Annotated in this window: 36 protein-coding genes and 3 pseudogenes; 22 read left to right on the top strand and 17 right to left on the bottom strand. The window is 67.0% G+C overall.

The genetic code is table 11. The annotated features are described in order from the left end of the window. A pseudogene (locus BST27_RS31450) lies at nt 1–132 on the top strand (amidohydrolase); the annotation flags it as partial. Between the two features lie 66 nt (nt 133–198). Here the strand turns inward: BST27_RS31450 and BST27_RS18150 are convergent. Together BST27_RS18150 and BST27_RS18145 are read right to left on the bottom strand one after the other, a co-directional pair. Next, complete coding sequence (locus BST27_RS18150; RefSeq protein ID WP_069420435.1) at nt 199–1,080, bottom strand: type IV toxin-antitoxin system AbiEi family antitoxin; 882 nt, start codon at nt 1,078–1,080, stop codon at nt 199–201. 136 nt (nt 1,081–1,216) lie between these two features. After that, a complete protein-coding gene (locus BST27_RS18145; protein WP_083148572.1) occupies nt 1,217–1,696 on the bottom strand; it encodes a gamma-glutamylcyclotransferase family protein in 480 nt (159 codons plus the stop codon). Nucleotides 1,697–1,860: 164 nt separating this feature from the next. On the opposite strand from BST27_RS18145, the pseudogene BST27_RS18140 reads away from it, so the two are divergent. The 4 genes and pseudogenes from BST27_RS18140 to BST27_RS18125 all read left to right on the top strand — a co-directional run bounded on the left by BST27_RS18140 (nt 1,861) and on the right by BST27_RS18125 (nt 8,893). After that, nucleotides 1,861–3,354: pseudogene (locus tag BST27_RS18140) on the top strand (NAD(P)H-quinone dehydrogenase). 2 nt (nt 3,355–3,356) lie between these two features. Then, on the top strand, nt 3,357–5,114 hold the full coding sequence (locus BST27_RS18135) for a glycerol-3-phosphate dehydrogenase/oxidase (RefSeq protein ID WP_069420438.1): 1,758 nt from the start codon (nt 3,357–3,359) through the stop codon (nt 5,112–5,114). A gap of 16 nt (nt 5,115–5,130) precedes the next feature. Continuing rightward, nucleotides 5,131–5,997 (top strand): pseudouridine synthase, encoded by an 867-nt coding sequence (locus BST27_RS18130; protein ID WP_069420439.1) that lies wholly within the window; start codon nt 5,131–5,133, stop codon nt 5,995–5,997. Next, on the top strand, nt 5,990–8,893 hold the full coding sequence (locus BST27_RS18125) for an arylsulfatase (protein WP_069420440.1): 2,904 nt from the start codon (nt 5,990–5,992) through the stop codon (nt 8,891–8,893). The genes BST27_RS18130 and BST27_RS18125 overlap by 8 nt, the downstream gene beginning before the upstream one ends. 54 nt (nt 8,894–8,947) lie before the next feature. Here the strand turns inward: BST27_RS18125 and BST27_RS18120 are convergent, their stop codons facing one another. Next, on the bottom strand, nt 8,948–9,292 hold the full coding sequence (locus tag BST27_RS18120; protein WP_069420441.1) for a DUF732 domain-containing protein: 345 nt from the start codon (nt 9,290–9,292) through the stop codon (nt 8,948–8,950). A gap of 241 nt (nt 9,293–9,533) precedes the next feature. On the opposite strand from BST27_RS18120, the gene pstS reads away from it, so the two are divergent. From pstS to BST27_RS18100, 4 genes are all read left to right on the top strand, one after another. Continuing rightward, nucleotides 9,534–10,631 (top strand): phosphate ABC transporter substrate-binding protein PstS, encoded by a 1,098-nt coding sequence (gene pstS / locus BST27_RS18115; protein ID WP_069420442.1) that lies wholly within the window; start codon nt 9,534–9,536, stop codon nt 10,629–10,631. A 111-nt stretch (nt 10,632–10,742) separates the two neighbouring features. Then, nucleotides 10,743–11,945, top strand: coding sequence for a PPE family protein (locus BST27_RS18110; protein ID WP_083148570.1), 1,203 nt, complete (start codon nt 10,743–10,745; stop codon nt 11,943–11,945). Between the two features lie 52 nt (nt 11,946–11,997). Next, nucleotides 11,998–12,822, top strand: coding sequence for an MBL fold metallo-hydrolase (locus tag BST27_RS18105; RefSeq protein WP_069420444.1), 825 nt, complete (start codon nt 11,998–12,000; stop codon nt 12,820–12,822). Between the two features lie 105 nt (nt 12,823–12,927). After that, on the top strand, nt 12,928–13,854 hold the full coding sequence (locus BST27_RS18100) for an extracellular catalytic domain type 1 short-chain-length polyhydroxyalkanoate depolymerase (RefSeq protein WP_069420445.1): 927 nt from the start codon (nt 12,928–12,930) through the stop codon (nt 13,852–13,854). Nucleotides 13,855–13,876: 22 nt separating this feature from the next. On the opposite strand, the gene nei2 is transcribed toward BST27_RS18100, so the two are convergent. The 3 genes from nei2 to BST27_RS18085 all read right to left on the bottom strand — a co-directional run bounded on the left by nei2 (nt 13,877) and on the right by BST27_RS18085 (nt 19,970). Continuing rightward, nucleotides 13,877–14,638, bottom strand: coding sequence for an endonuclease VIII Nei2 (gene nei2, locus BST27_RS18095; RefSeq protein WP_069420446.1), 762 nt, complete (start codon nt 14,636–14,638; stop codon nt 13,877–13,879). 3 nt (nt 14,639–14,641) lie between these two features. Then, complete coding sequence (locus BST27_RS18090) at nt 14,642–19,213, bottom strand: ATP-dependent helicase (RefSeq protein WP_069420447.1); 4,572 nt, start codon at nt 19,211–19,213, stop codon at nt 14,642–14,644. 79 nt (nt 19,214–19,292) lie between these two features. Continuing rightward, nucleotides 19,293–19,970, bottom strand: coding sequence for a TetR/AcrR family transcriptional regulator (locus BST27_RS18085; protein WP_069420448.1), 678 nt, complete (start codon nt 19,968–19,970; stop codon nt 19,293–19,295). 438 nt (nt 19,971–20,408) lie between these two features. Here BST27_RS18085 and BST27_RS18080 point away from each other — a divergent pair, with 438 nt between their 5' ends. The 5 genes from BST27_RS18080 (at nt 20,409) to BST27_RS18060 (ending at nt 23,290) form a co-directional block, all read left to right on the top strand. Continuing rightward, complete coding sequence (locus BST27_RS18080; RefSeq protein WP_069420449.1) at nt 20,409–20,792, top strand: hypothetical protein; 384 nt, start codon at nt 20,409–20,411, stop codon at nt 20,790–20,792. Between the two features lie 142 nt (nt 20,793–20,934). Beyond that, entirely contained in the window at nt 20,935–21,315 is a 381-nt protein-coding gene (locus tag BST27_RS18075) for a phage holin family protein (protein WP_069420450.1), read from the top strand. 124 nt (nt 21,316–21,439) lie between these two features. Beyond that, on the top strand, nt 21,440–21,757 hold the full coding sequence (gene usfY / locus BST27_RS18070; RefSeq protein ID WP_069420451.1) for a protein UsfY: 318 nt from the start codon (nt 21,440–21,442) through the stop codon (nt 21,755–21,757). A gap of 299 nt (nt 21,758–22,056) precedes the next feature. Continuing rightward, nucleotides 22,057–22,494: an anti-sigma factor gene (locus BST27_RS18065; RefSeq protein ID WP_069420468.1), complete on the top strand. Its 438-nt coding sequence runs from the start codon at nt 22,057–22,059 to the stop codon at nt 22,492–22,494. 7 nt (nt 22,495–22,501) lie between these two features. Beyond that, the gene (locus BST27_RS18060) at nt 22,502–23,290 is read left to right on the top strand and encodes an RNA polymerase sigma factor SigF (RefSeq protein WP_069420452.1); all 789 of its coding nucleotides are present in this window, start codon (nt 22,502–22,504) and stop codon (nt 23,288–23,290) included. On the opposite strand, the gene BST27_RS18055 is transcribed toward BST27_RS18060, so the two are convergent. The 9 genes and pseudogenes from BST27_RS18055 to BST27_RS18015 form a co-directional block, all read right to left on the bottom strand. Continuing rightward, entirely contained in the window at nt 23,253–23,681 is a 429-nt protein-coding gene (locus BST27_RS18055) for an STAS domain-containing protein (protein ID WP_139805219.1), read from the bottom strand. The two genes, BST27_RS18060 and BST27_RS18055, sit on opposite strands and share 38 nt — an antisense overlap. A gap of 272 nt (nt 23,682–23,953) precedes the next feature. Next, nucleotides 23,954–25,750, bottom strand: a complete 1,797-nt coding sequence (locus BST27_RS18050) for an acetyl/propionyl/methylcrotonyl-CoA carboxylase subunit alpha (protein ID WP_069420453.1) — start codon at nt 25,748–25,750, stop codon at nt 23,954–23,956. A 104-nt stretch (nt 25,751–25,854) separates the two neighbouring features. Further along, nucleotides 25,855–26,274, bottom strand: a complete 420-nt coding sequence (locus BST27_RS18045; RefSeq protein ID WP_069420454.1) for a SufE family protein — start codon at nt 26,272–26,274, stop codon at nt 25,855–25,857. After that, nucleotides 26,274–27,176 (bottom strand): sulfurtransferase, encoded by a 903-nt coding sequence (locus tag BST27_RS18040; protein WP_069420455.1) that lies wholly within the window; start codon nt 27,174–27,176, stop codon nt 26,274–26,276. The genes BST27_RS18045 and BST27_RS18040 overlap by 1 nt, the downstream gene beginning before the upstream one ends. A 45-nt stretch (nt 27,177–27,221) precedes the next feature. Then, nucleotides 27,222–27,710 carry a pyridoxamine 5'-phosphate oxidase family protein gene (locus tag BST27_RS18035; RefSeq protein WP_069420456.1) on the bottom strand — a complete coding sequence of 163 codons (489 nt, stop codon included), beginning with the start codon at nt 27,708–27,710 and terminating at the stop codon, nt 27,222–27,224. Then, complete coding sequence (locus BST27_RS18030; RefSeq protein ID WP_069420457.1) at nt 27,707–28,360, bottom strand: Maf family protein; 654 nt, start codon at nt 28,358–28,360, stop codon at nt 27,707–27,709. The genes BST27_RS18035 and BST27_RS18030 overlap by 4 nt, the downstream gene beginning before the upstream one ends. Beyond that, nucleotides 28,357–28,563 (bottom strand): annotated as a pseudogene (locus BST27_RS18025) (acyl-CoA carboxylase subunit epsilon); the annotation flags it as partial. The pseudogene BST27_RS18025 and the gene BST27_RS18030, both read right to left, overlap by 4 nt. Before the next feature lie 62 nt (nt 28,564–28,625). Then, nucleotides 28,626–30,266: an acyl-CoA carboxylase subunit beta gene (locus BST27_RS18020; RefSeq protein ID WP_069420459.1), complete on the bottom strand. Its 1,641-nt coding sequence runs from the start codon at nt 30,264–30,266 to the stop codon at nt 28,626–28,628. 46 nt (nt 30,267–30,312) lie between these two features. Next, entirely contained in the window at nt 30,313–34,104 is a 3,792-nt protein-coding gene (locus tag BST27_RS18015; RefSeq protein WP_139805218.1) for a PE family protein, read from the bottom strand. Between the two features lie 255 nt (nt 34,105–34,359). On the opposite strand from BST27_RS18015, the gene BST27_RS18010 reads away from it, so the two are divergent. Together BST27_RS18010 and BST27_RS18005 are read left to right on the top strand one after the other, a co-directional pair. Then, entirely contained in the window at nt 34,360–35,190 is an 831-nt protein-coding gene (locus BST27_RS18010; protein WP_069422448.1) for a biotin--[acetyl-CoA-carboxylase] ligase, read from the top strand. A gap of 16 nt (nt 35,191–35,206) precedes the next feature. Next, complete coding sequence (locus tag BST27_RS18005) at nt 35,207–35,731, top strand: PH domain-containing protein (RefSeq protein WP_069422447.1); 525 nt, start codon at nt 35,207–35,209, stop codon at nt 35,729–35,731. On the opposite strand, the gene BST27_RS18000 is transcribed toward BST27_RS18005, so the two are convergent. Next, complete coding sequence (locus tag BST27_RS18000) at nt 35,686–36,381, bottom strand: GtrA family protein (RefSeq protein WP_069422446.1); 696 nt, start codon at nt 36,379–36,381, stop codon at nt 35,686–35,688. The two genes, BST27_RS18005 and BST27_RS18000, sit on opposite strands and share 46 nt — an antisense overlap. A 99-nt stretch (nt 36,382–36,480) precedes the next feature. On the opposite strand from BST27_RS18000, the gene BST27_RS17995 reads away from it, so the two are divergent. From BST27_RS17995 to BST27_RS17970, 6 genes are all read left to right on the top strand, one after another. Next, a complete protein-coding gene (locus tag BST27_RS17995; protein ID WP_069422450.1) occupies nt 36,481–37,686 on the top strand; it encodes a 5-(carboxyamino)imidazole ribonucleotide synthase in 1,206 nt (401 codons plus the stop codon). Then, nucleotides 37,679–38,203 (top strand): 5-(carboxyamino)imidazole ribonucleotide mutase, encoded by a 525-nt coding sequence (purE, locus tag BST27_RS17990; RefSeq protein WP_069422445.1) that lies wholly within the window; start codon nt 37,679–37,681, stop codon nt 38,201–38,203. Before BST27_RS17995 ends, purE begins: the two co-directional genes overlap by 8 nt. Before the next feature lie 22 nt (nt 38,204–38,225). Next, entirely contained in the window at nt 38,226–39,395 is a 1,170-nt protein-coding gene (locus BST27_RS17985) for an acyl-CoA dehydrogenase (protein ID WP_069422444.1), read from the top strand. A 273-nt stretch (nt 39,396–39,668) separates the two neighbouring features. Next, a complete protein-coding gene (locus tag BST27_RS17980; RefSeq protein WP_069422443.1) occupies nt 39,669–40,859 on the top strand; it encodes a PP2C family protein-serine/threonine phosphatase in 1,191 nt (396 codons plus the stop codon). Nucleotides 40,860–40,927: 68 nt separating this feature from the next. Continuing rightward, a complete protein-coding gene (locus tag BST27_RS17975; RefSeq protein ID WP_079220210.1) occupies nt 40,928–42,463 on the top strand; it encodes a sensor histidine kinase in 1,536 nt (511 codons plus the stop codon). Further along, nucleotides 42,460–42,900, top strand: a complete 441-nt coding sequence (locus BST27_RS17970) for a response regulator (protein WP_069422441.1) — start codon at nt 42,460–42,462, stop codon at nt 42,898–42,900. The genes BST27_RS17975 and BST27_RS17970 overlap by 4 nt, the downstream gene beginning before the upstream one ends. A gap of 33 nt (nt 42,901–42,933) precedes the next feature. On the opposite strand, the gene BST27_RS17965 is transcribed toward BST27_RS17970, so the two are convergent. Beyond that, complete coding sequence (locus tag BST27_RS17965; RefSeq protein WP_069422440.1) at nt 42,934–45,195, bottom strand: SulP family inorganic anion transporter; 2,262 nt, start codon at nt 45,193–45,195, stop codon at nt 42,934–42,936. Between the last annotated feature and the right edge of the window lie 371 nt (nt 45,196–45,566).

The raw sequence follows: 45,566 nt of genomic DNA, 5'->3' as shown, positions 1-45,566 counted from the left end.
CGCCTGGGGGTGTGGTCGGGGGAGGGGCCGCAGCTGGATCTGCACCAGCCGACGTTCGACCTCGACGAGCGGGCGCTGGGCATTGGGGTGCGGGTGATGGTCAATCTCATCGAGCAGGCGGCGCAGTTCTAAAGTAACGACCGCGAGCGCGCCCATTTGTACGCAAAAATGCCCCGAAACCTGGCAATTTGCGGACGCTCACGCGGCGCGGACTAGGCGTTGGTTGATCCGCGCGACCAGTTCCGCCGGTCGATGCCTGACATCCTCGGCGATGATGGGCACGACCACCCAGCCCAGATCGCCCACGGCCGCCGCCCTTTTGCGGTCCCGACGAAATGCATCCGGTGAGGTGTGCCAGTCGACGCCCTCGTATTCGGCCGCGACTCGATGTTCGGGCCATGCGAAATCCAACCGCCAGACGCGTCCCTGCAGGTCAACAAGCTCGTATTGCAGCACCGGCGGCGGCAGGCCGCCGTCGATCATGACCAGGCGTGCCTCACTTTCCATAGGAGACTCGGCCAGCGGTGACGCTAGGGGGAACAATTCGCGGACGGTGGCAATACCGCGGCGGCCTGCCTGTAGCTCGATAGCCCGCTCAAGCTCATAGCGGAGACATGTACCGCTACGCAACGCGGCATCCAGCGTCGCCAGCGCCCGAGGCCGGCGCAAACTGCGGGCAATTTCGATTGCGGTCCACGGTGGGGTGGTTGCGGGCCTTCCCCGGACGACGGTCAGCGGTGTGCCCTGGCGACGATGCACCACCACGCCAGCGGACGAACGAAGACGACGACCATCGGGGTTCAGCACGTGCACACTCGTGGTTCGCTCCGTGTCGAAGCCGTAGGTGGCAGCGGCGGTACCCATGCAAACAGCGACCGTGGTACCCGTCACCAAGTCCAGGCCGCGCAGTTTCAGACTGGTGGTCACGTTGCCGACGCCATAGACGCCATGCAAGACCTTCCGCAGTGCACCGCTTTTCACCTTTGCCTCAAGGCCGCGACGGGTTAGGTACGTCAACGCCTGCGCAGCGGTGACGACCCCACCCTGCTCCTGGAGTAGGCGACGGAGCTCCGTGTGCACGCGAGCAATCGTGAGGGCGACGTGCGGCGCAAGCAAATCACCTGACGAGGGTCCGCAAAATGCCGGGTTTTGGGGCTAAAACGCGTACAAATGGGCGCGCTCGCGGCGCTATAGCGAGCGAGGGCGCCAGAGCAGGCTAGGTGGGCGTGCCGGGGCCGATGTTGCGGGAGGGGCGGGTGCGCAGGTCGTGGACGTATTCGGGTGGGGCACCCGCGATCTCGGCGGCGTCGGCCATCACCCCTAAATACCGCGCCGACGGCAGCCCGCCCTCCCAGGCGTCCAGCACGTAAAGCCAGGCCAGGACTGGATCGGTGGTGGTGTCACTGGAAAGTCGCTCGACGCGGCAGCGGATCTTCTTGTGCACGCCGAACTCGGACCCCTCCCAGCGGTCCAGGTTCGCCTCGTCGGCCGGCGTCATGTCGTAGAGGACGACGAACACCTTGGAGTCCGGATCCTCGACGATCGTGGCCAGGGCCCCTTCCCAGCCGATGTCCTCGCCGCCGAATGTCAGCCGCCAACCGTGTAACCAGCCCGTTCCGGCCATCGGCGAGTGGGGTGCGCGCTGCAGCATCTGCTCGGGATGCATGTTCGACCCGTAAGCGGCATATAGCGGCACGGAGAAATCTTAGACAACACGCCGCCACGCACCTGTCTCCGGCCGAACTGCCGGCCGAACTGCCGGCCGCAAGCTGGCCTGCCACCTGCGGACACCTGCGGGTGCGACCTAGCCCACTGCGCGGCGCTAAGCGCTTTCCCAGCCGCCGGGCTAGGTTAGGGCCTGTGGTGACTCGCATCGTGATCATCGGTGGAGGCCCGGCCGGCTACGAGGCCGCGTTGGTCGCCGCCACCTCGCACCCCGATACAACCAAAGTCACGGTCATCGACTCCGAGGGCATCGGCGGAGCCGCCGTCTTGGACGACTGCGTGCCGTCCAAAACGTTCATCGCCTCGACCTGGCTGCGCACCGAACTACGTCGGGCGCCGCGGCTCGGCTTCGACATCGCCATCGACGACGCCAAGCTTTCCCTCCCGCAGATCCATGCCCGGGTCCGCCGGTTGGCCGCCGAACAGTCCGCCGACATCGCCACGCAGCTGCGCAGCGTCGGCGTCAAGATCGTCGCCGGGCGCGGCGAGCTGGTCGACCCCAGGCCCGGCCTGGCCCGACACCGGGTCCGCGCGACCGGCGACGACGGCTCCGTCACCGAACATGACGCCGACGTCGTGCTCATCGCCACCGGCGCCAGCCCGCGCATCATGCCGACGGCCCAACCCGACGGCGAGCGGATCCTCACCTGGCGCCAGCTCTATGACCTGAAGAAGCTGCCCGAACACCTGATCGTGGTGGGCTCCGGCGTCACCGGCGCCGAGTTCGTGCACGCCTACACCGAATTGGGCGTACCGGTGACGGTCGCGGCCAGCCGTGACCGCGTGCTCCCGTACGAGGACGCCGACGCCGCGGCGGTCCTGGAGGAGTCGTTCGCCGAACGCGGCGTGCAGCTGTTCAAGAACGCCCGGGCCGAATCGGTCACCCGCACCGACACCGGCGTGCTGGTGACGATGACCGACGGCCGCACCGTCGAAGGCAGCCACGCGCTGATGACGATCGGTTCGGTGCCCAACACCAGCGGCCTGGGCCTGGAGCGGGTTGGCATCGACATCGAGCCTGGCGAGTACCTGAAGGTGGACAGGGTGTCGCGCACATCGGTCCCCGGCATCTACGCCGCCGGCGACTGTACCGGCCTGCTGCTGCTGGCCTCCGTCGCCGCGATGCAGGGCCGGATCGCGATGTATCACGCCCTGGGCGAGGGGGTGAGCCCGATCCGGCTGCGAACGGTCGCCGCCACGGTTTTCACCCGACCGGAGATCGCCGCCGTCGGGGTCACCCAGAAGGCGATCGACGAGGGACAGTTCAGCGCCCGCACCATCATGCTGCCGCTGCGCACCAACGCCCGCGCCAAGATGTCCGGCTTGCGGCAGGGCTTCGTGAAAATCTTCTGCCGGCAGTCCACCGGTGTCGTGATCGGCGGCGTGGTGGTGGCCCCGATCGCCTCGGAGCTGATCCTGCCCATCGCCGTGGCCGTGCAAAACCGCATCACGGTCAACGAGTTGGCGCAGACACTGGCCGTTTACCCGTCGTTGTCGGGTTCGATCACCGAGGCCGCCCGCCGCCTGATGGCACACGACGATCTGGACTGAAGGGCAAACTCCGACGTGCCCGACGAACTAGCCTTACCTGAGCAACGCGTACCGACCAGTAACCGACGGGAGACCTAGTCGTGAGCATCCCGATTGACGGACCAAACAGCGAGCAGGTCCTGCGGCCCGCGGCGCTGGGGCCCGAGCAGCGCGCGCTGGCGTGGGATCGGCTCGGTACCGAACAATTCGACGTGGTGGTCATCGGCGGCGGCGTGGTGGGCGCCGGAAGCGCGCTGGATGCCGCTACCCGAGGCCTCAAGGTGGCGCTGGTCGAGGCGCGCGACTTCGCCTCCGGAACTTCCAGTCGGTCGTCGAAGATGTTCCACGGGGGCCTGCGCTATCTGGAGCAGTTGGAGTTCGGCCTGGTGCGCGAGGCCCTCTACGAGCGTGAGCTGTCGCTGACCACGCTGGCGCCGCACCTGGTCAAGCCGTTGCCGTTCCTGTTTCCGCTCACCAAACGGTTATGGGAGCGCCCGTACATCGCCGCCGGCATCTTCCTCTACGACAGCCTGGGCGGAGCGAAATCCGTTCCCGCGCAGAAACATTGCACTCGCGCCGGCGCCCTGCGGCTAAGCCCCGGTCTGAAGCGCAGTTCGCTGATCGGCGGCATCCGTTACTACGACACCGTCGTCGACGACGCCCGGCACACCATGACGGTCGCGCGCACCGCCGCGCACTACGGCGCCGTGGTGCGATCCTCCAGCCAGGTGGTGGCGCTGCTGCGCGAAGGAGATCGGGTCACCGGCGTTCGCGTCCGCGACTCTGAGGACGGCTCGATCACCGAGGTGCGCGGCCACGTCGTCATCAATGCGACCGGGGTGTGGACCGACGAAATCCAGGCGCTGTCCAAACAGCGCGGCCGGTTCAAGGTGCGCGCGTCCAAGGGCGTGCATGTGGTGGTGCCGCGTGACCGCATCGTCAGCGACGTCGCGATCATCCTGCGCACCGAGAAGTCGGTGATGTTCGTCATCCCGTGGGGCAGCCACTGGATCATCGGGACCACCGACACCGACTGGAATCTAGACCTGGCCCACCCGGCGGCCACCAAGGCCGACATCGACTACATCCTCGGCACGGTCAACACCGTGCTGGCCGTCCCACTGACACATGCCGACATCGACGGCGTCTACGCCGGCCTGCGGCCGTTGCTGGCCGGAGAGTCCGAGGAGACGTCCAAACTGTCCCGCGAGCACGCCGTGGCCGTGCCCGCGCCCGGCCTGGTCGCCATCGCGGGCGGGAAGTACACCACCTACCGGGTGATGGCCGCCGACGCCGTCGACGCCGCGGCGGAATTCATTCCGGCCAGGGTCGCCCCGTCGATCACCAAGAAGGTGCCCCTGCTGGGCGCCGACGGCTACTTCGCGCTCGTCAATCAGACCGAGAAGGTCGGTGCGACAAGGGGTTTGCACCCCTACCGGGTTCGCCATCTGTTGGACCGCTACGGTTCGCTGATCGACGAGGTGCTGGCCCTGGCGGTCAAAGACTCCAGCCTGCTCGGCCCGATCACGGAGGCGCCGGGCTACCTGAAGGTGGAAGCGCTGTACGCCGTCGTCGCCGAGGGCGCTTTGCACCTGGAGGACATCTTGGCGCGCCGGATGCGGATCTCCATCGAGTACTCGCACCGTGGGGTCGACTGCGCCCGCGAGGTCGCCGAGATCGTCGCCCCCGTCTTGGGGTGGAGTCCCTCGGACGTCGAACGCGAAGTCGCCAACTACAAGGCGCGGGTCGAGGCCGAGGTGTTGTCCCAAGCGCAGCCCGACGACGTTTCGGCGGACATGCTGCGGGCCAGTGCCCCCGAGGCGCGGGCTGAGATCCTCGAGCCGGTGCCGCTCGATTGAGCCAGATGAGACTGTCGTGAGGGCCGCGCCACTGCCGGTTCGCGACGGCCTGGGACCGGCACGGGTGCGCCTGCGCGGCGGACCCGTGCTGGCCGAGCTGGCCGGCCGGTTCGGGGACGCGGCGCGGACGAAAGTCCTTGCCGGAGAAGTGGTCGACGCCGACGGCGAAGTGGTTGACGACCGTACCGTGCTGCCCGCCGGGGCCAGCGTCTACCTGTATCGGGACCTGCCGGACGAAATTCCGGTGCCGTACGAAATACCCGTGCTGTATCAAGACGCGAATATCGTGGTTGTCGACAAGCCCCACTTCCTGTCCACCATGCCCCGCGGGCGCCACGTCGCGCAGACCGCGCTGGTGCGGCTGCGTCGGGAGCTGGAACTGCCCGAACTGAGCCCGGCCCACCGGCTGGACCGGCTGACGGCCGGGGTGCTGCTGTTCACCACCCGGCGCGAGCTTCGCGGCCCCTACCAGACGATGTTCGCCCGTGGCGCGGTGGCCAAGACCTATCTGGCCCGGGCGGCGGTGGATCCAACGCTCACGCTGCCGCGGGTGGTCCGTAGTCGGATCGTCAAGCGCCGAGGCAACTTACAGGCGGTGACCGAACCGGGCCCGCCCAACGCGGAGACGCTGGTCGAACTGGTGGCACCCGACGGCTTGTACCGGCTGACACCGCGGACCGGAAGAACCCATCAGTTGCGGGTGCAGATGGCTTCGTTGGGGATACCGATCTATGGAGATCCGTTGTATCCCAACGTGGTAGCGGTTCCAGATGACGATTTCAGCACGCCGCTACAGCTGCTGGCGCAGCGCATCGAGTTCGTCGATCCGATCGCCGGGTCACACCGGGAGTTCATGAGCAACAGGGAGTTAAGGCATGGGTGAAGACAACGCACTTGTCATTGTCGCCGGATATCAGAACATTGACATCGCGCGGCGGGACTTCGAGAACCTCAACGGCAAGGCCAAATCCAAGGCGATCGAGTTGCACGGCGCGGTGCTCGTGGGCAAGGACGCGGACGGCAACGCCGTGCTGCTCGACACCGGAAATCGGCTGGGCCGCCGGGGCGCCGCGTGGGGCGCCGGGGCGGGCTTGGCGGTCGGCCTGTTCTCGCCGGCCCTGCTGGCTTCGACCTTGCTGGGCGCGGCCGCCGGCGCGGCGGCGGGCACCTTTGCGAACTACCGGATCAAGAGCGGGTTGGCCGAGAAGATCGGGGAAGCGCTGGCGGCGGGCAGCGGCCTGATCATCGCCGTAACCCCCGCGCCGGCGCGGCTTGCGGTGCAGCAGACGTTGGCCGGTTCGCCGATGAAATCGGTTGCCGAACTTAGCCATACGAACCTACGCAGCTTCACTTCGGCGTTGGAGCAGGCGATGGGCAAGTTCAACCCGGACCGCACCAAGCTGCCGATAGCCCAGCGCAGTTTCGGCGGCACGATCGGCCGCACGGTAGGGGAGTCGGTCGGCGACTGGACGATCGTCCCCGGAGCCAGCGCCCCCGACGGCGCTCCGAATGTGCTGATCGTGCTGATCGACGACGCCGGGTTCGGCGGTCCGGACACCTTCGGTGGCGGCATCTCGACGCCGACGCTGACACGCATTGCAGAAAATGGGTTGGCCTACAATCGTTTCCATGTGACCGCCGTGTGCTCGCCGACCCGGGCGGCGCTGTTGACCGGCCGCAACCACCACCGTGTCGGCTTCGGTTCGGTCTGCGAGTTCCCCGGTCCGTACCCGGGGTACTCGACGGTCAAGCCGCGCAGCTGTGCCGCACTGCCCCGCATCTTGCGCGACAACGGCTATGTGACAGCCGCTTTCGGCAAGTGGCACCTCACTCCGGACAATGTCCAGGGTGCGGCCGGCCCATTCGACAACTGGCCGCTGGGTTGGGGATTCGACCACTTCTGGGGCTTTCCCTCCGGCGCCGCAGGACAGTACGACCCGATCATCAGCCAGGACAACTCGGTCATCGGGATACCGGAAGCGCCAGAGGGCAAGCCGTATTTCTTCCCCGACGACCTCACCGACAAGGCCGTCGAGTGGCTGCACACCGTGCGCGCCCAGAACGCCACCAAACCCTGGATGATCTACTACTCGACCGGCGCCACCCACGCGCCGCACCACGTGTTCAAGGAGTGGGCTGACAAGTACAAGGGGAAGTTCGACGAAGGCTGGGATGTGTACCGGCAGAAGACGTTCGAGCGTCAGAAGCAACTCGGGATCATCCCGCCGGACACCGAGCTCACCGAACGGCCCGACCTGTTCCCGGCGTGGGACAGCCTCTCGGAGACCCAACGCAAGCTCTTTGCCCGGCAGATGGAAGTGTTCGCCGGATTCTCCGAGAACGCCGACTGGAACGTCGGCCGACTGATCGACGCGATCGACAACCTCGGCGAGCTGGACAACACGCTGATCTTCTACATCTGGGGCGACAACGGTGCCAGTATGGAAGGGACCAATACCGGTTCGTTCAACGAGATGACGTTCATCAACGGCCTCGACCTGGACGCCGAGCACCAGTTGGAGCTCATCGAGCAGTACGGCGGGATGGAAGCGCTGGGTGACGAGTTCACCGCCCCGCACTTCGCTTCGCCTTGGGCGCACGCGAATAACACGCCGCTGCAGTGGGGCAAGCAGATGGCCAGCCATCTGGGCGGCACCCGCGACCCCATGGTGGTCGCCTGGCCGAGTCGGATCCCGCGCGGGAGCGGGATCCGCGACCAGTTCACCCATTGCATCGACATCGCGCCGACGGTGTTGGAGGCCATCGGATTACCGCAACCGGACACCGTCGACGGCATCGAGCAGGAACCGATGGACGGCACCAGCTTCCTGCACACCTTCACCGACCCGGCGGCCGAAGAGCGCCACACCCTGCAGTACTTCGAAAACTTCGGCAGCCGTGCCATCTACAAGGACGGTTGGTGGGCGTGCGCCCGGCTGGACAAGGCGCCGTGGGACCTGTCGCCGCAGACGATGCAGCGTTTTGCGCCCGGCGTATACGACCCTGACAAAGACGTCTGGGAGCTGTATTACCTGCCCGAGGACTTCTCGCAGGCGCACAACCTGGCCGACAAACACCCGGACAAACTTGCCGAGCTGCAAGAGCTGTGGTGGCAGGAAGCGGAGAGAAACCGGGTGTTGCCGATCCTCGGCGGGCTCGCGGTGATGTACGGCGACCTGCCGCCGCTGCCCACCACCACCCGGTTCAGCTTCCAAGGGGGCGTGCAGAACATTCAGCGCGGCATGGTGCCGCGCATTTTCGGTCGCTCCTACGCGATCGAGGCGCGCCTGCACGTTCCGGAGGGTGGGGCGCAGGGGGTGATCGTCGCCAACGCCGACTTCATGGGCGGATTCGCCCTGTGGGTCGACGAGGAGCATCGCCTGCATCACACCTATTCGTTCCTTGGTGTCGAGACCTATCGACAGGTGTCCACTGAGCCGATCCCGACGGGCGACGTCACGGTGCGCCTGCTGTTCGAGACCGCGCAGCCGGTAGTGGGTTCCGGTGGGCGAGTTACGCTTTGGGCTGACGATCGGTTGATCGGCGAGGGTGAGTTGCCGCGGACGGTGAGCCTGGCGTTCACGTCCTACGCTGGAATGGACGTCGGTCGCGACAACGGTTTGGTTGTCGACCGCGACTACGAGGACAAGGCCCCGTATGCATTCACCGGAACCGTGAAAGAGGTGATCTTCGACCTCAAGCCGGTTCCGCCTGCCGCCGAGCATGCGCTGCACGAGCACGCATCCATCCAGGCGGTCGGACGGGGCGCGGCGAACTAGTCCGGGATGCGTCGGCGCTGTTTGCCGACGGGGCAGTCCCTAGTCAGTCCCTAGTCAGCCATGGTGTCTAGGGCAGAACGCGGCGATGCTCAGGCCGACGAAGAAGCCGGCGTGGTAGCCGTCCAACCGGCCGCTGTTGGCCAGATCGGTTGCCACGTCGGCCTTGGGCCTGCCTTGGTCGAGTTCATTGCATACCTGGTGCCCGGCGAGGATCGCGGATTGCGGCGAGGCGAACTTGATGTCCCTGGACTTCACTGCGCTCAGGAACTCGTCGTCGATTCCGTCGGCCCGTGCCGTCGGGGCCGTCGGTGCCACCAGGCCGAGCAACGAGACCAGCACGACGAGTCCCAGCCGTAGCGATCGCGCGGGCATAGGTGTGCGCACACGGTCGATGGACATCGCGACAACCTCCCCGCTGACCTGCCGATGTAACACGCTGCTTACATTCCGATCATTACACGACCGTTCCTGACGGTGCGAACATCGCAGGTAGCCGGGTTGTGTACAGGTGGCGAACAAACTCTGAATGCACGCCTTCGGTTGCCTTCGGTGTTGGTTGAGGATGGTCGCAATGCGAGCGGGCTTGTTACCATGCCTCGTGGCTGCGGGTCGGGCAGCCTGCTTGCCTTGAGGAATTGAGTTGAACTGCAATCGGTTTGGTCTCACCCTGAGCGTCATCGCCACCGCTGCGGTGACGCTGTCGGCGTGCGGCAGCGCCGCCCCGACCGCTGACCCGACCCAGACCCCGGGAGTAGCCTGCGGCGGCAAACCGACGCTGAAGGCCAGTGGTTCCACGGCCCAGGAAAATGCCATGAACCGTTTCGCCAAGGCCTTCGAACAAGCCTGCCCGGGCCAGTCCATGACCTACACGGGCACCGGATCGGCCGCCGGAATAAACGAATTCATCAGCAACAGAACCGATTTCGCTGGCTCGGACGCACCCCTGGCCAAGGATGACTACGCCAAGGCGGAGCGGCGCTGCGGCTCCCCGGTGTGGAACCTGCCGGTAGTCTTCGGCCCAATTGTCATCGCCTACAACGTCACCGGTCTGACGTCATTGAGCCTCGACGGACCGACCGCGGCGAAAATCTTCAACGGTGCCATCACCGCCTGGGATGACCCCGCGATCGCCGCGCTGAATCCAGGTGCCACGCTACCCGGCCAGCCCATCCGGGTCGTCTTCCGCAGCGACGAGTCCGGCACCTCGGAAAACTTCCAGCGCTACCTCGACACCGCCGGCAACGGCGCATGGGGCAAGGGCGCCGGCAAAAGATTCAACGGGGGCGTCGGCGAGGGTGCCACTGGCAACGAGGGTGCCGCCGCGGCCGTCGCCAACGCCGACGGTTCCATCACCTATGTCGGGTGGTCGTTCGCCCAAGCGCACCACCTGGCGACGGCCCGGATCATCACCGCGGCCGGACCGGAACCGGTGGTGTTGAGCGCAGACTCGGTCGGGAAGACGATCTCGGGTGCCTGGTTCGCAAAGGAGGGCAACGACCTGGCCCTCGACACCATCTCCTTCTACCGGCCCAACCAGCCCGGCTCTTACCCGATCGTGCAGGCGACCTACGAGGTGGTGTGCTCGAAGTACTCCGACGTGCAGACGGGCACGGCGGTCAGGGCGTTCCTGCAGAGCGCCATCAGCGCCGGCCAGAACGGTCTGGTCGACAACGGATACGCTCCGGTTCCGGACGCGTTCAGGTCGCGATTATCCACGGCGGTCAACGCCATCAGTTGACCGCCGAAGGTCCGGTAGCGGATCGACGACGCGCAATATTTCTGCGCTTTTAGCCTGCGTGTTTAACAAAAACTTCGTGAAATTTTCCTACGGTCGTCATTGTGAGGTGCTATGGAGTTCGCAACGCTGCCGCCTGAGGTGACCTCGGCGCTGATCCACTCGGGACCGGGTGCGCAATCACTGGTCGTCGCCTCCGGGGTATGGCAGAACCTGGGCACCGACCTGGAAGAAGCCGCCGCCAACCATGCGTCCGTGCTGTCTACGCTGGCCGGGGAATGGCGGGGACCGTCGACCCTGGCGATGATCGATGCCGCCGGTCCTTTTCTCAACTGGATGCGAGCCACCGCCCAGCAGTGTCACCAGTTGAGTTCCTCGGCGCAGGTCGCTGCGGCGGAATTCAACTCGACCCTCGCGGCGGTGGTGCATCCCTCGGTCGTCAGCGCCAACCGGGCCCAGTTGGCCCAGTTGGTGGCCACCAACGGATTCGGCAAGAACCTGGCCGCCATCGCCGAGAACGAGGCCCAGTACCAAGCGATGTGGGTGAACAACTCCGCGGCCATGTACCGCTACAAGGCGGCGACGGCGCAAGCCCTCGACCTGCCGTTGTTCTCCTCACCACCGACCGTGGTCGATCCTGGCGGGACGGCGGCCCAAACCGACGCCGTCCAGACGGCCGTCGCATCCGTAGGGTCCGCGCAAGCCACGTCCGCGCTGGCCAACGCGGCGGCCGCGGCGCCCCCGGCCGCGGTCGCCCCGCCAGTCTCCCCGCTCGATGGGCTCCTGCAGGGCGTCGGCGTCACCTTCGATCCGACTCAGGGCTGGTTTGGTTTGGCCAACACCTACGTCAACCAGTTGGTCTCGTCGGGATTCCCGATCAACATGCTCAGCTACTTCGCACAATTCACGTCGGCCCAGGCGTTGACGGGACTCGCCCCGGATATCGCCGAGGGCTTGTCCGAAGGGGAGTCTGCCCTGAGCGGCGCGGCGGGCGGCTTGGCCGACGTTGCCGAGGCGTTGAGCGGGATCGGCGCACCGGCGGCGACGATGGGCGCTGCCGTTCAGCTGGGCAGCCTGTCGGCACCGCCCGCCGCCACGGGCCTTCTGGTCAGCGCGAATACGCCGGTGCAACTCGCTTCGGCAGCCTCCCCCCTTCCCGTGGGGGACGCCGATTTCCCGATGCTCCCGCCGATAATGGCCCCGCCGATCGCGGCCGGCAGCGGTTGGCGCAAGCGCACCGACCCGAAGTACGAAGACCTGGCGATGGGCAAGGAAATCGTCGGGACGTTCATACCCCGATCTCCGTCTGGGGGATGACGCGACGCTAGGCCGGCGCTTGGGATCACGAGCACAGGGGTAGCCATTCGCGATGGATATCACGGTGACCTTCATCGGCAACGCCACCACGTTGATCCGGGCGGGCGGGCTGACGATCCTGACCGATCCGAATTTCCTGCACCGCGGGCAGCGCGCATACCTCGGCTACGGGCTGGTGTCGAAGCGTCGCAAAGAACCGGCGCTGAGCATCGAGCAGCTGCCGCCGATCGACGTGGTTGTGCTGTCGCACATGCATGGCGACCACTGGGATCGGGTGTCGCAGCAGCGCCTCGATCACGGACTGCCCATCGTGACGACCCCGCATGCCGCAAAGCGGCTGCAGCGTCGCGGCTTCGACGACGCGCTTGGCCTGAGCACCTGGCAGCGCCACATCATCACCAAGGGGGTTCTCACCGTCACGCTGACGTCGTTGCCCGGCCGGCACGCGCCGACGTTGGCGCACCGACTGCTGCCGCCGGTGATGGGCACCATGCTGGATTTCGTCGCCGTTGGCGACGGCGACGGTGGCGACGGCGACCGGCGACGGCGGATTTATATATCCGGCGACACCCTGCTCGTCGATGAACTCAAAGAGATTCCAGTGCAATTCGATTCGATAGACGTCGGTCTGCTGCATCTGGGCGGAACCCGGCTGCCCGCCGGCAGGCGGCTCCCCTTCGGCCTCACGGTCACCATGGATGGCAAACAAGGTGCGGGGCTGGTGGAGTTGCTCGACCTGCCGAAAATGATTCCGGTGCACTTCGATGACTATGGCGTCTTCGCGTCACCGCTTTCCGACTTCACCCGGGAAATGGAACGGCGGGGCATGGCCGACCGGATCATCGAGTTGGAACGCGGCGCTTCCGTCGTGGTGTAGTCGTGGTGTAAAGCCGGTGTGAACCCGGCCTGAACCGCGTGCCGACAGCCGGCGACATGTGGAGGCGCTCAACACATGTGCGGGTGCGGTCGGTAATTTGGCTGCATGCTCTGGGCGCGATTGCTGTCGCTTGCCGTTCTTCTGGTGTGCGCTGCCAGCGCGACCGGGTGTGCGGAGCAGAAGGTATCGGCCGCTGGTGCTCGGGATGTGCCCGGGTCGTTCCACTATGACAAGTTGAAGCGCACCTACGTCGTGCACGTGCCGCCAGGGGAGCCAGTTGGCCTGGTCCTCAACCTGCACGGAGGTGGCGGCACCGGAATCGGTCAACAAAACCTGACGCGTTTCAACTCCGTCGCCGATGCCGCCAACCTGGTCGTGGTCTATCCCGACGGCTACGACAAGAGTTGGGCCGACGGCCGGGGGGCGGCACCGGCCGACCGTCGCCATCTCAACGATGTCGGATTCCTGGTCGCCCTGGTGGAAAGGGTGCAGAAGGAGTTCAAGGTTCCGGCCGGACACATCTTCGCCACCGGCATGTCCAACGGCGGGTTCATGTCCAACAGGCTGGCCTGCGACCGCGCCGACCTGTTCGCCGCGATTGCGCCGATATCGGGAACGCTGGGTGTCGGGGTGCCCTGCAACCCGTCGCGGCCGGTGTCGGTGCTGGCGGCGCACGGCACCGCGGATCGGATCGTGCCGTTCAACGGCGGGAAGGTCCGGGGCCGGGGCGGGATCAGCCAGGCCATTTCCGTCGCCAGTTCCCTCGAGCGGTGGCGCGCCGTGGACGGGTGTACGGGCGCACCGTCGGTGCAGAACCTGCCCGACGTCAGGGACGGAACCCGGGTTCGCCGTTTTGATTCCACGGGCTGCAAGGATGGGACCGAGGTCGTCTTCTATCAGATCGACGACGGCGGACACACCTGGCCGGGAGCCAAGCAGTATCTGCCGAAATCGGTCATCGGACTCACCACGCGGACATTCGACAGCTCGCAGGTCATCGCCCAGTTCTTTCTGACGCACGGGCGCGACTAGGGCCCGCGACTGACTCCCGGCCTCAGCGCTGACATTTCGGGCACCAGTACGTCACCCGCTCGTCGCCACCCTCGGCGGTGCGGTAGTTGATGCGGGTCCCACAACGTCGGCAGGGCTGGCCGGACCGGCCGTACACCCACAATTGCCTGCCGGGCCGGGTATCGCCAGTGGTGCAGCGGTTCCAGCGGAAACGATTGGCCCACAACATCTCTCGGGCCCGGGCGACCAGGCGCAACGGATTGCCGACGGCGCTGACGGGCGCGGTCGGAAGATGCCCGAAGATGAAGCACAGCTCGTTGCTGTAGACGTTGCCGACACCGGCCATCACCCGCTGGTCGAGCAGCGCTTCGGCCAGCGGCCGGTCGGGATCGGCAACCAGGTTGGCCGCCGCGGCTTGGGCATCCCAGTCCTCGCCCAGAAGATCGGGACCGAGATGGACAGCGTCGACGTCATGGTCCCGATCCAGAATCTCCAGAACTCCCAGGTCGACCCCCACCGCCCGGACATCGCCGGCCTCCAACACGATCCGGGCGCGGTAATCCACTTTCACGGGTCGGTTGCCGACCCGCCAACTACCGTCCATCTTCAGGTGCGAGTGGATGCTGGCCGGCCCGACCCGGATGAACAGATGCTTGCCCCGGCTGATCACCTCGTCCACCACCGCGCCGGTGAGGTCGACGGTGGCAAAGCGCGGCACCCGCACATCGCAGCGGGTCAACGTGCGGCCGACCAGGTGCTCACGCAAAGTGGCGGCGGTGTGCCACACGGTGTCGCCCTCGGGCATGGCCTACCGTAGCCGCAGGCCGCGTGGCGTGCGTGAGAAGCCGGCGTCCAGCAGGCCGGTCACCGCGGCCGTCACGCGGTCCGGCGCGTCGGGGTTCAGCACCGGCACCCCATTCACGCGTTCGACCAGGATCGACGCGACCCGCCGGGCGGTGACCAATTCGGCGAGCCCCAGAGCGGCCGCGCCGTTGGCCGCGGGATCCTCGGTGAAGGTGAGCATCGATCGTCCGCCCCGTTCGAGGAACCAGGCGAGCTCGCCGTCCACCAGCACCACCAGCGCTCCCGCCTTGCGGCCCGGCCGGGCGCCGGCGTGGTCGTCGATGGTGGGCCAGGGCAGGGCGGCTCCGTAGGGGTTGGCCGGGTCGGCGGCGGCCAGCACCACCGCGCGGTATTCGGGCCGTTCGGGGTCGACACTGTCGAGGTAGCTGCGCAGCCGGTCGACCGTCGAGGCGACGGCGAACTGTGCGCCGCCCAGCGACTCGACGAAGTACCCCCGCTGGCACTTGCCGGCTTCCTCGAATCCGCTCAGAACCTTGTAAACCGTGCCGAATCCGCCGGGAATGCCCTCGGCGGCGACCGCGCCTTTGGTCAGTACGCCGTGTCGGTTCAGCAGCACCTCGGCCTGGTGGTGCGCGCGCAGCGTGGAATCGGGTTCGGGGGACGGCAGCGCCGACCATCGTCCCGCCAGGGTCGGGTCGGCGGCGCGGGTGGCCGCGTGCGCGATGCTGTACCGGCTCAACCGCGGGGGGCGGTGTGCCCGGTGCGCGGGTGCCGACCGCTTCCGGGCGCCCTGCCCGCCGCCGAGCACCGCGCGTACCGGCGCGAAGGTGTCGCCGGTGACCCAGCCCGCCCAGATCAGTTCCCACAGTGCGGCTTTCAGCTCCGCTTCGGGCAACCCGGTTGCCATGAGTTGCCGGAAGAAGTACCCGCCACCGCCGGCCAGGCTGTCCAGGATTGCGCGGTGGGCGTCGGTGAGGTCGATCTCGGCGGGTGGGGCCAGCGTGAAGGGCGCCACCTCGGCCGGGTGCAGCGTGATCCAGCCGTCGCTGCCCGAGATCGACCCGGCACCCGCCCAGGTGACCTCGCCGGTGGCCAGCAGTTCGTCGAGCATCGCCGGCGCGTAGCCGGGGATGCGTGGGGCCAGCACCAGCGGTTCCAGCGCCGAGGCGGGTATCCGCACGCCGGCGAGCTGGTCGACCACCGACAACAACCGGTCGACGCCCGATGAGCCGGATGCGCCGGAGGTGCCCACTTCGTGCCAGGCGGGCAAGAACCGCCCGTAGGCCGCGGTGCTGACGGGCTCGACCTGAGCTCGCAACGCCGCCAGCGAGCGGCGGCGCAGGATGCGCAAGACGTCGGCGTCACACCATTGTTCGGACCCCGCGCCGCCAACGGATTCGGCTACGACAAAGTCGCCCCGCACCAACCGGCCGTCACTGGCCAGCCGGCCCAGTACATCGGCGGTGACCCGCAACCCCAGGCCGAACCGGGCGGCGGCCTCGGCGGTGGTGAACGGGGTGTGCGTGCGGGCGTAACGACCGACGAGCTCGCCCAGGGGATCGGCCACCGCCTCGGTGAAGCTGGCCGGTAGACCCACCGGAACGGCGGCGCCGACGCCGTCGCGCAGCCGGCCGATGTCCTCGACGGCCACCCACCAGGTGCGCCCGGCGAACGACACCGTCAGCGCACGTCGGGCGGCGCGCAGACCTTCGAGCCAGCCGCCGACATCAGCGTTGAGCGAAGACACGCTCGACCGCTCGGCGACCTCGTCTTCGGTCAGCGGACCCAGCAACCGAAGCAGATCGGCGACCCCCTCGGCATCCCGGGCGCGCCGGTCGTCGGAGAGATGCTGTAGCTGGCGCCCGGTCGCGGCAATGACGTCGGGATCCAGCAGCTCGCGCAATTCGACGCGGCCGAGCAGTTCGGCCAGCAGCGTGCTGTCCAGCGAGAGCGCCGCGGCGCGTCGTTCGGCCAGTGGGATGTCGCCCTCGTACATGAACGCGCCGACATAGCCGAACATCAGCGACGCGGCGAAGGGGGAGGGCTTGGCGGTCTCGGTTTCGATCACCCGTATCCGGCGCTGGGCGATCGCTGTCATCAGCCCGGTCAGTGTCGGGACGTCGTAGACGTCTTGCAGGCACTCGCGGATGGTTTCGAGCACGATCGGGAAATCGGGATATTTGCGGGCCACCTCGAGCAGTTGAGCGGCGCGCTGCCGTTGGTGCCACAGGGGTGAGCGTCGACCCGGGTGTCGGCGTGGCAGCAGCAGGGCGCGGGCGGCTGATTCCCGGAATCGGGAGGCGAACAGTGCCGAGGCGCCCACTTCGGCGGTGACGATCGGGTCGATCTCGTCGGCGTCGAAGACGAACAGCTCGGCACCGGGGGGCGCGTCGTCTCCGGTGTCCGGCAACCGCACCACGATGCCGTCATCGGAGGCGGTCGGCTTCTCGTCGAGGTCGTAACGTTCGCGCAGCCGCCGTCCCACAGCAAGCGCGAGCGGCCCGTGCACCCGCAGGCCGTAGGGCGAATGCAGCACCACCCGCCAGTCGCCGAGCTCGTCGCGGAACCGCTCGACCAGCAGGGTGGTGTCGGTGGGCAGCACGCCGGTGGCGGTGCGCTGGTCGTCCAGCAACACCCAGAGGTTGTCGATCGCGTAGGTGTCGAATCCGAGTTCGGCGCAGCGCCTGCCGAAGGACTCGCGGTCCAAGCCGGCCAGCTCGCCGGTCAGCGCGCCGAGGGCGGCGCCGAGCTCGGCGGGACGGCCGACATCGTCGCCGCGCCAGAACGGCAACCGGGCCGGCTGTCCCGGGGCGGGCACGACCAGCACCCGATCGTGGGTGATCTCGACGATCCGCCAACTGGTGGCGCCCAGCGAAATGACATCTCCAGGACGGGATTCGTACACCATCTCTTCGTCGAGTTCGCCTACCCGCGAAGGCTTTTCAGAATCAGAAGCGAGATAGACGGTGAACAACCCGCGGTCGGGAATGGCGCCGCCAGAGGTGACGGCCAGTCGTTGCGCGCCGGGCCGCGCGGTCAACGTGCCGGTGTCGCGGTCGTACACCAAGCGTGGCCGCAATTCGGCGAACTCCGTGGACGGGTACTTGCCGGACAGTAGGTCCAGGGTGGCTTCGAACACGCTGCGCGGCAGCGTCGCGAAGGGGGCGCTGCGCCGTACAGTGTCGAACCACGCGTCCGCGTTCAGCGGCTCCAGCGCGGCCGCGGCCACCGTGTGCTGCGCCAGGATGTCGAGCGGGTTGCTGGGCACCCGCATGGTCTCGATCTGGCCGCCGAGCATGCGCTGCACGCTCACCGCGCAGCCGATCAGGTCGGTGCGGTGCTTGGGAAACAGCACTCCGCGCGATATTTCGCCGACCTGGTGACCGGCCCGCCCGATGCGCTGCAAACCACTGGCCACCGACGGAGGCGCCTCCACCTGGATCACCAGGTCGACCGCGCCCATGTCGATGCCGAGCTCCAGGCTTGACGTGGCCACCACCGCCTTGAGCTGACCGCGTTTGAGGTCTTCTTCGACGATGGCCCGCTGCTCCTTGCTGACCGATCCGTGGTGTGCGCGGGCGAGCAGAGGCGGAGCGCCGAACGTCTGGCCGCTCGCCATCACATAGGCCGGCGCGCCCCCCGCGACCTGCGGGTTGCCGGCGGAAGGCAGTTCCATTCCCGACCGCTCAGCGTGAATCTCGTTGAGGCGCGCGGTAAGTCGCTCCGCGAGTCGGCGTGAGTTGGCGAACACGATGGTGGAATTGTGCGCTTCGATCAGGTCGACCAGTCGCGCCTCGACATCGGGCCAGATGGTGTTGTTCTCCAAGTTGGCCATATCGGGCACGGGGACCTGCACGGACAGTTCGACGGTCTTGCTCGACGGCGGAGCGACCACGGTGGTCCGGGCTGCGGGGTTTACGCCGGACAGGAACCGGGCGAGTTCCTCGGGCGGCCGCACGGTCGCCGACAGCCCGATGCGCTGTGGGCGGGCCGCGCCGCAGAGTTCGTCGAGGCGTTCCAGCGACAGCGCCAGATGCGCGCCGCGCTTGGTGGCGGCGACGGCGTGGATCTCGTCGACGATGACCGTCTGCACGTTGGCCAGGGTTTCGCGGGCGGCCGACGTCAGCATCAGAAACAGCGATTCCGGCGTGGTGATCAGCACGTCGGGTGGGCGAGCGATGAGCTGACGGCGCAGCGTCGGGGGAGTGTCGCCGGACCGGACCCCGACGCTGATGTTCGGGACGGGCAGTCCCCGGCGTTCGGCCAGCCGGGTCAGCCCGGCCAACGGGGTACGCAGGTTGCGTTCCACGTCGACGGCGAGCGCCTTGAGCGGGGAAACGTAAAGGACGCGGGTGCCGGCCGGCTGGTCAGCCGCCGTGCCGGCCTGGGCGGCCAGGTTGTCCAAAGCCCACAGGAAGGCGGCGAGCGTCTTGCCGGAACCGGTCGGCGCGATGACCAGGGTGTCGTCGCCGTCGGCGATCGCGTCCCAGGCGCTGGCCTGCGCGGTGGTAGGCGCGGCGAACGTGCTGGCGAACCAGTCGCGGGTGAGCGCACTGAAGCGGTCCAGTGCTTGCAAAGACTGGGCCGCCGAAGAGGGGGCAGGTTCGCCGTGCGCGGAGCTCACCTAACCCATCGTGCCAACGGGTACCGACAAATTACCGTTGTGGCAGGTCGCGTGCGGTTTCCATGGCTTCGGCCAGCTTGTCCGGAATGTTGGGCACCCTGGCGATGGCGTCGAGCAGCATATGGGCGCAAGCGTCGGCGAGCATCTCGGCGTCGGTCGTCGGGTCCATGATCCGCTGGCGACAGATTTCGAACGTGAACGAAATCCAGCCGTAGATGATCACCCTCAGGTCGCGCTCGATTTCGGCGTCCAGCGCGCTCGTGTCCGGCATTCCACTCACGACCTCGCCAATGCGGGTCATGATGTGTTCCATCTGGCGGTCCTTGGCCTCGTCGTCGATGCCAAGCAGAACCGGGTCCGACCGACCCAGGCCCACGTAGGCGGCCCAGGCCGCCTCGGGGTTCTGCTGGTGGTAGGCCATGTAGGCCAGCACGCCGGTGCGGATCTCTTCGAACATCGTCATGCCGGGTGCGGGCTCGGTATTCGTGGCTGCGTACAGCCGATCGGCCTCGTCCTTCACGACGGCGGCGAAGAACGACCGCTTGTCGGGGAAATAGTGGTACATCAGCGCGCGCGACACCCCGGCGCGTTCGGCAATCTCGTCGATCCGAACCTCGTCGTAAGGTCGCTTCCCGAAAACTTCCGCCCCCAGGGCGAGCAGTTCGGCGCGTCGATCCTCCGGGGATAACCGCCTTCTGGCTGTCGCCATAAGCAGAGATACTACTCATGTCGTTTAAGCGCTCAGGGCAAATGCGTTTTTTACCCGAACTTTCTTCCGGGGCCGACGACGGGCGCCATCGAGCAGCAATATCGGCGCTGGTCGAGCGCGCGCGGATGAAACCCATGGCGGCACAACGTTATTCAACGCAAGTCAAATCGGCTGCGGGCGTCGGTGTCACCTCCGGGCATTCTGGTACGGCGATCGAACCGCAGTCGGCGCAACAAGAAACGCACTCGATAAGTGGTAGCCGCAGCGGCGGTGGTAGCGCCGCCGCGGCGAGGCGAAAATGCGGTTTTACCGGGGATCGCGCAGGGTATTGGACACAAAAGTGGCCGCCGGCTGGCCAGACGGGTGTAACTAACCAGGCGGCCCACGCGACGTAGTCATTGATCCGCAGCAGCGGGCGAACGCGACAGAGGGGCTTCGATGCAGGAGGCGCGCGAGCGATCACCGGGTGATCGACTGGGCTTGGAGGACGGTGAGGTCCACGCCGCAATCCGGTTTGCAGTAGTGGCCACGCTTGCCGGCCTGGGCTTCGTCGTTTTGGCCGCCCTATGGGTGAGCACCTGTCCTGGCATGACTGGCGACACGGTGGCGTGCGGCGCACCCCAGCGAACCGCGTTGGCGCTGGGCGGACCGCTGATCCTGTTGGGCGGCGGGCTGTGGGCGTTCCTGCGCACCTACTTGGCGCGGTGCGAGGAGCGCACCTGGTGGGGCTGGAACGGAGCGGGTTGGTTCCTGTTGGGTCTGACGATGCTGACCGCTTCCATGGGCGCCCCGTCGATCGCCGGACCCTTCCTGGCCATTTGAACCGGGGCCTCTTGGGTCGGGGCCTCTTGGGTCGGAGCTTCTGGGTCGGGGTTCGCCGCATTGCGGCCCAATTCGGATTTGGCGCTTTGATCGGACAACGCGTGTTCTTCCCAGTCATACTTCGAAGTCCTACGCTTATTGCATGAGGCAAATTCTCGTACGCTTAGCTGTGCTTCTAATTGTGTGGGCGATCGGACTAATGCTGGCGGCGTGGATTGTTCCCAGAGTTTCGTTGTCAGCGTCGGGGTTCGTCGTCGCCCTGGTGTTGTTCTCGGTCGCGCAGGCGCTGCTGTCGTTCTTGATCTTGAAGTTGCCGCATGAATACGCATCCCTGCTTCTAGGCGGGAGCGGTCTGGCGTTGACCCTCCTCGCCCTGGTTCTTGCGGCCGAACTGACCGACGGGGTCAACATCGGCGGCTTCGCCTCCTGGGTGGCCACCACCGTGCTGGTGTGGCTGGTCACGACAATTGGGGCGATTTCTCTGCCCGACCTGTTCGACCGCCAGAACGCCGTCTCGGTTTGACACAAAGTGTGTGCGCCCACGCTTATTCGTTCCGGCGCGCTGGCACGTGCACATTCGGGATTTCGCTGGTACTCCCGAAGTAGGTAGCATTTCATTTGTCTCGTCCCGTAGGAGAGGAGACGTGATGGGCGATACGCATCACGATCCGACGGATTACTTGCGCACCACGCTGCCGCACGCCGGCCTCGTCATGAAGGACAATTTCTTCTGGCCGGGCTTGATTTTGTTTGCTGTATCGGCGTTCGGCATGATCAGCACCGCGGTGGCCGCCGGCTACCGACACTACGAGTGGCTCGCTACGACGATAGTTATTTCCGCGCTCGGGTTGATCGCCGGTGCGCTGTGGTTCGCCGTGGAGAACCGTCGCGTCAGCCGCATCGAGGAGCGGTTTTATGCCGCCCACCCGGAGAGTCGGCCCCGCCAACGCGCTACGTCGAGCTAATTGGCGAGCTACTTGGCCTGCCCCGCATCGCGTCGGCGCATGCCTGCACACCTCGCTGAAACTCAGCGGGCAAACCTGGTTTCGCTGACCCTGGTGGCGGGGTATTAAGAGAGCACCATGATGAGCACCGGCATGTCTGCGTCAACCCCTTGTCCCCGCGATCTTTGTGTCGGTCGTGTCTACCTGGCCGTTAGCTGGTTGAATACCCGGTGGCAATCATGAACAACCGGCTGGATCACGAGGTCGAAGCCGGGATTGAAGGCGGGAGTGTTGTCGCCCAAATACTGCCGGGAGGCCAGATGACCGATGCGGATCCGCGTAACAATGGGCGCCAACGGGGGCTACGCGCCGTTGAGTTCAATGTTGCTGCACGCCTGGAGAACCTGGCGATGCTGCGTACGCTGGTCGGTGCCATCGGCACTTTCGAGGACCTGGATTTCGACGCCGTCGCGGACCTGAGGCTGGCGGTGGACGAGGTGTGTACGCGGTTGATCCGTTCGGCCACGCCCGGCGCCACCCTCAACCTCGTCGTCGATCCGCGCGACGACGAACTCGTGGTAGAGGCGTCCGCAGCGTGTGACACCCACGACGTGGTGGCACCGGGGAGTTTCAGTTGGCATGTTTTAACCTCGCTGGCTGATGACGTCCAGACTTTCCACGACGGTCGGCGGCCCGATGCAACCGGGAGCGTCTTCGGCATCTCGTTGACGGCCCGGCGGGCGGCCCCCAGCAGGTGACGACCAGGTGACAGCGCGTGCTGCCGGCGGTTCTGAATCCCGACCTAACGAATACGCCGATGTGCCAGACATGTTTCGTGAGCTGGCCACTTTCGGTCCCGATAGCGCGGAGTTTCAGCGGCACCGGGACAAAATCGTGGAACGATGCCTGCCATTGGCCGATCACATCGCTCGCCGGTTCGAAGGCCGCGGCGAGCCGCGAGACGACCTCGTCCAGGTCGCGCGCGTGGGCCTGGTCAATGCCGTAGTCCGGTTCGACGTCGAGACGGGGTCTGATTTCGTTTCCTTCGCGGTGCCCACCATCATGGGCGAGGTTCGGCGGCACTTCCGGGACAACAGCTGGTCGGTCAAGGTGCCCCGGCGTCTCAAGGAGTTGCACCTGCGACTCGGCACCGCCACCGCGGATCTGTCGCAGCGGCTGGGCCGCGCGCCGACCGCCACCGAGCTCGCCGCTGAACTCGGGATGGACCGGGAAGAGGTGGTGGAAGGCCTGGTGGCCGGCAGTTCGTACAACACCCTGTCCATCGACAGCGGCGGCGGCAACGAAGACGACGACGCCCGTGCGATCGCGGACACCCTGGGCGACGTCGACACCGGCTTGGATCAGATCGAGAACCGGGAGGCCCTCCGCCCCCTGCTCGAGGCATTGCCCGAACGGGAACGAATGGTACTGGTCCTGCGGTTTTTCGAGTCGATGACGCAGACCCAGATCGCCGAGCGGGTCGGCATCTCTCAGATGCATGTCTCCCGCCTACTGGCTAAGTCGCTAACGCGACTCCGGGACCAGCTGCAGTAGGTCCCAGCAGGCCCTGTTCCACGCCTTCCGGCTCCGCGCCGTCCGTGTCGCCGTCCAGATGCAGGATCGGTAGCGAACCGTCCGGATCGCAGATTTGCAGCAATCGCGTCACCGCCGCGCTGGGAATCATCGACCAGTCCGCCTGGGCTTCCGAGCATGCGACATTGATTCGGTGCAGAGCCGAAAATCCGGCCGTGCCAATGAATTCCAGGCCACGCAGGTCCAGGACGAGGCGATCGCGGTGCTGACTGCAGCGATGCACGAATTGGGCGAGCAGGTCGGCGTTCGACGCGTCGAGTTCGCCGTCGGCGATGATCACGCCGGTCGACGGACCCCATCGAGCCGTGAACTCTGCGGTGCCGCTCTTTTGCCAAGTGTGGGTTACGGACATTGTTGACTCCTCAGTCGTCTAGCAAATAGATGCTGTGGACCACGCAGTGCAACGAACGACCGCTTTGAAGAATGGGGAAAAATAAGGCCCCTTGTGCGGCCTGACGTAGATGAGAGACGTGAGTCCGGGCGGCTGTGAACTCAACCTTCCTTTGACCCTACCCGGATCGCGACAGGGAAGACAGCCCTTAACCGATCGGTGCGTTAAACGCTGCTCAAACCATCACAGGTCTAGTCGAGGCCTCGTCGAGGCCTCGACAAGCCGTCGCGATGTTATTTGATCTCGGCGATCACGGTGCCCTGGGTGATGGCGGCCCCCGCTTCGACCGCCAGTCCGGTGATGACACCGTCCTTGTGCGCGGTGACCGGGTTCTCCATCTTCATCGCCTCCAGGACCACCACCAGATCGCCCGTGGTGACCTCCTGGCCCTCTTCGACGGCCACCTTCACCACGGTGCCCTGCATGGGAGCGGTCACTGCGTCGCCGGAGGCGGTGGCGCCACCATGGGCACCACGCTTGCGCGGCTTGGGCTTGCGCCGCACGGCGCCGACGGCGTCGGTGCTGGGCCCGCCCGCCAGCGCAAGGTCGGCCGGCAGCGAGACCTCGACGCGGCGCCCGTCCACCTCGACGACCACCTTCTGCCGTGGCCGGGCGTCTTCCTCGTCCGGAACCTCACCGCCGGTGAACGGCTCGACGGTGTTGTTCCACTCGGTCTCGATCCAGCGGGTGTGCACGCTGAAGCCGTTGTCGTCGCCGATGAATGCCGGGTCGGACACGATGGCGCGGTGGAACGGGATGACGGTGGCCAGGCCTTCGACCTGGAATTCGTCCAGTGCGCGACGGGCGCGTGCCAGCGCCTCGTTGCGGTCGGCCCCGTACACGATCAGCTTGGCCAGCATCGAGTCGAAATTGCCGCTGATCACCGAACCGGTCTCCACACCGGAGTCCAACCGGACGCCGGGGCCGGTCGGCGGGTGGAACTTGGTCACCGGACCAGGCGCCGGCAGGAAGCCGCGGCCGGCGTCCTCGCCGTTGATCCGGAACTCGATGGCGTGGCCGCGGGGCGTGGGGTCCTCGGTGATGTCCAGCTTCTCGCCGTTGGCGATCTTGAACTGCTGCAACACCAGGTCGATGCCCGAGGTCTCCTCGGTGACGGGGTGCTCGACCTGCAGGCGGGTGTTGACCTCCAGGAACGAGATCAGCCCGTCCTGGCCCACCAGGTATTCGACGGTGCCGGCGCCGTAGTAGTGCGCCTCTTTGACGATCCGCTTCGCGGACTCGTGAATCTCCTTGCGCTGCGCGTCGGTCAAGAACGGCGCGGGACCCTCCTCGACGAGCTTCTGGAAGCGACGCTGCAGCGAGCAGTCCCGGGTGCCGGCGACGACGACGTTGCCGTGCTGGTCGGCGATCACCTGGGCCTCGACGTGGCGGGGCTTGTCCAGGTAGCGCTCGACGAAGCATTCGCCACGGCCGAACGCGGCCACGGCCTCACGGGTGGCCGACTCGAACAGTTCGGGGATCTCTTCCAGGGTGCGGGCCACCTTCATGCCGCGGCCACCGCCGCCGAAGGCCGCCTTGATGGCGATCGGCACGCCGTACTCCTTGGCGAAGGCCACCACCTCGTCGGCGTCCTTGACCGGGTCGGCGGTGCCGGGCACCAGCGGGGCCTGGGCGCGGGCGGCAATGTGGCGGGCGGTCACTTTGTCGCCCAGATCGCGGATCGACTGCGGGCTGGGCCCGATCCAGATCAGACCGGCGTCGATCACCGCCTGGGCGAAGTCGGCGTTCTCGGACAGGAAGCCGTAGCCGGGGTGGATGGCGTTGGCGCCGGACTTGGCGGCCGCATCCAGGATCTTGCCGAAGTCCAGGTAGGACTCGGCGGAGGTTTGGCCGCCCAGGGCGAACGCCTCGTCGGCGAGGCTGACGTGCGGTGCCTCCGCGTCCGGCTCGGCGTAGACGGCCACGCTCGCCAGGCCGGCGTCGCGGGCCGCCCGGATCACTCGGACTGCGATCTCGCCGCGGTTGGCCACGAGAACCTTGGAGATCCTCGAGCTGGCGTGACTACCCACTGCGCCTCCTGTAACTGGACGTCTGCGTCTTTAAGAGAATTTCTTACAAGCCTTGTCGGGGAGTTTATGCGTCGCGCCTGCGGCCCGGTCACGCGGTTCCCCATTCAGGCGGCTTCGCGCAACCGCCGCTTGATCCGGGCCAGCATCGCTGACATCCCCCGCAGACGCAGTGGGCTGATCAGAGCGGCCAAACCCAACTCGGTGTAGAAATCGTCGGGCACCGCCAAGATTTCGGCGGCGGACTGCTGGTCGAGGCCGGTAGCCAGGATGGAGGCGAAGCCGCGGGTGGTCGGTGCCTCGGCGGGCGCGCTGAAGTACAGCCGCACCCGGTCGGGGTCGTGCGCATCGACGTGTAGGAACAGCGGTGATTGGCACTCGGGCACCGGCTCCATCGCCGCCTCTTCCAGGTGCGCCGGAAGCGGCGGGAGATCGTTGGCAAACTCCAACAGCAGCTGCAACTTGTCCTGCCCCTGGACTTCGGCGAAGTCGGACAGCACCTCGGCCAGCGGCGCGGGCATGTTCATCAGCCGGGTACGGCTGCTGGGGCCTGTCCCGGTTCGGCGCCTGCCACGATCGGCACTCGCACGGTGTTACCCCACTCGGTCCACGAGCCGTCGTAGTTGCGTACATCGGGTTTGCCCAGCAGATGCGTGAGCACGAACCAGGTGTGGCTGGACCGTTCGCCGATGCGGCAATAGACGACCGTCTTGTCGTCCGGCTTCAGGAAGCCGTAGAGCTCCTCGAGCTCCTGACGGCCGCGGAACCGGCCGGTCTCGTCGGCCGCCTTGCCCCACGGAATCGAGACCGCGGTCGGGATGTGGCCGGCGCGCAGCGCCCCCTCCTCGGGGTAGTCGGGCATGTGCGTCCGTTTGCCGGTGTACTCGTCGGGGGACCGCACGTCGATCAGCGGCTCTTTACCCAGGATGGCCAGCACGTCGTCCTTGTACGCGCGAATCGGGGCGTCGTTGCGGGCGACGACGGGATAGCCGGTCGAGGTCTTGGTGGGCACCTCCAACGTGGCGTCGCGGCGCTCGCCCATCCACAGGTCGCGACCGCCGTTGAGCAACCGGACATCGGGGTGGCCGAACAAGGTGAAGACCCATAGCGCGTAGGCCGCCCACCAGTTGCTTTTGTCGCCGTAGATCACCACAGTGTCGTCGCGGGCGATGCCCTTGCGGTCCATCAACTCGGCGAACTGGGCGCCGTTGATGTAGTCGCGCACACGCGGGTCGTTGAGGTCGGTATGCCAGTCGATTTTGACGGCGCCGGGTATGTGGCCGACGTCGTACAGCAGGACGTCCTCGTCGGATTCGACGATGGCCAGGCCGGGCGCACCGATGTTGGCCGACAGCCAGTCGGCCGTCACCAGCCGTTCCGGGTGGGCGTATTCCGACAGGGTTGGACTCGGGTCCGCGGGAAGTGGCACGCCCCAAGCCTACTCAGCCGCTGATGGTCGGGAATTGACGGCCGTTCAGTGCTTGCGTACCACGCGTTCCGGCTGGCCGGGATTCCAGACGGTGATGTCGAGGTGATCGTCACCGACCTCGACGGCCGAGGCTCCGGTGAGCTTGGTGGAGAACAGGGCGAACTCCTCGTTACGCAAGTCGAATCCAGTTTCAGCATAGAGGTTTTCGGCGAAGCGCCGGCGCAAGTCCAGGTCGGTGACGTCGTGGGCCAGGCCCCAAAGTTTCGCGTCGCCGTCGGTCACCTTCGGGTCTGCGGTCGCGGTGTGCAGGCAGAAGCGCGGTTCGCGCCCGAGGTCGGCGAACTTGGTGGTGTTGGGCATGCCCGGCAACCACAGCTGGTCTTCGAAGACCAGCGGCTCCAACGGGCTGATGCGCGGGAACCCGTCGGATCGAATGGTGGCCAGCAGGCAGAGGTTTCCGGTGGCGCGGTGGCGGCGCAGAAAAATGGCCGCGATCCGCGGCGCCTGTGCGGTGAACTCCGTCCAGTTGGTCACGACGCGGTCGAGTTCGCTGCCCAGAGGGAGGCGACCGACAAGCCCAGCCGCTGCGCGAGGGTTCGGATCAGCGGCAGGCTCAGGCCGATCACGTTGGACGGGTCGCCCTCCACGCCGTCGATGAACCAACCGGACAGGCCGTCCAGGGTGAAGCCGCCGGCCACCCCCAATGACTCGCCGCTGGCCAGATAGGCGTCCAGGTCGGCGTCCGAAGGGGTCCCGAAATGCACTCGGGTAATTGCTGTTTCGGCTTCTTGGCCAACTATCGTGTTGTCGCGCAACAGGATTAGACAGTGACCGGTGTGCAGCTCGCCGATGTGGCCGGCCATCGACTGCCACTGCCGGCGCGCAGTGTCGACCGACGCCGGCTTGCCGCACAGTTCGCCGTCCAGGTAGAGCATCGAATCACAGCCCACCACAAGGCAATTCGCGGCGGCATCGGGATGCGCCCCGGGTAGCAGGGTGGTCACGTGTTCGGCCTTGGCGCGGGCCAGCGCGCACACCACCTCGTCGGGATCGGCATCAGAACCAAGCCCGGCGATGACGTCGTCCTCGTCCACCCCGGAAACCACGACCAGTGGGTCGACGCCGGCCTGGCGCAGTACCTTGAGCCGGCCGCTCGACGCTGACCCGAGCACCAGCCGGGTCATCGGCGCATGTGCGTCATTTCCTGCAGGGTGATGCGCTGCCAACTGAAGACGGGGTAACGCAGTCTGTCGACTGGCAGGCCCCACCGGCTGGGCTCGGGTGGCGGGGGCGGCGGCGGACCGCCGATGCTGCCCAGCACCGCCACCAGCGCGGCCAACTCCTGATCGGTGGGGTGGCCCTTGAGGATCTCGAGGTGCGGTTCGTGGTGCTGTTCGGATTCCGCCGGCTTTTCGGCGGCGGCTCCGGTGCTTTCGGCTGCTGCGTCGGTCATAGCGGAATGTTCCCGTGCTTCTTGGGCGGCAACTGAGCGATCTTGCGTTCCAGCAGGCGCAGCGCGGTGCCGATGTAACCGCGGGTGTGCGACGGCGGGATCACCGCGTCGACGTAACCGCGCTCGGCGGCCACGTAGGGGTTGACCAGGGTGTCCTCGTACTCCTGCTGCAGCTTCAACCGGAGCGCGTCGACGTCCTCGCCCTTGGCGGCCGCCTCCTTGAGCTGCTGGCGGTAGACGAAGCCAACCGCGCCGGAGGCGCCCATCACGGCGATCTGGGCCGTCGGCCAGGCCAGGTTGACGTCGCAGCCCATGTCCTTGGAACCCATGACGCAGTACGCGCCGCCGTAGGCCTTGCGGGTGATCACGGTGATCTTCGGGACGGTGGCCTCGCCGTAGGCGAACAGCAGCTTGGCGCCGCGCCGGATGATGCCGTTGTACTCCTGGCCTGTTCCGGGTAGGAAGCCGGGAACGTCGACGAACATGACGATCGGGATGTTGAAGCAGTCGCAGGTCCGCACGAAGCGAGCCGCCTTCTCTGAGGCGTCGATGTCCAGGCAGCCCGCGAAGTGGGTGGGCTGGTTGGCGACGATCCCGACCGGCCGGCCCTCGATCCGGCCGAACCCGACAACGATGTTCTGGGCGTAGCCCGCTTGGATCTCGAGGAACTCGTCCTCGTCGAGGACGCGCGTGATGACCTCGTGCATGTCGTACGGCTGGTTCGGTGAGTCCGGAATCAGCGTGTCCAACTCGAGGTCCTCGTCGGTGAGGTTCTCCTCGATGGGGCCGACGGGTTCGGTGGCCTGGTAGCGCGGCGCGTCGGTCGCATTGTTCGGCGGCAGGTAGCTGAGCAGGTCGCGGACGTAGTCGAAGGCGTCCTGCTCGCCCGATGCGACGTAGTGCGCGGTGCCCGAGCGGGCCATGTGGGTGTGCGCGCCGCCGAGTTCCTCCATGGTGACGTCCTCGCCGGTGACGGTCTTGATGACGTCGGGCCCGGTGATGAACATCTGGCTGGTCTGGTCGACCATGATCACGAAGTCGGTGAGGGCGGGGGAGTAGACGTGCCCGCCGGCGGCGGCGCCCATGATCAGCGAGATCTGCGGGATGACGCCGGAAGCCAGGATGTTGTTGCGGAAGATCCGGCTGTACAGGCCCAGCGAAACGACACCCTCTTGGATGCGCGCGCCCGCGCCGTCGTTGATGCCGATCAGCGGACGGCCGGTCTTGATCGCCAGTTCCTGTACCTTGACGATCTTCTCCCCGTAGACCTCGCCGAGGCTGCCGCCGAACACGGTGGCGTCCTGGCTGAAGATGCACACGTCGCGCCCGTCGATGGTGCCGTAGCCGGTGACCACGCCGTCGCCGAGCGGTCGGTTCTTTTCCAACCCGAAGTTGGTGCTGCGGTGCTTGGCCAGCGCGTCCAATTCCACGAACGAGTCCTCGTCGAGCAGCGCGTAGATGCGCTCCCGGGCCGTCAGCTTGCCCTTGGCGTGTACCTTCTCGACGGCCTCTTCTCCGACGGGGTGCAACGACTCTTCCCGACGCCGGTGCAACTCGGCCAGCTTGCCGGCGGTGGTGTGAATGTCGATCTTGTGCTCGGCGGCCGGCTCGGCCGTGTGGTCGGTAACGCTAGTCATAGGTGACGATGCTATCGGCAGTCCCAGCGCGACCCCATGCCGGTCCTTAAGCAGCCCTTAAGTAATCGCCGGTAACCGCCGACCAGGGTCGACGAGGGGCGCGAGGAGGGGCCTCGTGTGGTGCGCCACAGGTATTAGAACCCGCCAGCGCCGCCTTGGCCGCCGAATCCGCCGCTACCGTCGGCGTTGCCGTCGGACCCAGGGCTGCCGGGGTCTCCTTTCCCGCCGTTACCATTCGGGCCCCCATCGCCGCCGGGGCCGCCGTGACCGCCCGGACCGCCACCGTAGGTGTGACCACCCGTGCCGCCGTCGCCGCCCTGGCCGCCGCCGCCAACGTATCCCGATATTTTTCCGCCTGCGCCGCCATTGCCGCCTGCGCCGCCGACGCCGCCGATACCGCCGCCAACGGCGTCACCACCGTCCCCTCCAGTGCCACCGCTGCCGCCATCGCCTGCGCTACCGATCCCGAGCAGATAAGTTGAACCGCCGCCGGTGCCACCCGTACCGCCCATACCACCGGCACCGCCGTTGAGACCGCCGACGCCTGTTCCGCCCGCGCCTCCGTTGCCTCCGTTGCCTCCGTTGCTGTCAGCAAACGCGGCGAGCGATGCTTTGCCGCCCTTGCCTCCGTCGCCTCCGTTGCCGCCGTCTCCTGCGCTGCCACTGGTCCCGCCAGCGCCGCCAGTTCCCGCCAATCCGCCGGTGCCGCCGTCGCCGCCGTGGCCGCCATTACCGCCGGAGACATTGGTGGCAGTAAGGCCGTCGGGGGGCCGTCGCTGCCGTCGCCGCCGTTGCCGCCGTTCCCAGCGCTGCCGCCAGAACCGTTCGTGCCGCCCGGTCCGCTGTTGCCGCCCTTGCCGCCACCGCCGCCGTTGCCGCCGTTTCCTCCCGCGCGGCCTACGCCCTCGGCCAACTGGATGCCGTCGGCGCCGCGGCCGCCGTTGCCGCCGTTGCCGCCGTCGCCGCCATCGCCGGTGCTGGCTCTGGTGACGCCGTCGCCGGACAGGCCGCCCGCTCCGCCGTTGCCGCCGTTGCCGCCGTTGCCGCCGTGGATGTCACCCATAGGCGAGAATTGGGCGTCGCCGCCGTTGCCGCCGTTGCCGCCGTTGCCGCCGGCGCCGCCGATCCCGCCACTGCCGTGACTGCCCCCGCCGTATGCGACGCCGCCGTTACCGCCGGCCCCGCCGTGGCCGCCGTTGCCGCCGGGTCCGCCGTGGACCCACTCGATGCCATCGGCTCCGTCACTGCCAGCACCGCCAGCGCCGCCCACGCCGCCGTGGCCGGCGTTGCCGCCCATCATCGCGTTGCCCCCGTTGCCGCCGTTGCCGCCGTTGCCGCCGTCAAAGCCGGGGTAACCCTCAGATGAAACTTCCACGCCGTCGGCGCCGTTGCCGCCGTTGCCGCCGTTGCCGCCGTCGCCGCCATTGACGCCGTTGACGCCGATGCCGCCGTTGCCTCCCTTTCCGCCGTTTCCGCCGGCGTGGCCGAGGCCGGAGCTGTTATCACCGGCACCGCCGTCGCCGCCGTTGCCGCCGTCACCGCCGAACCCGTCGCCGCCAATCTGGCCGCCGGCACCGCCGGTGCCGGCGACGCCGCCCGCTCCGGCGTTGCCACCAAAGCCGCCGGCTCCGCCATCTTGACCTAGCCCCGTGCCCACACCGGCCGCGCCGTCTGCGCCTTTGCCGCCGTTACCACCGTTGCCGCCGTTGCCGCCGGTGCCGCCAGAGCCGTTGGTGCCGCCCGGTCCGCTGTTGCCGCCCTTTCCGCCGGCTCCGCCGTTCCCCCCGGTGCCACCCGCGGTTGCCGTGCTGTCGGCCAGGGTGACACCGTCGGCGCCATGCCCTCCGTTGCCTCCGTTGCCGGCATTGCCGCCAGCGCCGGCGGCGGCGGCGGTGACGCCGTCGCCGGCCAGGCCGCCCGCTCCGCCGTTGCCGCCGGTGCCGCCGGTGCCGCCGTTGCCGCCGTCAGGCGCGAACTCGGGTAGGGCATCGCCGCCACTACCTCCGTTGCCGCCGGCGCCGCCAGCACCGCCGATCCCGCCACTGCCGTGGCTGCCCCCGCCGATCGCGACGCCGCCGTCACCACCGGTCCCGCCGTGGCCGCCGTGGCCGCCGGTTCCGCCGTGGAGCCAGACCTGGGCGGACCCGTTGCCGCCGGCGCCGCCAGCGCCGCCAGCGCCGCCCGCACCGCCGCTGCCGGCATTGCCGCCGTCGGTGGCGTTGCCTCCGTCACCCCCGTTGCCGCCGTTACCGCCGTCAAGGCCCGGGTACGTTTGATGCTGAACTTCCGCAGCGTCACCCCCGTTGCCGCCATTGCCTCCGTCGCCGCCGTTGCCGCCGTTGACGCCATTGACGCCGGCGCCGCCGGCGCCGCCCTTTCCGCCGTTGCCGCCGGCTTGGCCGTGGCCGTTGTTGTCACCGGCGCCGCCGTTGCCGCCGTTGCCGCCGTGACCGCCGAACCCGTTGCTACCAATCTGGCCGCCGACACCGCCGGTGCCGGCTTGACCACCCAATCCAGCGTTGCCGCCGGCCCCACCGTCGCCGCCGTCGCCACCGATCGCGGTGATCCGGTAGGAGCCGTCGGCTCCGTCGGCTCCTCGTCCGCCGGCACCGCCGGTGCCGCCGGCTCCGCCGTTGCCGTTGGTGCCGCCTTCACCGGAGTCGCCGCCGGCGCCGCCGTTGCCGCCGTTGCCGCCGGCAAACCCGGTGGCGCCGTTGCCGTCAGCCAGCACGGTGGTGGAGTTGGCGCCGTTGCCGCCGTTACCGCCTGTGCCGCCGTCACCGCCGGTGCCGTAGCTTCCGCTGCTGCCGCCAACACCGCCGGTACCGGCTTGACCACCGGCGCCGGCCTTGCCGCCGGTACCTCCGTCGCCGCCGTTGCCTCCGACGGTGCCCACGGCGTTGGCGCCGTCGGCGCCGCGGCCGCCCGTCCCACCGGCGCCGCCGGCTCCGCCGTTGCCGTTGGTGCCGCCTTCACCGGAGTCGCCGCCGGCGCCGCCGTTGCCGCCGTTGCCGCCGGCAAACCCGGTGGCGCCGTTGCCGTCAGCCAGCACGGTGGTGGAGTTGGCGCCGTTGCCGCCGTTACCGCCTGTGCCGCCGTCACCGCCGGTGCCGTAGCTTCCGCTGCTGCCGCCAACACCGCCGGTACCGGCTTGACCACCGGCGCCGCCGGCGCCGTACAGCCAGCCGCCGTTGCCTCCGGCGCCGCCGTTGCCGGCCGCTCCGCCAATACCGCCCGCACCGCCGGCTCCGCCGACTCCTCCGGTGCCGAACAGCCAGCCACCGTTGCCTCCTCGACCGCCGTTGCCGGCCGCCGTGCCCGTCGCGCCGGGGCCACCGGCACCACCTGCGCCGCCGCTTCCGATCAGCCCCGCCGAGCCACCCGCGCCGCCGTCTTGGCCGGCCAACCCGGCGCCACCGGCCCCGCCATTGCCCCAAAGCAGGCCGCCGTCTCCGCCGCGTTGGCCGGGCGCCCCGGCAGCACCGTCGCCGATCAGCGGTCGACCCAGCAAGAACCTCGTCGGCGCGTTGATGACGCCGAGCACCAACTGTTCGATGCTGGTCGCCTCGGCGCCGGCGTACGCATGCGCGCCGGCAGCCAGGGTGCGCAGGAACTGGTCGTGAAACGCCGACGCCTGGGCGCTGATCGACTGATACTCCGCGCCGTAGGTCCCGAACAGGGCGGCAATAGCTGTGGACACCTCATCGCTGGCGGCTGCCAACACCTGAGTCGTCGCCACCGCGGCGGTTCGGTTTGCTGCTGTGATGCTGGAGCCGATCTCAGAAAGGCTGCCAGCGGTGAGGCTGAGGATCTCGGGTGCAACGGCGACGTAGGACATGGGCGCCCCTATGCTGGTAGGAGTCAGATCCAAGATTGAATTGACGTTCAGGACAATATCGCCTGGCCTGCCGGATGAGGAGAGATCTTCAGAATCGATTTACAGATTTGAGTTAGCTATGAACCGCGCTCCGCGGATTGTGCGGTGCCTGCCGAGGATGTAGCGGCATCGCCATGCTTTGCTGAACGCGCGAATTTCGGGCGCGCGCAGCACGCCTAACCCACCGCCGCGGGTCTTGCCGGGTTAAAGTCGCGCATGACCGACCGCGATCAGCTCCGGCCGCCACTTGATCAGGCGGCGCTGCGCGCCGAGGTGCTCAAGGAGTCCTCTTACTGGCGCCAACTCGATGTTGTCGCCGAAACGGGTTCCACCAATGCCGACCTGTTGGCGCGGGCCGCATCCGGTGTTGACATCGACGGCCACGTGTTGATCGCTGAGCACCAGACGGCCGGGCGCGGGCGCCATGGGCGCAACTGGTGGGCGTCACCGCGGGCGCAGATCACGTTTTCGGTGGGCGTGCGGATCGACGATGTCCCGACGGCAGGTTGGGGCTGGCTGTCGCTGGCCACCGGCCTGGCCGTCGTTGATGCCGTGGCCACGGTCACCACGGTCGAGGCGGGCCTCAAGTGGCCCAACGACGTGCTCGCCAACGCTTCCGGGTCCATGGCAAAGCTGGCCGGGATCCTGGCCGAGGTCGCCCACCCGTTCGCGGTCGTGGGCCTAGGGCTCAACGTTTACGAGGCCCCCGACGACGTCCCCGACGCGGCCTCGCTAGCAGACGCGGGAGTCGCCGAGCCCGACCGACACGTCATCGTCCGCCAGGTGCTACGCGAACTGGGGGAGCGGATCGCCAGCTGGCGAGCCGCGCACGGGTCAGATCCACAGCTGCTGGCCGACTATCGTGCCCGCAGCCTGACCCTGGGTTCGCGCGTGCGCGCCGTGCTCCCCGGCGGCAAAGAGGTCGTCGGGATCGCGCGTGACGTCGACGATCAGGGCCGGCTGTGCTTGGAGAAATGGGCGACCGATGCGTCCAAGTCGGGCGAGCTGGTCGTGGTGTCCGCTGGTGATGTCATCCACCTGCGCTAAGGGCTAGGGTCACCGCATGGGCTATCCGGACAACGCACTGGCCAAGGGCGAGCAGGTGGTCTTGCATCGCCACCCACATTGGAAACGCCTGATCTTGCCGGCGTTGGCGCTGATCCTGATGACCGGGCTCGCCGCTCTAGGGTCTGCCGTCGTCAACGGGACCGGGTCGCAATGGCCGCAGCTCACCAAAAACATCCTTTACGGCTTCATCTGGGGAATCTGGCTGGTGATCGTCGGATGGCTGACGATTTGGCCGTTCCTAAGCTGGCTCACCACCCATTTCGTGGTGACCAACCGGCGGGTGATGTACCGGCACGGCGTCATGACCCGCAGCGGCATCGACATTCCGCTGGCGCGCATCAACAGTGTGGAGTTCCGCGACAAGCTTTGGGAGCGAATGTTCCGCACGGGGACGCTGATCATCGAATCGGCGTCGCAGGATCCGTTGGAGTTCTACAACATCCCGCGACTACGTGAGGTGCACGCGCTGCTGTATCACGAAGTCTTCGACACGCTGGGCTCCGAGGAGTCGCCCAGCTGATTCAGCCTGCTGGCCTTCTTACGCCGCCAGGCACGCAACAGGGTCACGTTTCCGTTTTGGCCGCTGCCGTAGTCGGCTTCCAGGCCGTCCTCTAAAGCGTCTTCGAATACCTCGGCAATACCGCCTGCGGTAAGCGCCGATTCCAGTGCCTTGTCGGGGTTGCGGGCGAACTGGTCGGGGAACACCCAGCGTCGGAAGGCCCAGAAGCGGAATGCCATCTGCAGCAGGTTGCCGATGATGTAAGCCGAGATGAAGTCCGCGATGTTTTCCACGGTCAGTGACACCATCGGCTGCCGCAGCTGCAGGACGTAGCTCGAAATCCACAGTGGCGCCATGCTGAGGACCACCCCGACGCCGCTGAACGCGAAGAACAGCAGCGCTTCGTGATGGCGCTCGCGACCACCCCGGTCGCGGAAGCTCCATTCCCGGTTCAGCACATATGAGGCAATCACCGCGACGATTCCCGCGATGACCTTGGCAGTTACCGGCTTCGGCTCGAGAATTGTGAGCTTCAGCGCAAAGAAAATTGCCGAGTCAATGATGAATGTGGTGCCGCCGACGATGGCAAATTTGATCAGCTCATGATGGCGCATCGCAAAGGGCTGAATGACCCTGGGAAGGCGCGCAATTGTGGCATCGGCAAAGGACACAGCACGCCAGTCTACGTATGATCTCGAAATCGGCGCAAAATGGTACATAACGATTTGGCGCTGCGGCCGGTAAACACGCCGGTCAGGCGCCGTGACACCATGATGGCCGTGCCAAGTCCCCGCAACCCCCTGGTAGCCATGGTCGGTGGCGGCCAACTTGCCCGGATGACCCATCAGGCCGCGATCGCCCTGGGGCAGACCCTGCGCGTGCTGGCTAACACCGACGACGAGCCGGCGGCCCAGGTCAGCCCGGATGTCGTGATCGGCGCGCACGATAACCTGGACGACCTGCGCCGCGTCGCCGCCGGCGCTCACGTGTTGACCTTCGACCACGAGCATGTTCCGACCGAGCTGCTGGAAAAGCTGGTCGCCGAAGGCGTCAACGTGGCACCGCCACCGCAGGCTTTGGTGCACGCGCAAGACAAACTCGTCATGCGCAAAAGCTTGGAAGAGTTGGGCGCCCCGGTGCCTCGCTACCGCGCCATCGAGAGCCTCGATGATCTGGACGGCTTCGCCGAGCGCCTCGACGCGCCGCTCGTCATCAAGGCGATACGGGGCGGCTACGACGGGCGCGGCGTACAGCTGGCCGGCGACCTGGAGCACGCCCGCGACATCACCCGCGACTACCTGGCCGGCGGAACGCCCGTGCTGGCCGAGGAGCGGGTGCAGCTGCGACGGGAGTTGTCGGCGTTGGTCGCGCGCTCGCCGTTCGGCCAGGGGGCGGCGTGGCCGGTGGTGGAGACGGTGCAGCAGGACGGCATCTGCGTGCAGGTGATCGCGCCGGCGCCCAACTTGCCCGAGGAGGTCGCCGCCTCGGCGCAGCAGCTGGCCTTGCGACTGGCCGACCAGCTCGGTGTCGTCGGCGTCCTTGCCGTCGAGTTGTTCGAGACCACCGACGGCGAATTACTCGTCAATGAGCTTGCGATGCGCCCGCACAACTCCGGGCACTGGACCATGGACGGTTCCCGCACCAGCCAGTTCGAGCAGCACCTGCGCGCGGTGCTCGACTATCCGCTGGGCAGCACCGACCCCGTCGCGCCGGTGACCGTGATGGCCAACGTGCTGGGCGCCGCCGAGACGCCCGCCATGTCCGTCGACGAGCGGCTGCATCATCTGTTTGCCCGGATGCCCGACGCGCGGGTGCATCTGTACGGCAAGGCCGAGCGTCCCGGCCGCAAGGTGGGACACATCAACTTCCTCGGCGGGGACGCGCATGACTTGGCCGCGCTGCGCGAGCGCGCGGAACGGGCGGCACACTGGTTGTCGCACGCAGAGTGGACGGATGGATGGGATCCACATGGCTAACGGACCCAGCGGGCCCCGCGTCGGGGTGATCATGGGCAGCGACAGCGACTGGTCGGTGATGCAGGACGCCGCCGCGGCGCTGGCCGAATTCGATGTTCCCGCCGAGGTCAGGGTGGTTTCGGCGCACCGCACCCCCGATGTCATGTTCGACTACGCCCGAACCGCTGCCGACCGGGGCCTCGAGGTGATCATCGCCGGCGCGGGCGGCGCCGCGCACTTGCCGGGAATGGTCGCCTCGGCGACGCCACTTCCGGTGATCGGGGTGCCGGTGCCGTTGAGCCGGCTCGATGGCCTGGATTCCCTGTTGTCCATCGTGCAGATGCCGGCCGGTGTTCCGGTGGCCACGGTGTCGATCGGCGGTGCCCGCAACGCGGGTTTGCTGGCGGTGCGGATGCTGGGCGCGTCCGACCCGGAACTTCGGGCCCGGATCACCGCCTTCCAAGACCAGCTGGCTGAGACGGTGCGCGCGAAGGATGCGGCGCTGCAGCAGCTGCACGGTAAAGTTACCGGCGAGTAGCAAGAGGCTAGGAGGTCTCGAGATGGCTGGATGGTCAGGAAACCCGTCGTTTGATTTGTTCCAACTGCCTGAGGAACACCAGGAGTTGCGCGCGGCGATCCGCGCGCTGGCGGAAAAGGAAATCGCTCCGCACGCCGCCGATGTGGACGAGAACGCCCGGTTCCCGCAGGAGGCGCTGGACGCCCTGAACGCCTCGGGGTTCAACGCCGTACACGTGCCCGAGGAGTACGGCGGTCAAGGCGCGGATTCGGTGGCGGCGTGCATCGTCATCGAGGAGGTCGCCCGCGTCGACGCGTCCGCGTCGTTGATCCCGGCCGTCAACAAGCTGGGCACCATGGGCCTGATCCTGAGCGGCTCCGAGGAACTGAAGAAGCAGGTGTTGCCCTCGATCGCCGACGGCAGCGCGATGGCGTCGTACGCCCTCAGCGAGCGCGAGGCGGGGTCGGATGCCGCCTCGATGCGCACCCGCGCCAAGCGCGACGGCGACGACTGGGTGCTCAACGGCGCGAAGTGCTGGATCACCAACGGCGGGAAGTCGACCTGGTACACCGTGATGGCCGTGACCGACGCCGACCTGGGCGCCAACGGCATCTCGGCGTTCATGGTGCACAAGGACGACCCCGGCTTCACCGTCGGCCCCAAAGAGCGCAAGCTGGGCATCAAAGGATCGCCCACCACCGAGTTGTACTTCGAGGACTGTCGGATCCCAGGCGACCGGATCATCGGAGAGCCCGGCACCGGCTTCAAGACGGCGTTGAAGACCCTGGATCACACCCGGCCCACCATCGGTGCCCAGGCGGTGGGGATCGCGCAGGGGGCGCTGGACGCGGCCATCGCGTACACGAAGGAGCGCAAGCAGTTCGCTCAGTCGATCAGCAGCTTCCAGGCCGTGCAGTTCATGATCGCCGACATGGCCATGAAGGTGGAGGCCGCGCGACTGATGGTTTACACCGCTGCCGCTCGCGCCGAGCGCGGTGAAAGCAACCTGGGCTTCATCTCGGCGGCCTCGAAGTGCCTGGCTTCGGATGTGGCGATGGAGGTCACCACCGACGCAGTTCAGCTATTCGGCGGCGCAGGGTATACGGTTGACTTCCCAGTAGAGCGAATGATGCGGGACGCCAAGATCACCCAGATTTATGAAGGCACCAACCAGATTCAACGAGTGGTGATGTCCCGAGCCCTGCTCCGTTAGGCTTTTGATGAGCTTTTCCGGGGCGGGCACTTTCACCAACTCGGCAAAAAGGTACGCCCGTGCGCATACGATCCACCTCTAGGCTTTAGAACCAAGGCCGCGCGATCAGCAGTCATTCGGGAAGACGCGACGCGTCGGCCCGCTCCTTCAACCCGTCGGCTGTGCCGTGGACGCCGCCACGCATCGCGACAGTCTTAGCCGCCCAGCGGTTGTCCAGGGGGTTTCAGTGAACGACGTAGTTGCGTACGCGCATCCCCGGATCACCGGGAGCTGATGCTGGTGCGTGGACCCCTTGTGCAGGCGTCGGCTATGAAGTCGCTGTTGTTGCTGCTGGTCGAGGACGACCGGGGTGACGCGGTGCTGGTCGAAGACCTGGTCAGCGACGCGGTCGCCGATATCCGGGTGGTGTGGGCGCAGTCGATGGCCCATGCCGAGCGCGAGCTGGCATCGGCCCGGCCCGACTGTGTGCTGCTGGACCTCAACCTGCCGGATGCCAAGGGGATCGATGCCCTCGACCGCATCGCGAAGTACCACCCCACCGTCCCGATAGTCGTGCTGACCGGGCTCAACGACGAATACTTCGGGGCTTCGGCGGTCGCTGCCGGCGCCCAGGATTACCTGGTCAAAGGCCGTGTCGAGCCTGAGATGCTGCGTCGGGCGGTGCTGTATGCCATCGAACGCAAACGTGCCGAACTCATCGCGGCGGACCTGCATGCCACCCAGCTTCGGGCCCGCGAGAATGCGCTGCTCGAGCGCGGCTTGTTGCCCTCACCGTTGCTGCTCGACGACCCCGGCGTCGACATCGTGGCCCGCTACCGGCCCAGCCGCGAGGACGCCCTGTTGTGCGGCGACTTCTACGACGTCGTGCAGACGCCAGATCGCACCGTGCATGTCCTGATCGGCGACGTGGCCGGGCACGGTCCCAACGAGGCGGCGCTGGGTGCGGCGCTGCGCATCGCCTGGCGCGCGCTTACCTTGGCCGGTGTGCACGGCGTCGACCTGATGCGACAACTCGAACGGGTGCTGCACGCCGAACGGACCGGCGCGGGGATCTTCGCCACGGTGCTCAGCCTGACGATCGACCCTGACAGCCCTCGCGTCACCGCGATCCGCGCGGGGCACCCGGGAATGTTGCTGCACGGTCCCGGCACCGTGGAGTGGGTGGAGCCGCCGGCCGGCCCGGCGCTGGGTTTGCACTCCGACGGCTGGCCGCAGCATGAGGTGGACTTGCCGGTCGGTTGCAGCCTGCTGCTGCTGACCGACGGCCTCTACGAAGGCTATGCGGGGCGGGGCCGCGAACGGCTCGGCGAGGGTGGGCTGCTGGAACTGGCGCGCCGACACGTCGGGTTGTCCGGTCCGGCGTTCGTCGACGCGCTCATCGACGCGGCGCAGGGCCGCGCCCAGGCCCACGGAGGACTCACCGACGACATAGCCGTGCTGCGCGTGGAGCGGACCCCCAGGTGAGTCGCGTGGGCCTGCCGTTGGGATCAAACCTCACGGTACGGGGCTGGCAGGCTTTCTTGCTGTGCACGATGGGCGTGCTGGTGCTCGCCGGAGCGGTGGCAGGAACCCTGTTGCTGAATCGCACCGACGAGGTGTCCCGTGCGCTGGTCGATGACATCCAGCCATCACGGGCGGCCGCGGCCCAACTGCAGGTGGCGCTGCGGGACCAGGAGACCGGGGTGCGCGGCTACCTGATTTCCGCGGATCCGCAGTTCCTCACTCCCTACTACGACGGTCAACGGTCCGAGCGTGTGGCGGTCGAGGACATTCGGCGCCGACTGGCGCACCGACCCGATCTGATCGCCGATCTGGACGCCATCGAAGCGGCCGCCGCCGACTGGCGAGACAACTATGCCGAGCCGGTTATCAAGCAGGTCAAGCCCAACGCACCCGACGTCGTCAGCGCTGAGACCGCGGCCCGCGGCAAAGTCGAATTCGACCAGCTGCGAACGCTTTTCGATGCGCAAAGTGCGCACCTGGCCGCAGCACGGGAACATGCCGCCGATCAACTCACCCGCATCAACAACTGGCGCAACCGGGTGCTGGGCGCAATGGTGCTGGTGTTCATCGCCACGGCGTTGTTGTTGGGGCTGTTGACCAGGCGGGCCGTGACGCAGCCGCTCACCGCGCTGGCCGAGGCCTGTCGCCGGATCACCGAGGGCAATTTCGACGAAAAGATCACGCCCCCACGCCGTCCCAAAGACATTCGCGGCATCGCCATCGATGTCGAGAACATGCGGCAGCGGATCGTCGAGGAACTCGAGGTGTCGCGCCGTGCCCGGGAGTTATTGGATGAACAGACAATCGAATTGCGGCGCTCCAACGCCGAACTCGAGCAATTCGCCTATGTCGCGTCCCACGATCTGCAGGAGCCGCTGCGCAAGGTTGCCTCGTTCTGCCAACTGCTGGAAAAGCGTTACGGCGACAAGCTTGATGAGCGTGGCATCGAGTACATCGCATTTGCGGTCGACGGGGCCAAACGCATGCAGGTACTCATCAACGACCTGCTGACGTTCTCCCGAGTCGGTCGGATGAACGCCAAGTGGACCGACGTTCACCTCGACACCACACTGGATAGCGCCGTCGCCAATCTGTCCACCGCGATCGAGGAATCCGGCGCCCAGATCACCCGCCCGAAACGGCTTCCAGAGGTGATGGGTGACCCGACGTTGCTGACGATGCTGTGGCAGAACCTGATTGGCAACGCGGTGAAATTTCGGCGCGAAGGCGTCGCGCCGCGCATCGTCGTCGATTGCCGGCAAGGCACCGGTGACCGCAATGACCAATGGGTGCTGAGCGTGTCCGACAACGGCATTGGCATTCCGGAGGATTTCGTCGAGAAGGTCTTCGTGATCTTCCAGCGCCTGCACGGCCGAGATGCCTACAGCGGAACGGGTCTCGGCTTGGCGATGTGCAAGAAGATCATCGAGCATCACGGCGGACACGTCTGGATCGACGCGTCGTACACCGACGGCACCCGCTTCGAGTTCACCCTGCCGGTTGCGGACTCCATCGTGCGCTCCGCCCCAGACCAATACGCCACAACAGAAGGAGCACACCAATGACAGCCCCCGGCCGCGCCATCGACATCCTCCTTGTCGAAGACGACCCCGGTGATGAGCTCATCACTCGAGAAGCGTTCGAGCACAACAAATTGAAGAACAGGCTGCACGTTGCGCACGATGGCGAGGAGGGGCTCAACTACCTCTACCAGCGGGGCGCATATCAGCATGCGCCCCGGCCGGATCTGATCCTGCTCGATTTGAATCTGCCCAAGTACGACGGGCGGCACCTGCTGCAGAAGATCAAGTCCGATCCCGACCTTTGCCGCATCCCGGTGGTAGTTCTCACCACGTCCTCGGCGGAGGAGGACATCCTGCGCAGTTACAACCTGCACGCGAACGCTTACGTCACCAAGCCGGTGGACCTCGACCAGTTCATGACGGCCGTCCGGCAGATCGACGAGTTCTTCCTGCAGGTCGTACGTCTGCCCAACGGCTGACCAAATTCCTGACCTGCCCTGGGAAGCGGCGCTTTACGAGGGCTGCCCCACGTGTTCGTCGCTCTCGACCAGGCCGTTCGCATCCACCTCGTGGACGTGCACCGTCTGGAAATCGAAGAACATACCCAGGATTTGCACGTCGCCGGCCGCCACTGCGGGCGCCAAGACTTCGTGGTTGGTGAGCCTTTCCACCTGCACGGCCACATTCACGACCGCCAGCTGGTCGACTTCGCTGAAGCTGTGGCCATTCGAGGTGGCGCTGGCCCGTGCCGGGTGGCCGTCGCGGTATCGGTCCAGGCTCTCGTTTGCCTGCGTGAGCCATTGCCCGATCGGGGTATCGATGTCCTGGTTCAATCCCCCCAGCAGTGCCTGCATCGCGCGGCAGGACGAATGTCCGCAGACCACAACGGTACTCGCGCCAAGCTGATTGACCGCGAAGTCGAGCGCGGCGTCGACCGAACGGCTGGAGGCGTCGACGGGCACGATGTTGCCCACATTCCGCACGATGTAGAGGTCGCCCGGCTTGCTGGCGGTGATGGTTTCCGGCAGGATCCGCGAGTCGGCACAGGTCAGGAACACCGTGTCCGGGTTCGGTGAGCCGATGAGCTCGGGCACATGGTGGCGCAGTGCTCCGATGCCGCTGCGGAGGTATTCCTTGACGCCGTGCCGAACCGACGTTTCGCCGTTGCCGTTGCCGTTGTCGCGCCGCGAGATCCACGGGGAAGTTTCCGGCGACTTCGGCCTGAACTGACGTTTCGGCGGACTCTTGTGCGCGTCGGACATCGTGATGTGCGTCTCGTTGATGGTCACCGATCCGCCCGTCAACTCGTGGCTGATCTTCCAGTCGGAGATCGCCTCGGAGATGGCGTGATCGATGTAATCCGCGTTCAGATTCAACGTCACATCGGCACCGCGCGGGATCTTCGCGAACACCCCGGTCAGACGCGGCAGGAGTAGGAAGCTCAGCGTGCCGTCGATGTCAATGTGCCACTGCTTCGCCTCCTCCTCGCCGACTGGCCGCGCCTCGATGGGCGCGCGGACGACCCGAACCAACAGGAAGAGGATCGCGACCGCGAGGCCAATGGCGACGCCCTCGAGCAGGTTGAGGAACACGACGCACACGATGGTGACGGCGTAGACGGCGAAGTTGCCGGTGCGCCAGGCGAGCTGGACGTGGGCCAGTTGGATGAGCTGGATGCCGATCACGATCAGCAGGCCGGCCAGGGCCGCCTTCGGAATCAACTCCACCAGGTTGGTGAACAACGACGCGAACAGCAGGACCCAGACACCGTGCAGGATCGCCGACATCCGGGTGCGCCCGCCGGCGGCGACGTTTGCAGAGCTTCGGACGATGACGCCGGTGATCGGCAACCCGCCGAGGAATCCGGACAGCACGTTCGCGCTGCCTTGGCCGATCATTTCCCGGTTGAAGTCGGTGCGGGGGCCCGTGTGCAGCTTGTCGACACCGACCGCACAGAGCAGCGATTCGACGCTGGCGATCAGGGCGATGGTGAACACGCCCACGACGATGGCGCTGATGTGCTGCGTCCAGGGGCTACCACCCGGAATGTTCGGGGTGAAGTCGGGCAGGGAGATGGACTCGAAGAAGTTGCCTTGCAGATTGATTCGCTCGACGTCGAGGCCGGTTACCGACGCCAGCGCAGTGGCGGCGATGATGGCGATCAACGCGCCGGGGATCATGCGCACCTTGGGTGGCAACTTGGCCCACAGCAACAGAATGACGATGACCGTCCCACCGACGATCACTTCGTGCAGCTCGTGATGCAGCAGGCCACTCGGCAGCGCGACGATGTTGTCCCAGGCCGAACTGTGCGCCGTACCACCCACCAGGACGTGGATTTGCTGCAAGGCGATGGTGATACCGATGCCCGCCAGCATCGCGTGCACCACGACTGGCGCGATCGCCAGCGCGGCGCGCGCCATCCGGCTCAAGCCGAACGCGATCTGCAGGATGCCGGCGCCCAGGGTCATCAGGCACACCATTTCCCAGCCCAGGTCTTCGATCAGCCCGGCCACCACAACCGTCAGACCAGCGGCGGGGCCGCTGACCTGAACCGAGGACCCGCCAAGCGCGCCGGCGACGATGCCGCCGACGACCGCGGCGATCAGGCCCGCGACCAGCGGGGCCCCGGAGGCGATGGCGATACCCAACGACAGCGGCAATGCGACCAGGAAAACGACCAGCGATGCGGGCAGGTCGTGCCGCAGGTTGGCGAAAATCGACTGTCCCCCCGAATCGGGGACTTCGGCGGAGTTCTTCACAGCGTTGGTCATTGCTTTCGATTCCTCGGAGCCGGTCAATGAGTCTCAGCAGGTCACCGGCGGCGGTCCGGCACCGCAAGCCGTCGACCCTCTATGACCGGCGTGAACGTCATCTGTCAGAGAGGTGTCTACCAAGTGTCGGACGATTCAGGTCACATCTGTGAGCAGCAAATATGTGCTGTTCACCAGGGGTGCTGGATAAATCTTCTCAGGTTGTCTTTCGTCATGCCGGGAATCGAGGCCCGATTCATGGCCAACTCAAATAATGGGCAAAAGCGACGCTGGGAATTTTCAGGGTTTGGCTAGCCTCGATTTTTCGTCGAGGGTGATTTCGGTCGGACTTGGCGATGGGGTGCGTGGTGTCTGGGGTTTGTGTGGTTTAG

Origin of the sequence: Mycobacterium intermedium (assembly GCF_002086275.1) — a bacterium.
GTDB lineage: Bacteria > Actinomycetota > Actinomycetes > Mycobacteriales > Mycobacteriaceae > Mycobacterium > Mycobacterium intermedium.
The sequence above is the reverse complement of the archived record's forward strand: the minus strand, read 5'-3'. Positions and strand labels throughout refer to the sequence as shown.

What these genes read in the sequence shown, in the direction of transcription:
- usfY (WP_069420451.1), top strand. Translation starts at nt 21,440, where the DNA reads ATGGGCGATACGCATCACGATCCGACGGATTACTTGCGCACCACGCTG.
- BST27_RS17980 (WP_069422443.1), top strand. Translation starts at nt 39,669, where the DNA reads ATGCTGGTGCGTGGACCCCTTGTGCAGGCGTCGGCTATGAAGTCGCTG.
- BST27_RS17970 (WP_069422441.1), top strand. Translation starts at nt 42,460, where the DNA reads ATGACAGCCCCCGGCCGCGCCATCGACATCCTCCTTGTCGAAGACGAC.
- BST27_RS18045 (WP_069420454.1), bottom strand. Translation starts at nt 26,274, where the DNA reads ATGAACATGCCCGCGCCGCTGGCCGAGGTGCTGTCCGACTTCGCCGAA.
- BST27_RS17995 (WP_069422450.1), top strand. Translation starts at nt 36,481, where the DNA reads ATGATGGCCGTGCCAAGTCCCCGCAACCCCCTGGTAGCCATGGTCGGT.
- BST27_RS18015 (WP_139805218.1), bottom strand. Translation starts at nt 34,104, where the DNA reads ATGTCCTACGTCGCCGTTGCACCCGAGATCCTCAGCCTCACCGCTGGC.
- BST27_RS18010 (WP_069422448.1), top strand. Translation starts at nt 34,360, where the DNA reads ATGACCGACCGCGATCAGCTCCGGCCGCCACTTGATCAGGCGGCGCTG.
- BST27_RS18055 (WP_139805219.1), bottom strand. Translation starts at nt 23,681, where the DNA reads ATGTCCGTAACCCACACTTGGCAAAAGAGCGGCACCGCAGAGTTCACG.
- BST27_RS18100 (WP_069420445.1), top strand. Translation starts at nt 12,928, where the DNA reads ATGCTCTGGGCGCGATTGCTGTCGCTTGCCGTTCTTCTGGTGTGCGCT.
- BST27_RS18110 (WP_083148570.1), top strand. Translation starts at nt 10,743, where the DNA reads ATGGAGTTCGCAACGCTGCCGCCTGAGGTGACCTCGGCGCTGATCCAC.
- BST27_RS18065 (WP_069420468.1), top strand. Translation starts at nt 22,057, where the DNA reads ATGACCGATGCGGATCCGCGTAACAATGGGCGCCAACGGGGGCTACGC.
- BST27_RS18085 (WP_069420448.1), bottom strand. Translation starts at nt 19,970, where the DNA reads ATGGCGACAGCCAGAAGGCGGTTATCCCCGGAGGATCGACGCGCCGAA.
- BST27_RS18020 (WP_069420459.1), bottom strand. Translation starts at nt 30,266, where the DNA reads ATGACTAGCGTTACCGACCACACGGCCGAGCCGGCCGCCGAGCACAAG.
- BST27_RS18125 (WP_069420440.1), top strand. Translation starts at nt 5,990, where the DNA reads ATGGGTGAAGACAACGCACTTGTCATTGTCGCCGGATATCAGAACATT.
- BST27_RS18075 (WP_069420450.1), top strand. Translation starts at nt 20,935, where the DNA reads ATGAGGCAAATTCTCGTACGCTTAGCTGTGCTTCTAATTGTGTGGGCG.
- purE (WP_069422445.1), top strand. Translation starts at nt 37,679, where the DNA reads ATGGCTAACGGACCCAGCGGGCCCCGCGTCGGGGTGATCATGGGCAGC.
- nei2 (WP_069420446.1), bottom strand. Translation starts at nt 14,638, where the DNA reads ATGCCCGAGGGCGACACCGTGTGGCACACCGCCGCCACTTTGCGTGAG.
- BST27_RS18030 (WP_069420457.1), bottom strand. Translation starts at nt 28,360, where the DNA reads ATGACCCGGCTGGTGCTCGGGTCAGCGTCGAGCGGCCGGCTCAAGGTA.
- BST27_RS17965 (WP_069422440.1), bottom strand. Translation starts at nt 45,195, where the DNA reads ATGACCAACGCTGTGAAGAACTCCGCCGAAGTCCCCGATTCGGGGGGA.
- BST27_RS18105 (WP_069420444.1), top strand. Translation starts at nt 11,998, where the DNA reads ATGGATATCACGGTGACCTTCATCGGCAACGCCACCACGTTGATCCGG.
- BST27_RS17975 (WP_079220210.1), top strand. Translation starts at nt 40,928, where the DNA reads ATGGGCGTGCTGGTGCTCGCCGGAGCGGTGGCAGGAACCCTGTTGCTG.
- BST27_RS18080 (WP_069420449.1), top strand. Translation starts at nt 20,409, where the DNA reads ATGCAGGAGGCGCGCGAGCGATCACCGGGTGATCGACTGGGCTTGGAG.
- BST27_RS18005 (WP_069422447.1), top strand. Translation starts at nt 35,207, where the DNA reads ATGGGCTATCCGGACAACGCACTGGCCAAGGGCGAGCAGGTGGTCTTG.
- BST27_RS18120 (WP_069420441.1), bottom strand. Translation starts at nt 9,292, where the DNA reads ATGTCCATCGACCGTGTGCGCACACCTATGCCCGCGCGATCGCTACGG.
- BST27_RS17985 (WP_069422444.1), top strand. Translation starts at nt 38,226, where the DNA reads ATGGCTGGATGGTCAGGAAACCCGTCGTTTGATTTGTTCCAACTGCCT.